Here is a 56,270-nt window from a genome sequence, read left to right on the forward strand (position 1 = left end):
CGCTGGTCTACCTCATGCTGACCGGCGCCCACACCCACGCGTTCTCCCTGCATCCCGAGCACATGCTGCGCCAGGTGCGCGACGAACCGCCGCTGCCGTTCTCCGCGCAGGGTCCGGCGCGCCTGCCGGCGACCGAGCGCGTCCTGCGCCGCGCCCTGTCGAAGGACCCGGACGACCGCTACCCCTCGCTCGCCGGCCTGCTGCGGTCGCTGCGGGCCGCCGCGGCCTCCGACAGGGCGGCGGCGCCCGTGGCGAGGCCGGGCGGGGGCGGGAAGCTGCTCGACCGCGTGCTCTCCCGGCTCGACGTGCCCGGCCCGCTGTTCGACGCCCCTCTTGAGCCGCCGACGGCGTCCGTCACGAACGGCGCCGCCGGCTTCGCCTACGCCCTGCTGCGGATCGCCCAGAGGCGCGGTGACGGGCACCTGCTCGCGCTCGCCGACGCCTGGGCGGTGAGAGCCGCGGCGGCGGGCGAGGAGGCGTTCGTCAACGAGAGCCTCGGCATCGTCCCCGCCCTCACCGGCGGCGCCTCGCTCTACCACCAGGTCAGCGGCGTCCACTGCGTGCGGGCTCTCATCGCCCGGGCGCGCGGCGACGCGGGGTCGCGGGACGCCGCGCTGGAAGCGTTCCTGCGCGCGGCGTCCGCTCCCTGCCCCGAGCTCGACGTCGCCTTCGGCCGGTCAGGGCTGCTGCTCGGCTGCGCGACCCTGCTGGAAGAGTGCGCCGGCTCCCCTTTGGACGGCGGGCTGCGGTCCCTGGGGGCGCGTCTCAGCGACTCGGTACGGTCCGAACTCGCCTGCGCTCCACCCATCGCGCACGGTCAGCGGCTCCGGGCCCTGGGCGCCGCCCACGGCTGGGCAGGCTGCCTGTTCGCCCTCCTGCGCTGGGCGCGGGCGTCCTCCACGCCACTCGCCGGAGAGGTCCCCGGCCTCCTCGACCAGCTGGGGGCGCTCGCCCACCCGGCGGGCCGCGGCCTGCTCTGGCCCTTCAGGGCGGGCGGCCCCCGGCCGGACCCGCTCATGGGAGCGAGCTGGTGCAACGGCGGCACCGGGCTGGTGCCCCTGTGGTGGCTGGCCCGCACGCTCACCGGCGAGCCCCGGTACGAGGAATGGGCCCGGGGGGCGGCGTGGGCCGCCTGCGAGGCGCCGCTGCCGGGACCCGCCGACCTGTGCTGCGGTCTCGCCGGTCGCGCGTACGCGCTGCTCGGTCAGCACGCCATGACCGGGGACGCGCTCTGGCTGGCTCGCGCCGAGACGCTCGCCGCGCACGCGGCGACGCGGGTGCTCGAAGCCGCGCAGCGGCCCGACAGCCTCCACAAGGGCGAGATCGGGGTGGCCTTGCTGATCGGCGAGCTGGACACGCCGCACGCCGCACGCATGCCCTTCTACGAGGGGGAAGGCTCGCCTCCGCCGAGGTGACGGGCGGTCAGCCGGCGGGCCGGCTCCGACGCCGTGCCACAGCGCTTGTCCCGTCATGCCGCCCGGCCGCCCTCACCGGGCCCGCGGCGGCGTTTTTCCCGGGTGGATCGGTTCTCTTGGGTAGGGGACAACGTGAAGGGAGGCGGTACGGGATGCCGGACGACAGCGAACACAGGGGGGAGCGCGGGCAGCCGTCCGCGGACTACCGGGGTCAGGCGTCCGCCGACCGGCTGGCCGTCAAGCTGAGCGAGCTCGCCCGCCATCTGCGGGAGGGCGCCGGGGTGCAGGAGACGCTGGACGCCATCGTACGGGCTGGGGTCGACACGATCGCGGGCGCGGAGCACGCGGGGGTGACCGTCGTACGGCGGCGCAGAACGGTGGAGACCAAGGCCTCCACCGACGAGGTGGTCCGGGAGGCCGACCGGGCCCAGTACGAGACCGGCCAGGGCCCCTGCCTGGACGCCATCTATCTGGAGCGCACGGTGCGGGTGTCCGACATGAGCGCCGAGCGTCGCTGGCCCGCGTTCGTCGAGAGGGCGCGGGGTCTCGGCGTGGCGAGCATGCTGTCGTTCCAGCTGTACGTCCACGAGGACAACCTCGGCGCGCTCAACCTCTACGCCGGCCGCCCGGACGCCTTCGGCGACGAGTCCGAGCACGTGGGCCTGCTGTTCGCCGCGCACGCCGCGGTCGCCATGTCCGGCGCCCAGCAGGAGGAGCACCTGAGCCGGGCCGTCGCCATGCGTGACCTCATCGGCCAGGCCAAGGGCATCCTCATGGAGCGTCACCGGCTCACCGCCGACCAGGCGTTCACGTTACTGGTCAGCGCGAGCCAGGAGACCAACACCAGGCTGGCCGACATCGCCCGGCATCTGGTGCACACCGGGGAACTGGCGGGGCGCCGGATCGGTCAGCCGCTGGGCGACGCGGCGCGCGGCGAGGGCACGTAGGAGGACGGGAGACCGGACCATTCCAGCAGCCCCACGATGTCCAGGACGCGGCGGACGATCCGGCTGGCGTCGACGACGGTGAGCCGGCAGCCCAGCCGCTCGGTGTCCTGCCGGCTCACCAGCAGGGTGCTGACCCCGCGCGCGTCGAAGAAGACGACGGCGGACAGGTCGAGCTCGATGCGGGCGGGCTGGTGACGGCGCAGGCCGTCGACGACGGCGTGCCGCAGGGCGGCGACGGTGAGGGTCTCGATCTCTCCGCGGGCTCTGATCGTGAGGGTTCCCGGCTTCGCGCCGGGGGTCGTGGTGATCGACAGTCGCGAGAAGGCCGTCGAGGGGGGAAGGGCGAACAGGTCGGGATCGATGTCCAGCTCCGATGTAGGCATCGGGCGCGTTCCCTCACTGCTGAAGGCCGGGACCGATTCCCTTCACTCTATCCTCTGTCCCGTCCACTAAACCCCATCCACCGATCTCGTCCGCCGATCTCGTCCGCCGAAACGCCGGTCCGCGTGCCGACCGGCGGTCGCGGTGCGGGCAGGGGCCGGGGACGTCACAGGGTGAGGCTCCGGTGCCGCTGGCCGCACCACTCGACCGTCAGCACGGTGGCGTCGTCCTGGAGCAGCCCGCGATGGTATTCGAGGAGGTTCTGGATGAGCCGGCGCAGCGTCTCCGGGGCCGACACGCCGTCCGCCTCGCGGCGGACCACGAAGTCGATGAAGCGCTCCAGCCCGAAAGCCTCCCCGTCCGGGCTCGGCGCGTCGACCACGCCGTCGGTGTAGAAGAGCAGCCGGTCCCCCGGTTCGAGCCGGTGGCTCAGCAGGCCGGTGCCGATCGGGAGCCTGATCCCCATCGGGGGATCGGGTTTGCTGTCCAGAGCGGTGACCCGCCGGCCGTTGCGGATCAGCAGCGGCGGGGGGTGACCTCGGTTGACCCAGGTCAGCCGGCCCGTCCGCAGGTCGAGAGCGGCCAGGAGGGCGGTGACGAAGCGCCCGGTGAAGTGATCGGCGATCGCCGCGTCGATGGCCTCGCTCGTCGCGGGCAGGTCGTCGCCCTTGCGGCGGCTGTTGCGGCAGGCGCCCACGGCGATGGTGGCGGTCAGCCCCGCGGAGGTGTCGTGTCCCATCGCGTCGAAGATCGACACGTACAGGGTGTCGCCGTCGACGGCGAAGTCGTAGGCGTCGCCGCCCACCTCGTAGGCGGGCTCCAGCGCGGCGCTGACCACCACCCTGTCGTTGGCCATGGTCCCCGGGGGAAGCAGGTTCCACAGCACCTCGGCCGACAGGCTCATCGGCCGGACCCGTACCGCCCGGGCGTGGGAGTCGCTGTGCGGACGCTTGCTGACCACGAGCAGCGCCACCAGGGACGCCAGGGACGCCATCCGCCTGGCGAGCGGTTCCGCGGCCCGCGTGCCGGGCGTCACGTCCACGCCGAGCACCCCCACCCGCTCGGTGCCGTCCAGCAGCGGCACCCACCATCGCGTCCCCTCACCGGCCGCCGCGCCGCTCGCGCGCCGGGCGCGGACGATCTCCACGTCGCGGAAGGCGCGCCCCGGCACGGTGCCGTCGATGCGGATCAGCTTCGGCGGCTCGCCGTGCGCGTCACCCTGTCCCGGCAGCGGTACGAGGTGCTGCTGCTGAAGATCGGTGACGTAGACGACGGTCTGCCCGAACCCCGCCTGCCGCGCGTGCTCGGCGATCCGGGCCGGCAGTTCCTCCATCACGGACAGATGGTTGACCTCCAGCAGGCCACCCAGCATTCCGTCGTCATCGCTCTTCACCACGCACGCCTTCCCGAGGTTTACCCGCCATCCACCGTAGACGGTCACCCGGGCCGTCCCGGCTCCGCACCGAGGGAGGCGCGGAACGCTCCCGCGAAGCGTACGGGCGAGCGGCGCCGCGGCGGGCCAGGATCCGAGTGCCGGGCGGAAGGACCGGCTCACCAAGTTTTCGGACAGCGGGGGCGTACGGGAGGGGACGACGGCGGCCGGCCCGGGGAGTCTTGGCCGCATGATCGAGAAGCCGACGCTCCCCCGCCCGCTGCCTTCCGTCGTCCATCGCTGGCCGACCCTGCTCGGGCTCGTCTTCGCCGCCGTGAGCCTCGCAGGCGGGGGCGACGGCCGCGGATCGGCGTTCGTCGTCTTCGCGGCCGCGTTCATCTACCTGGCCGCGGCCGTGCTCGACAGGCCGGGCTCGGCCTGGGTGCTGTTCGCCGTCTCCCTGGTGGCGTGGCCGGTGCTGAACCTGCTCCCGGCCGAGCCCTGGCCGGGGCTGGTCGGCGGCGCGGTCACCCTGATCCTGCTCGGGCTGGCGGGGGGCCTGCCGCGCAAGCCGGCGCTGATCGCGCTGCAGGTGCCGGCCATGGCGGTCTTCGGCGGGGCGGCCGTGCTGGCGCTGTCCCTGCCCGCGCAGGCCGGCGGTCTGCTGGTCGCGGCGGCGCTGATCGGGCACGCCGCGCAGGATCTGCTGGTGCTGCGGGCCAGGCAGGTGGTGGCGGTGTCGATGGCCGAGTTCTGCCTGGTCCTCGATCTGGTGCTGGGGCTGGGCCTCGTGGTGCTGGCCCTGTGGGCCTGACACCGGGGACGCGCGCCCGGCGGACGTCCCGGCCGGGAGGTGACGCGGTGGCCGTGCGGAGTGTGGCCGTGCGGAGTGGAGTGACGGGTCGCGCCTCAACCGGCAAATCGATATAAGTAGGACGGTCTGGCTCTAATCACGATCATTCAGCATCGTCAGGAGAAGCATGCCCCCCCGCACCCGGCTGGCACCCGCCGCCCTCGCCCTCGCCTTGATCGTCACCGGCGTGATCTCCCAGCCGGCCTCGGCCGCCACGGCCGCCACGGCCGCACCCGCGGCCGCCACGACCACCGCCGACCCGCTGCTGGACAAGCTCACCGCCATCCCCGGCCTGACCGTCGTCTCCGAGACCCGGCCGAGCGGCATGCGCTTCTTCGTCCTCACCCTCGCCCAGCCGGTGGACCACCGCCGCCCCCACAAGGGCACGTTCCAGCAGCGCTTCACCCTGCTGCACCGGTCCGACGACGCCCCCGTGGTGCTCTACACCGGCGGCTACGGCCTGCCCGTCAACCCGACCGCCTCCCAGACCGAGCCGACGCGGCTGCTCGGCGCCAACCAGGTCTCGGTCGAGCACCGGTTCTTTCGCACCTCGCGGCCGGACCCGGCCGACTGGAGCAAGCTCGACATCTGGCAGGAGGCCAGCGACGAGCACCGCATCGTCCAGGCGCTCAAGACCGTCTACAGCGGCAAGTGGATCCAGACCGGCGCCAGCAAGGGCGGCATGACCTCCGTCTACCACCGCCGCTTCTACCCCGGCGACGTGGACGGCGTGGTCGCCTACGTCGCGCCGAACGACCGGGTCAACCCGGCCGACCGCGCCTACGACGCGTTCTTCGAGCAGGTGGGCGACGCCGACTGCCGGGCCGCGCTGGAGGGCGTCCAGAAGGAGGCGCTCAAGCGGCGCGACAGGCTGGTGGCCAGGTTCGAGGACGAGGCCGCGCGCAACGGCTACACCTTCACCCAGTCGCTCGGCAGCGCCGACCGGTCGTTCGAGATGACCGTGCTGGACGCGGTGTGGGCCTTCTGGCAGTACTCCGACGTGAGCCAGTGCACGAGCGTGCCGCCCGCCACGGCCACCGACGACGAGATCTACGACTGGATCGACTCGGTCGCCGGCTTCTCGTTCTACACCGACCAGGGCATCGCCTACTACGTCCCGTACTACTACCAGGCCGCCACCCAGCTCGGCTGGCCCGCGCTGAAGTTCGGCCACCTGCGCGGCCTGATCCGTTACCCCGGGCTCTACCAGCCCAACTCGGTCATCCCCAGGGAACTGCGCTCCCACCACGACCCGCGTCCGATGCTGGACGTCGACCACTGGGTGCGCAAGCAGTCGAGCCGGATGATGTTCGTCTACGGCGAGAACGACCCGTGGAGCGCGGAGCGGTTCACGCCGAGTCGTAACGACTCCTACGTGTACGTCGCGCCGGGGGCCAACCACGGGGCGAACATCTCCCGCCTGCCGGAGGCCGAGCGCCAGGCGGCCACCGCGACCCTGCTGCGCTGGGCCGGGGTGACGGGCGCCCAGGCGACCCAGCGCGTCGCGGCCGACATCCCCGACGACGACATGCTCCCCGACCGTCACACCCGCTGACCCGCGCGGTGGGGGGCCGGGTTCAGGCCCTGTCCCCCACCCGCAGGACGGCGCCGAGGTCGCGCCGGCGGACGGCGGCCTGGTGTGCGTGCGCGCAGGCCAGCGCGCACAGGACCAGCCCGGCCGTCAGCGCCACAGGCGTGAGCGGGCTCGGTGAGAAGTCGCCGACGGGCAGGCCGCCGGCGTAGGAGGACATGTCCACGCCCGGCCCCAGAGCGGCGGGCAGCCCCAGGCCCAGAGCCAGGCCCGCCAGCGCCGTGATGACGGTCAGGGGCAGCGACTCCAGCAGGGTCAGCCGTACGGCCTGCCGGTCGGACAGCCCGAGCGTGCGCAGCAGCGACACCGTCCTGGCCCGCTCGGGCGCCCCGACGACCAGGGACAGGGCGATCGCGACCAGCGCGTACAGGCCGAGCGCCACCGTCACCACGAGCAGCGTCGTGCGGACGGTGCCGGTGAGCGGGTCGGCCCGGATGGCGGCCAGGGCCTGCTCCTGGGTCTCCACGGTGGCCGACGGGACCAGCCGCGCCAGGTCGGCGGGCGCGACGTCGCCCTTGATCAGCAGGGTGTTCGCGGCGGGCCAGGGCAGCGCCTCCCGGGGCATGAGGAGGAACTGCCCGCCGGGGTCGAATCCCGGCAGCGAGTCGATCAGGCCCTGCGTGGTCAGCTTCGCCGGAGCGAGCCACATGATCTCGAAGGTGCCCCGCTCTCCCAGGGCGGGCGAGAGCAGCGCGGAGGCGCTCCCCGACAGCGCGGGCAGGTCGACGGGCGCGTCGCCGACGACCTGCCGCCACTGCTCCAGTTCCACCGCGATGGCCAGGGGCCGCTCCCCCGTCGCCGTGATCTGCGCCCGTCCCGTGAGCGCGAGCGCCACCTGATCGACCCCGGGGGCGTCGCGTACCCGGGCGATGGCGTCGGCGGGGATGTCCACGTCCGACGTCAGCTTGATCGGCGCGCCCACCTTCTGCCAGGAGGCGGCCCGCTGCGTGGCGGCGATCCCCTCCGCGATCGTCGCGGCGAACACCGACACGCTCAGCGCCGGCAGCAGGATCAGCACCGGCAGCGCGCCGGTGGAGCGCGCCCTGGCCGCCCTCGTCAGTCCCAGGAACGGCACGGCCGCCCGGCCGCCCCGCGTCAGCCGGACGAGCAGCCGCAGCGGGTACGGGTAGCAGCGCATGGTGATCAGCGCGGCCGCGACCGTGAGCAGGACGGGGATCAGCAGCAGGAACGGGTCCTGCCCCGCGTCGCCGGACAGCCCCCGGGCCCGCAGCAGGTACACCCCGGCCAGGGCGAGCACGACGGCCAGCGCCTCCGCCGTCACCCGCCGCGCCGACGGCCGGGCGGCCACCAGGTCGTCGCGGCGTTCCGGCAGCGGCGTGCGATGGGCGCGCACCACCCGGGTCACGGCGTAGGCCACGGCGACGACGACCACCAGCGCCGGCCCGGCATGGACGACCGGCGACACGGGACCCGGCAGGAGGAACGCCAGCGCGTACCCCGCCAGAGCGGCCGGCCCGACCGCGACCGCGGTCAGCGCGGCCCCGGCCGCGGCCACCTGCCGCAGCGATCCGCCGCGCGCCCGGGCCACGGCCAGGGTGTGCTCCATCCGGTCGGTCAGCAGCCGCACCCCCAGCGCGATCACGCCGAGCGCGACCGCGAGCAGCCCGCCGAGGGTCAGGTACATCACCGTCCGCGCGGCCGACAGCGCGCCCTGGAAGTCGCCGAGCAGCGGGGGAAGCCCGGTGATCACTCGGTAGCTGGTGGTGCCGGTCCTCTCGAACTCCGGCCACCGCTTGAACTCGGCGACGGCCGCGCCGACGTCCGGCACGTCCTGCGCGCTCACGGCCCGTTCGTCGAGGGGCAGGATCCAGCGGTAGGTCAGGTTGCGCCCGCTGCTCCTGAGCCCGGCCAGCCCTTCGTCGGACATCAGCGTCGTGGTGTGGAACTCCTCCGGCCCGAGCGGTGACACGACGTGGCTGACGTGCAGGATGTCATGGTCGTGGCTCCACGCGCGGTCGCCCGGGTCCACGGCCCTGTAGACGCCGACGATCCGCACCACGGTGTGCGTGCTGTCGCCCAGCGCCCGGGTCTGGCCGACCCGCAGGCCCATCGCGCGCGTGGCCTCCTCGGCGACACCCACCTCGATCACCGGGACGGTCGTGCCCGCGACGCTGGTCGTGGACGGCGCGCCGGGCCGGCGGCCTGCTGTCCAGTCCACCCGGCGGTCGGCGTCGGACAGCCAGCCGAGATTGACGAACGTGGTGCCGCGGCTGCCGGTGACAGGGGTGCTGACGGTCTTGGCGCTCATGTGGCCGCCGGGCCGGATCAGGGGACGCAGCGCCGCCGGCAGGAACCCGCGCCAGCGCCGGTCCGCGGCCTCGAACTGCGCGCGCTCGCGCAGCTCCCCCTCGCGCAGGGCCACCTCGCCGACCACCGTCAGGTCGGTCTCGACGGCGGGGGCCGCGACCAGCGCGCGGCGCAGCGCCTCGTCGAAGGACGCCTGCGTGGTACGGGGAATCCCGGACAGGAGCAGGCAGGCGGCCACGGTCAGCACGGCGAGCAGGGCCGCCGTGCCGGCGTGCGCCCGGGCGCCCAGAGGGATCCTCACCGCTCCTCCAGGGTCCGCGCGCGCCGCAGGCGCCAGGCCAGCCCGGCGACGATCGCCAGCAGCATCCCCGCGACCAGCGCCAGCATCGCGGCCGTGGCCGCCGGCGGGATGTGCAGCAGCACGCCCGGCGTGACCGCCGACGCCTGCCCGGTCAGGACGAGGTGCGGGACGACCAGGTTGCCGACGGCCACGGCGAGCCCGGTCCCGGTCGCCAGCGACAGCCCGACGACGAAGGCCTGCTCCGTCGCCAGCAGCCCGAACAACTGGCGGGGGCCGGCCCCGAGGGCCCGCAGGACGGCGAACTCGGCCCCGCGTTCCCGCGCCGCGACCACGGCGTTCGCCAGGAACCCGAGCAGCGCGAAGCCCAGCGCCCCGGCGAAGCCCAGGATCAGCGCCCCCTGCAGCCCGCCGGCCAGCGGGTCGTCCCGCAGCTTCACGGACAGCTCCCGCCGGTCGGTCACGGTCACGTCCCATTGGGGGTTCGCGCGCAGGATCTCCCTGGCCGGCGCGGTGTCGCGGGCGGCGAGCCACCATTCGGCCGCCGGCAAGGGCGGCTGCGCCGCGGCCAGTTCGCGGGCCTGCAGCGTCTCCCAGTCGGCGAGCAGCGCCTGCTGGCCGGGGGCGCTCGTCGGCATGCTCGCCACCACGCCGGCCACGGTGACCGGCACCACCCGGCCGGCGACGGTGGCGGGCCCGGTCTGCCCGGCCTCCAGCTTGAGGGAGGCGGCCAGGCCGGCGGTGAGCACGACGGGCAGCGGTCCGGGCTCCCGTCGCGCCGCGAAGGCCGGGGGCACCGGCACGTCCCCTCCGTCCGCGCCCAGCCCGGCGAGTCTCAGCCCGGCCGCCGGATCCGCGACCAGGCCGCGCACCGCCAGCGGGTACGTGATCCTCCCGGCCCGCCCGGCGGTCACCGCCAGATCGAGTTCGATCCGGTTGCCGCCCGCCCGCAGCTCGCCGAGCGGCAGATCGATCCACACGCCCAGGGCGTCCGACAGCACGAGCCGCGCCGGCGCGGGAGCCGGGGCCTCGACCCGTACGGTGAGCGTGCGCGGCCGTCCGGGCAGCTCCAGCCTGCCCGCCAGGTCGCCGGGCAGGGCCCGCGCCAGCCGCGCGACCGGCTGCGCCGACAGGTCGGGCCGCAGGTCGAACAGTTCGCCGAGCGCGGCGGCGTCGAGCCCGAGCAGCAGCGCCGGCTCGCCGTTCACCTCCGTCTGCCGGCGCAGCCCGGGGGAGGCCGCGGTGACGCCGGGCAGCGCGGTGAACGCCGTGCCCCGGCCGAGCGCGCCGAGCTCGGACCCGGCGGACGGCCCGGACAGGCGCAGGTCGGCGCCCGCCTGGTGGGCGGCCTGGTCGAGCTGCGAGGCCCGCCAGGTGGAGACGGTGGCCATGGACAGGATGCCGATCGCGACGGCCATGGTGAGCAGCAGCGCGGGGCCCGCGTACGTGAGCGGCCTCCTGCTGACCTGCCACGTTCCCAGCGCGGGGGCGAGCGTGGGCCGCCGGGACGTCAGCCGCTCGGCCAGCCGTGACACGCGCGGCACCAGCCGCACGCCCAGCATGCCGCCCGCGAGCAGGGCCAGCGCCGGGCCGGAGACGATGAGCGGGTCGATGCCGAGCCCGCCCGCCGCCGTCGCCGTGACCGGCGCGCCGTAGCGCCGCAGCTGCCAGACCGCCAGCGCGGCCACCGCCAGCAGCGCCAGGTCCGCGCCCGCCTTCTCGATCAGCCCGCGCACCCCGCGGCCGCGCGCCGACTGCTCCTCCACGTACGTGCGCCGCGTACCCGCCAGGGACGGCAGGGCCAGGAGCGCGGCGGCGCCCAGGGCCACGCCGGACGACACGAGGAACGCGGCGGGATCGACCGGCGGCGCGAGGCTCACCCCGGAGCTCCTGATCCACGGCAGCTGATGGACCAGCGCGAGCAGCGGCGGGCCGAGGAACGGCGCGACGACCGCGCACGGGACCGCGACCAGCAGCGCCTCGCCCGCCGCCAGCGCCGTCAGGCGCAGCGTGCCCGCCCCGCGCGAGCGCAGCAGCGCCACCTCCATGCGGCGGTGGTCGGCGAGCAGCCGCGCGGTCAGGATCAGCGCGTACGCGGCCAACGTCAGCACCTGCAGCACCGGGATGAGCATCGTGGATCTGGCCACCAGGGAGGCGGTGGCGAGCTGGGTGAGCAGGCCAGGCAGGCGGCCGGCGGTCAGGCAGTTCACGCAGCCGGCCGCCGCCAGCCGCTCGCGGGTGCGCTCGATGTCCGCCGCCAGCGGGCGCAGCCGCTCGACCGTCAGCGCGGCGAAGTCCGGCTCCGCCGTCCAGGTGGCCCGCACGTTGGTGGCGAAGCGCGCGAGGAACGTCTCCTCGGCGACGATCAGCGGGCCGTACGTGGTGTAGTCGCCGTGCTCGACGCCCCTGCTCAGCAGTTCCTCCCCCGCCCAGCGCCCGTGCGCGGGGTCGTCGAGCCGGAAGACGCCGACGACGCGCACCGTGACCGGGATGCGGTCGAGCCGCCCCTCGGTGACGAACTCGCGCCCGGGTGCGAACCCGGTGGCCGCCGCCGCCGGCTGCGAGATCACCGTCTCGACCACGGGTCCGCCGGTGGCGGGCCAGCGGCCCGAGACCAACCGGCCGTGCCGGGAGAGGCCGTCGTGGCTGGCGAACCGGAGCAGTTCGGGCTGCTTGTCGCCACCCTGGCCCGGCATGACGTACGAGTCGGAGCGCAGGCTGGTGGTGAGGGCGGGGAGCGTGGTGTGGACCGTGGTGAGATCGTCACGCACGGCGCGGTCGTACCGCTGGAAGGTCTCGGCGGTGACCAGGGCGCTGACCGTGGTGGTGGTCTCGCGGTACGGGGCCGTCTCCAGCACCCGGCGGACGCCTGCGTCCCCGATGGAGGAGACGTACATCGTCAGCGCCACGAGCGTGGTGGTCGCCAGGAGGATCGACCCGAACGCGGCCAGGAGGAGCAGCGGCTCGCTGAACGCCCGCACGACGATCAGCGGCACGCGCATCGATCCCCCTCATCCCGTTGCCCCGACCTTCGGGGCGCGGCGCGGTCGCGGGCAAGGGTGATCGCCGCAACGGTGACGAATCTGATACGCGCGTGTGATGCCGGAACCGTGACAAGGGGCGGCGCCCCTCGGGGGCGTCAGGCGGCCAGGCGCTGCTCGACGGCGGCCAGGCGCCGCTCCACCTCGGCCAGCCGGTCAGCGGCGGGGCGGCTGTGCAGCAGGTCGGCGAGCTGGTCGGCCTCCCGCTGGTCGAGCCGCAGGGTGTGCGCCGGGGTGTCGGGGTCGGCCTGGTCGTAGAGCAGGAGGGTGCGTCCCGTCTGCGTGACGACGACGGCGAGGTGGTCGCCCCGCAGGGTGTCGCCGTGGTGCACGGTGCCGGTGCCGGGGATGGTGTGGTGCGTGAGTTCCACGGTTTCTCCTCTCGTGCCCGCGACAACGCTCACTCTTCATTCTGGCGGGGACTTCACCGGCGCGCCATCAGGGGTGACACCCATTTCCGGGGGTCACCGGCATGTAGAGGACGGCGTGCGGGATGGGGCCGTCCGGCCCGGCACATCCGTTATTTCCGGATATTACTGCCTTGAGCCACATATCGCGCGAGATGGTCGATCACCTCGCGAGCGTCGGACTCGATGCCGTGGATGAACGTGGACCTGCGCCGCCGCAGCACCGGCAGCCCCAGCGCGTACATCCCCGGGCCGTCCACCACGCCGCCGTCGTGGCGCAGCCGGCCCTTCTCGTCGACCACGGGCACGTCGAGCCACCCGTAGTCGGGGCGGAACCCCGTCGCCCACACGATCGAGCGGATCTCCCCGCCGCGCAGGTCGAGCTGGAGCCGCGCCGACGCGGGCACGGCGGTCGGCGCGAACCGCTCGGGCGGGCCCACCTCGGCGTCGCGGCCGGTCGCCGCGGCCCACTCGTCGAACGTGCCGAGCAGGCGCTCCATCTTGAGGTCCGCGAGGGAGAACACGTTGCGCAGGCCGCCGGAGAACAGCGCCCGGCCGTCGCGGACGGCCGCCCACCGGCCTACGAGCTCCACGCCCATGGCGGTGAGCGCGTTGAGATCGAGGGTCGCGCGCTCCGGGGTGCCGACGAGCTGCGGGGACGGCAGCCGCCGGGCCCGCGTCAGGTCGTCGACCTCGTCGTAGCGCTGGTCCCACACACCCGAGGCGTCCATCCACCACAGCACGTCGCGCCCCCGGTAGGTGCGGGGCAGCCGCACGTGCTCCCCCACCGAGAGGATCACCGGCCGGCCCGACCGCCGCAGCTCGGCGGCCAGCTGGACGCCGGTCGCGGACGCCCCGACGACGAGCACGCCGCCGTCGGGGAGCTGACCGGGTTCGCGGTAGTCGAACGGCGTGAGCTGCTCGACCGACGAGGGCACCGCCTCGTGGAAGGGCGGCACCACCGGCCGGTTGCAGGCCCCGCTCGCGATGACCACCGTCCGGCAGCCGATCTCGCCGCGGCTCGTCGTCACGTGGTAGCCGTCGGCGGCGGGCCGTACGGACGTGACCTCGGTACGGGTCCTGACGGGCGCGCGCGAGACGGCGGCGAAGCGCTCGACGAAGCCGGTGACCTCGTCCATGGTCATGTAGCCGTCGGGGTCCGGGCCCTCGTAGGACAGGCCCGGCAGGCGGGTCTGCCAGTTGGGGGTCAGCAGCCGGAAGGAGTCCCAGCGTTCGCGCCGCCAGGAGTTGGCCACCTCGCCGCGTTCGAGCACGACGTGATCGATGGACCGTTCCGTGAGGAAGTGGCTCGCGGCGAGGCCCGCGTGCCCCGCTCCGACGACGACTGCGGTGAAGCGCTCGATGATCGTCCGGCCTCTCAGGCGACCTCGACGGTGACGTCCGTCGGGTTGGTGAGGGCGTCGAACACGGCGGAGCGCTTCTGGGACTGCGCCACCAGGGCCTCGATCTCCTGCTTGGAGGCGTCGGCGTCGATGGTGAAGGTCACCTTGATGCCGTTGAAGCCGTTGCGCACGTCGCTGTCGGCGCCGAGGATGCCGCGGATGTCGTGGGCGCCCTCCAGCGTCGCCTCGACGGAGCGGAGCTGGATGCCGCGGTTCTGCGCGACGGACGCCACGCCCGCGGTCAGGCAGCTCGCCAGGCCGACGAGGAGGTACTCGATCGGCGTGATGCCGTTGTCCTCGGCCGCGAACACCTCGGGGTGGTCGGCGTCGAACACTGTCTCGGTCTTGTGGCTCTGCTCCTGGCCGAGGCCGAAGTACTCCTTGACCGTCGTGGTGCTGTGGACGCCGTTGCGCCACTTGGTGGTCGCCCGCCACACGAACTGCGCGGCCTCGGGCGAGCCCTTGAGCGCCTCGCGCGCGTCCAGCAGCGCCTGCACGTTCACTCCGTTGGCGGCCGTGGTCATGTCGCACCCCTTCCGGCTTCATGGAATACCGATAGGTATTTGACCATACACAGGCCGTGGTGGCTACCATGGGCCCCATGTCCCAGCCAGCCCCGGCGATCCCCGCAAGCCCAGCCGGCAGCGTCGGCGTCGTGGAGACGCGGCACCTCGACCTCCCCCGGCCGGTACAGCTCGACTGCGGCCGGGAGCTGCACCCCGTCCGCGTCGCGTACGAGACGTACGGCACGCTCTCCCCCGAGCGCGACAACGTGATCCTGGTGTGCCACGCGCTCAGCGGCGACGCCCACGCGGCCGGCCTGTCGAAGGCGCCGGCCACGGAGAGCGCCCGCGACGGGTTCGGCGCCGAGGAGCGCGACGGCGGGCGCGGCCAGGGGCTCGGCTGGTGGGACGGCATGATCGGGCCCGGCAAGGCGTTCGACACCGACCGCTTCTTCGTCGTCGCGACCAACCTGCTCGGCGGCTGCCGCGGCACCACCGGCCCGTCGTCGATCGACCCGGCGACGGGCGAGCCGTACGGGCCGGACTTCCCGGTGATCACGGTCGCGGACATGGTGCGGACCCAGCGCGCGTTCCTGGACGTCCTCGGCATCGAGCGGCTCGCGGCGGTGGCCGGCGGCTCGCTCGGCGGGATGCAGGCGCTGGAGTGGGCGATCCTCTACCCCGGCCAGGTCGACGCCGTGGTGGCGATCGCCAGCACGCACGCGCTCCACCCGCAGGGCGTGGCCTGGAACGCGATAGCGCGTGACGCGATCATGCGCGACCCTGCGTGGCAGGGCGGCCGCTACCACGGCACCGGCCGGGCGCCCGACGCCGGCATGGGGGTGGCGCGGATGGTCGGCCACATCACCTATCTGTCCGCGCCGGCGCTGGACGACAAGTTCGGCCGGCGGCTGCAGTTCGCCGACGACCTGCGCTACACGATCACCGAGCCGGAGTTCGAGGTGGAGAGCTACCTGCGCCACCAGGCCGCCTCGTTCGTCAAGCGCTTCGACGCCAACACCTACCTCTACACCTCGCGCGCGCTGACCTACTTCGACCTCGCGCGGCAGCACGGCGGCGGATCGCTCGCGCGGGCGCTCGAAGGCGTCTCGGCGCGCACGCTGCTGATCGCCTTCAGCTCCGACTGGCTCTATCCGCCGTCGGCGTCGCGGGAGGTGGAGCAGGCGCTGCGCGCCCTCGGCAAGCCGGTCGAGCTCCAGGTGATCGACGCGCCGTACGGTCATGACTGCTTCCTGCTGGAGGAAGCGCGACAGACGCCCATCATCCGGCGGTTCCTGGCCGCGTGACATGGAAGAGGCTTTCGTGACCGATCATCTCCCCCGGGCCGAGCAGGCCCGCGCGTTCGGGTTCGACACCCGGCAGCTGCACGCCGGGCAGCGGCCCGACCCCAACACGGGCGCCCGCGCGGTGCCGATCTTCCAGACGACCAGCTACGTCTTCGAGGACCCGGAGTCCGCGGCGGCCTACTTCAACCTGCAGGAGTACGGCAACACCTACTCGCGCATCATGAACCCGACCGTCGCGGTGTTCGAGGAGCGGGTGGCGAACCTCGAGGGCGGCAGCGGCGCGGTCGCGTTCGCCAGCGGGATCGCCGCGCAGGCGGCCGCCCTGTTCACGCTGCTGGAGCCGGGCGACCACGTGGTGTCGTCCTCGGCGCTCTACGGCGGGACGGTGAACCAGCTCAAGCACCTGCTGCGCAAGCTGAACGTGGAGCTCACCTGGGTCGACCCGGACGACCCCGACGCCTGGCGGCAGGCGGTCACGCCGCGGACCAAGGCGTTCTTCGGCGAGACGATCGGCAACCCGGCGGGCAACGTGCTCGACATCGAGACCGTGGCGGCCATCGCGCACGAGCACGAGCTGCCGCTGATCGTCGACAACACGTTCGCGACCCCGTACCTGTGCCGCCCGATCGAGTGGGGCGCCGACATCGTGATCCACTCGGCCACCAAGTTCATCGGCGGCCACGGCACCAGCATCGGCGGCGTCGTCGTCGAGGCCGGCACGTTCGACTGGTCCAACGGGCGCTTCCCGGTGATCGCGGACCCGTCGCCCGCCTACCACGGCCTACGCTTCCACGAGACGTTCGGCATGTACGGCTATCTGATGAAGCTCCGCGCCGAGACCCTGCGCGACCTCGGCGCGGCGCTCTCGCCGTTCAACGCCTTCCTGTTCCTGCAGGGGCTGGAGACGCTCTCGCTGCGGATGGACCGCCATGTCGCCAACGCCCGGGCGGTCGCGGCGTTCCTGGAGGCGCACGAGCTGGCGTCCAACGTGACGTACGCCGGCCTGCCGGAGAGCCGATACCGGCCGCTGGCGGACAAGTACCTGCCGCGCGGCGCCGGGGCGGTGTTCTCCTTCGACTGCGCCGGCGGGCGGGCCGGCGGGCAGGGCCTCATCGGCGGCCTGACGCTCTGGTCCCACCTGGCGAACGTCGGCGACGCCAAGAGCCTGGTCATCCACCCGGCCAGCACGACCCACCGCCAGCTCGGCGACGACGAACTGCGGGCGGCCGGCGTCGGGCCCGGCACGGTGCGGCTGTCGGTGGGCCTCGAATCCGTCGACGACCTCATCTGGGACCTGGAGCAGGGCTTCGCCCGGGTCGCGGCCACCACGGGCAGGAAGGCGGCCACGGCGTGAACGTCCCCGACCGCTACCAGGACCCGCTGACGATCCAGCGCGTGCTCCACTCCGCCAAGACGATCGCCGTCGTGGGGCTGTCGAACAACGAGCTGCGGGCCAGCTACTTCGTCGGCTACTACCTCAGGCGTCACGGCTACCGGGTGATCCCGGTGAACCCCCGCGAGCCGGAGATCCTGGGCGAGACCAGCTACCCGAGCCTGCTCGACGTGCCCGTGCCGGTCGACCTCGTGAACGTCTTCCGCGCGCCGCCCGCGCTGCCGGGCATCGCGCGGGAAGCGGTGTCGATCGGGGCGGGCGCCCTGTGGACCCAGTTCGGCGTGGTCGACGAGGAAGGCGCCGCGATCGCCGAGGACGGCGGCCTGACCGTGATCATGGATCGCTGCGTCAAGGTGGAGCACGCCCGCTACGTGGGCCGGATGCACTGGCTCGGCTTCAACACCCAGCGCATCACGTCCGTGCGCGGCGGGCTCCAGTAGCCCGCCCGGTCCTCCGCGTACTGGGGTGGAGGTGCTCATGACCGGTCGTGAGGTACGCTGAGGGTACCGAGGATTTTTCGCGCGTCGACTCCAGGTCTGCGTCGCCCCGGCGAACCACTACCGGCCCATCGCGGCCCGGACGAGGTCAGGCGACCATGTTCCGACGCTTCTTTCTTCCTTCGCACCGCTCGCCCCGGCCGCTCGGGCCGGCCTCGCCGCGTCCCCGCGGGACCAGCGGGCAGTGACCACATGCGGCTACGCGCCCGGCCGGAGCCCGGCGACGTCCGCGTTCCGCCCCGTCCCCGCGACACGACCGCAGGAGGTACGACGAGAGACCGGCCCGCACGCGCCTCATCCGTTCCAGCATCCGAAGGAGATCTCATGATCACCAAGGACACCGTCCCGCTCGGCGGCACGGGCGCCTCGACGCTCGTCCACCTGACGGGCGACATCGACATCCTCACCGCGGCGCGGCTCCGCCAGCAGTTGCTCAACGCCCTGGGTTACAGCACCGGCAGGCTCGTCCTGGACCTGTCCCAGGTGACCTTCTTCGGCGCCGACGGGCTGAGCGTGCTGATCAGCGTGCAGAACCGCGCCCGGGCCCGCGGCGTCACCCTCGTCCTGACCGGCGTCCCGCCGCGCGTCGCCAGAGTGCTGCGCATCACCGGGCTCGAAGGCCACTTCCCCGTCAAGGTCTGACCCGCCACGACCACCGGGCCGCCTCACGGAGCGGCCGTGATCGACGCCTGTTCCACCGGAACCGGCTTCAATCGGCCTGCTGGGCGGCGATGAGGCAGGCGAACGCCGCGAGGGCCAGCGCCGTCCGGACGAGGTGCAGGGTGAGCCATCGCTGCCGGACCTCGTCCCAGCCGGCCGGCGGCGCGTCGGGATCCCAGGCGCCGGCGACCTGGTTGAGGGGCTCCAGCCCGGCGACGGTCAGGACGACCGTCAGGACGACGAGGACCAGGGCGGCCGCGCCCAGGCCGAAGACGAGCCATCCCCGCTGCCACGAGAGGACCGCGGCGACCAGCAGCGCGGCGACGCTGACCAGCAGCAGCGGCGGCATGCTCCGGCCGTAGTCGGCGTTGAGCGCCTGCCAGTAGCGGATGTACGCGGCCCCGGGCATCCGGCTCACCGACGGCGCGAGCACCACGAACACGACGCCGCCGGCGTACAGGCCGACCAGTACCAGGGCCACCGTCCGGGACGCGGCGAGAGCCAGAGACATCAGCGGCCTCCACTTGGATAGATTGGCACTCTTTCATTAGACATGGTTCCAGTCAATATTTCTGGAAGCATGGTGGCGATGACTGAGCCGAGGAAGCGCCGCTCGTACTCCAGCAGCCTGCGCCGCGAACACGCGCAGGCGACCCGGCTGCGGATCGCGACGGCGGCGCGGGAGCTGATGGTCGGGAAGGGGTACGCCGACACGACGATGGCCCAGGTCGCGCGGGACGCCGGCGTGGCCGTCCAGACGCTCTACACGTCCTGTCCCGGCGGCAAGCCCGCACTGGCCAAGCTCGTCTACGACATCACGCTCGCCGGAGACGCCCAGGCCGTGCCGCAGAGCGACCGGCCCGAGGTACGGGCGATCATCGAGGAGCCGGACCCGGCCCGCAAACTGGCCCGCTACGCCGAGATGGCCACCTCGATCCTCCGGCGCGTCACCCCCGTGCACCGCGTCCTGCGCGCCGCGGCCGCCGCGTCACCGTCCGACGCCGGGCTGCGCGACGTGCTGGCCGGGATCGAGCGCGAACGGCTGACCGGAAGCGGGGGACCGGCCCGGCATCTGCACGCTCTCGGCGCGCTGCGCCCCGGCCTCGACCCCGCCAGGGCGGCCGCCCAGATCTACGTGCTCACCTCGACGGAGAACTTCGAGCGGCTGACCGAGGTGTGCGGGTGGAGCGAGGCCGAGTACGCGGAATGGCTCGCCTCCATGCTGGCCGCGGCACTCCTCGCCCGCTGAGCACCGGCCCCCGGCGGCACCGCCGGGGCTGAGCACCGTCCCCGGCGGCACCGCCGGAGGGGCCGAGCGCGGCCGGAAAACCGGGTGACACGGCGCGGGGGATGCCGCATCGTGGGCGCGGCCGACGAATTCTGTCGGTGGCGACGGTCATCCTTTCCATGACGATGACTTCTCGCGCGGAAGAGGGCCGGGGCTCCGGTCCTCGCCGCGTTCCCCCGAAGACCCACGACGACTCACGAGGTGCCATGTCCAGCCGCCTGCTCGACCCGCCGTCCAGACCCGAGACACATGCCCGGGGACGCACACCACCGGTGATCCGGCTGCTGGTGCTCGCCACGTTCGTGGTCATCCTCAACGAGACGATCATGATCAACGCGATCCCCCAGTTGATGGGCGCGTTGCACATCACCGAGCAGACGGCGCAGTGGCTCTCGACCGCCTTCATGCTCACCATGGCCGCGGTGATCCCCATCACGGGGTGGTTCCTGCAGCGGGTGCCCACCCGCCGCGCCTACGCCACCGCGATGGGCCTGTTCCTGGCCGGCACCGCGCTGGCCATCGTCGCGCCGTCGTTCGCGGTGCTCCTGGGCGCCCGCATCGTCCAGGCGGCCGGGACCGCCGTGATGATGCCCCTGCTGATGACCACGCTGATGCAGGTGGTGCCGGAGGAGGACCGGGGCCGGGTGATGGGCAACCTCTCCCTGGCCATCTCGGTCGCGCCCGCGATGGGGCCGACGGTCTCCGGGCTGATCCTCCAGTTCGGCTCCTGGCGCCTGCTGTTCGCCGTGGTGCTGCCCATCGCCGCCCTGATCACCTGGCGGGGATTGAAGCGGTTGGAGAACGTCGGCACCCCCAAGGCCGGCGACATCGACTGGTTCAGCGTGGTCACCGCCGCGGCCGGCTTCGGCGGCCTGGTCTACGGCCTCAGCCGGTTCGAGGGCGGTGACGTCCCCGTCGCCGCCTCGATCACGGCGGCCGGGCTGGTCACCATCGCCGTCTTCGTGCTCCGCCAGCTGTCGCTGCAGAAGCGCGGCGTCCCGCTGCTGGACCTGCGCACCCTGCGCCATCGCACCTACACGGTCGGGCTGATCATGATGGCCGTGGCCTTCATGGCGATGCTCGGCTCGATGATCCTGCTGCCGCTCTACCTGCAGAGCGTCCGCGGGCTCAGCGCCCTGGAGACCGGGCTGCTGGTGATGCCGGGCGGCCTCGCCATGGGGCTGCTGGGCCCGGTCGTGGGCCGCCTGTTCGACGCCTTCGGCGGCCGGGTGCTCGTCATCCCCGGCTCGATCGGGCTCATGCTGGCGCTCACGGGCTTCACCCAGGTCTCGATGACCATGCCCTACTGGCAGATCCTCGGCCTGCACGCGCTGCTGTCGGTGAGCCTGGCGGCGATCTTCACCCCGGTGTTCACCCTGGGGCTCGGCGCGGTGCCCTCGCGGCTCTACTCCCACGGCAGCTCGATCCTGAGCACGCTCCAGCAGGTCGCGGCGGCCTTCGGCACCGCGCTCGTGATCACCGTGATGAGCGCCCGCGCCGACGCGCTGAGATCGGCGGGGGCCACCGACGTGCTCGCCACCCTCAGCGGCATGCGGGTGGCCTTCGTCATCGGCGCGGCGCTGTCCGTGGTCGTGGTCGTCACCGCGCTGCTCCTCCCGTCCCGCGCAGCCAGCTCGGCCGGCGCCGCCGCTCCGCACCACTGATGCCGAGCCTTTCCCGGCCTTGACCTGGAGCGCGCTCCAGCTCCTAGCGTGCGCGTCGAGGCACCTGAGAGCCGAGGAAGGGAGCGACTCGCATGAAGACCGTGCAGCTTGGCCGCACCGGCGAACAGATCAGCCAGCTCGCCCTGGGTTGCATGATCATGGGTACGGTGACCCCGGAGGACGAATCCTTCGCCATCCTGGACCGCTACGCCGAGACGGGCGGCGCCTTCCTGGACACCGCCGACTGCTACGCCTGGTGGGAGCGCCGGGGCAGCCTCGGCGGCCACAGCGAGGAGCTGATCGGCCGCTGGCTGGCCAGGACTGGACGGCGCGACCGGGTGTTCCTGGCCACCAAGGGCAGCGCCGTCGTGCGCGACCTGGACGCGGTCTGGGCCGGTGGACGGCCGGACTGGGAGGTGGCCTACCGGACCTTCGTGGGGGCCGGGGCGAAGACCCTGCGGGACGCGATCGACGGCAGCCTGCGCCGGCTGGGCACCGACCACGTCGACCTCTACTACGTCCACGTCGACGACCGGGCTACGCCTCTGGAGGAGACGCTGGAGGCGCTGGCCGGCATCGTGCGGGCGGGCAAGGCCCGCTACATCGGCTGGTCGAACGCGCGGACCTGGCGGCTGGAGCGCATCCGGCACCTGTGCGCGGCGAACGGCTGGCCGGCCCCGGTCGCGCTCCAGCAGCAGCATTCCTACCTGCGCCGCCGGGCCGGGCTGCGGCACGTCTCGATCGTGGACGACGAGCAGCTCGACTACCTGGCGGCGCACGACGATCTGACGCTGGTCGCGTACTCCCCGATACTGAAGGGCGTCTATGACGACACGGCCAAGCGGCGGGGGCACGGGGTGATGGAGCCGTACGTCGGGCCGGACGCCGAGGCGCGGCTCGCCGCCGTCGCCGAGGTGGCCGCGGAGGTGGGAGTGACACCGAACGCGCTGGTGCTCGCGTGGCTGCAGCACCAGACGTCACCGGCGGTCGTGCCGCTGATCGGCCCGCGCACGCTCGGACAGTACGAGGCGGCGCTGCCCGCGCTGGACGTCCGGCTCACCGCCGACCAACTCGCCCGTCTCGACGCGGCGGGCGCCTGACGGCGGTGACACCCAGCGCCCGGCGCGCCCCATTCAGAACGCGTGCGGGTGGAGGACGTCAGGGCCACCAGCCTGCGGTGAGCCGGACGCCCTCACGGTCGAGGGCGGTGTGCCACGCCGGGTCGCGCAGCAGCCGGGCCTCCCAGGCCCGCACGACGCCGTCAGGCCCGGCGACCGCGTCCTCGCGGGACGGGTGCAGGAACAGTTCGCTCGTCCCTTCAGGGAGGTCGGCGAGGCGGCGCAGGTAGTCGTCCCGGAGCCGTTCGTAGGAGCCCAGCTCGTAGGCGGTCCGGCGGTTGGTCGCGATCGTCCGCGGGATGGCCACGCCCAGTTCGTCGGCGAGCGCGACGGCGCGCTCGTGCGCCGCGGCGAGCGGCGGCGGCAGCGGGCCGCCGACGTACGGCTCCGGGTCGCGGGGCAGCCGGAAGGCGAAGCCGTGGCGGGCGCACCAGTGGAGCGTCTCGGTGAGCCACGACCGGCCGTGCAGCCCGTACAGGGTGCCTGCGTGGGAGTCGGCGGCCACCGGCGCGAGGTCCCGCGCGCGCATCCAGCTCAGTTGGGCGTCCGCCTCCCGGATGACGTCCGCGGCCTCGCCGCGCGCTCCGAGGACGAAGGGGTCGTCGCTGAGGGCGCCGTCGGCGTCGGCGAGACTGGTCGCGCCGCCGAGCGGCCGCCAACTCGGCACGTCGCGTTCGCTGGTGAGCGTCACGTGCAGGCGCGGCAGCACGCCGAGCTCCTTGACCCGCTCGGCCGCCCGCCCGGCGTCCGGGGAGACGCAGATCAGCGTCGTCGCGGTGACGTGCCCCTCGGCCAGCAGGCCGAGGACGACCTCGGTGGTGCCGGGCTCCCGGCCGAGGTCATCGGCCGTGATCACGAGGCTGCGGGTCATCGGGGGTCCTCCACAGGGTCCGGCGACCCGGCCGTGAACACGAGGTTGCGGGTCATCGGGGGTCCTCCACCGGGTCGGCGGCCTCGGGCGGTGTCTCGTGCGGGACCGTGATGAGCCGCGCCGCGATCGCGCCGATCGTCACCAGGACGAACGGGTAGACGCACAGGTACACCCGGAACGCGAACCCGGGGTCGGCGCCGGGGTCGGCGCCGGAGTTGTAGCCGAAGAACACGCCCAGCGAGGTGAGCGCCAGCCCGGTCACGACCCCGTTGAGCCGGCCGAAGAAGCCGAACGCCGACAGGAAGAGCCCTTCGCGGTGCTCACGGTTGCGCGCCGCGTCGGCGTCCAGCACCCGGGCGACGATGAGGTCGTTCGTCGCGAGCATCCCCGACCACCCGGCGCCGACGAGGACGCCCGCGGCGAGCGCGGTGAGGAGGTCGTTGGCGAGGAACAGCGCCGCGAAGCTGACCGCGAGGACCGCGAAGGCGAGCCGCCAGGTCCACAGGGCGCCGCGGCGCGCGACGACCTTCGTCCACGCCACCAGGCCGGCCGCCGCGACCAGGATGACGACGCCCTGCAGGATGAACGTGTTGCCGACGTCGAGTCCGAGCGAGTAGCGGACGTACAGTTGCAGGCCGGTGAGGACGAGCGCCATGGCGATCCCGTAGCAGGCGCCGGTGAGGCCGACCGTCCAGAACAGCGGGGTGCGCACGATGGACCAGACGCTGCGCAGCAGCGGCGGCCGCTCGCGGGTGGCGTAGCGCGGGTTCTCGCGCGCCCCGAGAGCCATGAACACGATCACCACGACCGCGATCGCGCCGTACACGATCGCGGTGATCTGGAAGCCCTGGGTGGAGTCCTCCGTGCCGAACACCTTCGTCGTGAGCAGCGGCGTGACCGCCAGCGAGATCACCAGGGCCACGAGCTGGAAACCCTGGCGCAGGGCGTTGGCCACGGCGCGGTCGCGCTCGCGCGGGTAGAGCTCGGGCAGCAGCGCGCCGTAGTTGGCGTTGAGCATGGAGTCGAAGGCCTCGCAGAGGATCGCGAACACCGCGAACCACAGCACGAGGCCGAGGCCGTCCAGCGAGGCCGGCGCGGAGAAGAAGGCGATCATGCAGGCCGCGAGCATCGGCGCGCCGACGATCAGCCACGGCCTGCGCCGCCCGAACCGGCTCCTGGTGCGGTCGGACAGGTGGCCGAGCACCGGGTTGTCGATCGCGTCGATGACCGCGTAGACCACCATCACCACGCCGTAGGCGCGCACGTCGAGCCCGAGGATGTCGACGTAGTAGAGGATCATCGATCCCTTGATCATGTTGATCGGGATGGACGTGCCGAGCATGCCGACGGCGTAGCGCCACGCGGGGGTCCGCGCGGGGGCGGGGGTCGTGCCGGGGCGGTCGCTGCTCGCCTGTGCTGGATCTGCCATGGCTCTCGGGGCCTCCTCGCCGCCAGCCTGGCCCGCCTCGCGGTGCAGCGCACCGGAAGATGCAGACAAGTTACGTCTGATCCAGGAATGCGGGGATAGCCCCCTCTAGCCACATAATAGACATTTCCTACCGGATAACCTTGTTATGCTGACCTCCGATAGAGGTCCGTTCCGCCACTGGAGGGAAGACGGTGTCCCTGCCCGATTTCCTGATCGCAGGTGTGCCCAAAGCGGGGACCACGGCCCTGCACACCGCGTTGCGGCAGCATCCCGGCCTGTTCCTGTCACGGATCAAGGAACCGAAGTTCTTCCTCACCGACGGGCCGCCTCCGGACAGGGGCGGGCCGGGCGACGCGGAGACCTACCGGGAGCACGTCTGGCGGCGCGCCGACTACGAGGCGCTGTTCGCCGATGCGCCGCCGGGCGCGCCGGCCGGCGAGTCCACTCCCTTCTACCTCTACGACACCGCCGCCCAGCGGCGCATCCACGCCGCCGTCCCCGGCGTGAAGCTGGTCATCAGTCTGCGCGACCCGGTCGAGCGGGCCCACTCCAACTGGACGCACCTGTGGTCGGCCGGGCTGGAGCCCATCGGCGACCTGGTGCGGGCGTGCGAGGCCGAGCCGCGCCGCGTCCGTGACGGGTGGGCGCACTTCTGGCACTACATCGGGCTCGGCCGTTACGGCGAGCAGCTGGAGCACCTCTTCGGCCTGTTCCCCCGCGACCAGGTGCTGATCTTCCGTTACCGGGACCTCGTGGACCGGCCCGCCGAGACGCTCGACCGCATCTGCGCCTTCCTCGGCGTGCGTCAGGGGCTGCTCACCGAGCTGCCCCGGGAGAACGTCACCGCCCATCCGGACCCGAGCCTGCGGCACCGGGTGCTGTCCGTGATGCGCAGGCGCCTGTCCAAGGTTCTGGGCACGCCGCTCGAAGGACTGCTCCAGCACCGCGGCGCCTCCCGCCGCCCGCTGTCGTGGGAGCAGCGGCAGCGGCTCCTGCCGTACTTCGCCGACGACATCCGCCTGCTTGAGCGCGTCACCGGCGCGGACTTCGGCGACTGGCTGCTGCCCAGGCAGCGGGCCGGGGGCCTGGTCGGCACCCGGCCGGCCGGGCAGCGGCAGTCGCGCAACGGGCAGCGCCGCTGATCAGCGCAGCTCGGTGAGCAGCTCGTGAGCGCCGTCGGGACGGGTGAACTCGTAGTACAGCCGGACGGCGCCGCCGGGCAGGTCCACGAACTCCAGGTAGCGCAGCCCTCCCCCGCCGAACGGCGAGGCCGCCGCGGGGGTGTCGCCGAGGGCGGTCAGCGCGGCGGGATCGGCGCCGACGGCGACGCCGGTGCGCTCCTCGTAGTTCTCCGCCGCGCTCGCCCGGCCGTCGTAGTAGGCCAGCACCCGGCCGCCCTGCCACCGCACCGCGCTCACGCGGACGCCCCGCTCGTCCCAGAGCCCCGGCCGGCCGCTCAGCGCGGTGCCGTGCCAGGTCCACTCCAGGCCGTCGGCGCTGGTGGCGTAGTCGGTCACCATCCGGTCGGCCTCCTCCGGGTTCACCAGCGGATGGCAGGAGGCCCACAGGTGCCAGAGGCCACCGCGCCGTACGATCACGGTGTCCTTCACCCCGGTCTTGGGGTCGCCCGGCAGGACGGTGACGCGCGAGCGGGTGTCGAACGCGGCCGGGTCGGCGGCTTCCAGCGCCTCCACCCGCCAGTGCTTGGTGCCCTCGGTGGCGCAGCTCAGGTAGAGCCGCCAGCGGCCGTCGGGCAGGCGCACCAGCGAGGGCCGCTCCAGCGACTCGGCGTCCATCTCCTCGCGGGTGACGGTCGTCAGCGTCTCGAACCGCTCGCCGTCCGAGGAGCGGGCGACCACCACCGCGTATCCGCGGCCCCGGCCGATCGGGCGGCGCAGCCGGTAGGCGAGATAGATCAGGCCGTCCGCGGCGACCGCGCTCGGGGCTCCGGCCCAGTGTCCATCCCCGGCGGCCGGCGGTCCGACCGCGACCACGGCCCGATCCGGGTCGGGCAGCACCACATGCTCGTCGATCCACATGTGCGCGACACTAGGCGACGGCGCGCATCGGGACGCGCACCTTGCCCGGTTCCCGGCCAGCCCCATAGAAGTGCGTCATACCCGGCCTCTCTGAACGGGAGCGTCCTCCCTCGCACTATTGCCTACATTTCCGGTCTGGTCAACTGGGATTTCCTCGTACGAGGTCATCGCCGCTCTATCCGGGATTGAGATCGCCTCGACCGGCCCGGCGCATGCTGAAGGAGGTGACCCGGCGTTCGCACAGCCGAAGGACGGCCGAGATGGATCGATCCGACCCTCCCGTGACCGAGCCCGGCGGGTTCCGCCCGCCCGGGGTTCCGTGACCGATGGACGTCAGGCGGCTCGGCCGCGCCGGCCCGATCTCCTCGGCCATCGGCCTGGGCGGGACGGCGCTGGCCGGCGGCCCCGACGTCCGGGCGGGCGCACAGGTCATCGGCCACGCCCTCGATCTCGGCATCACCCTGCTCGACACCACGAGCCGGTCCCGGCAGGAGCAGGTGCAGCAGCTGGCCGGGCGGGCGATCGCGGGCCGCCGCCAGGAGGTGGTGCTGGCGGCGCGGGCCCGCGCGGGCGGCGGAGGGCTGGCCCGTTCCTGCGACGCGGCCCTGCGCCGGCTGGCCGTCGACCACCTGGACCTGCTCTACCTGGACTGCCCCGCCTGGCCTGGGCCGGTCGAGGACGGGGTGGGCGAGCTGGCCCGGCTCGTCACGGCGGGCAAGGTCCGCCACCTCGGGCTGGCCGAGCCGCGGGCCTGGCAGATCGGCCGGGCCGCCGCGGAGCATGCGATCGCCGCCATCGCCTGCGAGTACTCGCTCTGGGACCGCCGCGCCGAGCTGGACCGGATCCCGGCGGCCCGCGCGCACCGGATCGGGGTGGTCGCCTGCCGGCCGCTCGGCCTCGGAGCCGGGCCCGGCCCTGGCGGGGTCCGGCCCTCCGGGGACGACCCGCGCGCCGCCGTGCGGGCGGTGCGGACCGCCGAGGAGGTCGCCGCGCAGCTCCACCTCAGCCTGGCCAGGCTGGCCCTGGTGTGGCTGCTGGCGCAGGGCGGCGACATCGTGCCCGTGCCGAGCACGCGCAACCGGGTGCACCTGGAGATGAACGCCAGCACGGCGGGCGTCCAGGTCGATCTCGCCCCGCTCGCCCGCCTGAACACCCTCTTCCCGCCGCACTAGAGCAGGTCACAGCCGGCACGAGAGGGGCCGGTCCCAGCGGGTACGGGACGCGGCCGGCAGGGTCATGGCTGGTGCGGGATGGACGGCGGTTTGATGAGGGAGGCGGCCACCGCCTTGTTCACCGCGTCGACCCGGGAGACCGCGCCGAGCTTCAGGAAGACGTTGCGCAGGTGCCGCTTCACGGTGGACTCGGTGAGGTTCATCCGGCTCGCGACCTGGCCGTTGCTCAGCGCCTCGGCCACCAGCTCCAGCACCTGCAGCTCCCGCGCGGACAGCGGGTTGGCCGCGTTCGGCTGCACCTGGACCAGGCTCTCCCTGGAGATGACGAGCATGACCCGGTCGTGGTCCGTCCTGGCGGTGCGGACCGCCGCGAGCAGCTCCGCCCGCCGCACGGTCTTGAGCAGGTAGCCCCGGATGTTCCGGGCCAGCAGGCTCTGCACGAGGTAGGGCCCGTCGTAGATGCTCAGGATGATCACTTCGGAGCGGGGCGAGGCCGCCTGGATACGGCTCACCGTCGTGGTCGCCTCGTCGCCGGGGATCTCCACGTCGAGCAGCACGACGTGCGGTTTCAGCGACGCGGCCAGCTCGACGGCGCTCTCGCTGTCGCCGGCCTCGCCGACCACCGCGATGTCGTCGTCGCTCTCCAGCAGCTCCTTCAGTCCCTCGCGGAACAGGGAGTGGTCGTCCACGATGAGGACGGTGGTGCGGTCATCCATCACGATCACCCGTCACGCCGTTCCGACAGTGGTACCACGAGGTCCACGCGGGTGCCGCGGTCGGCCACCGGCGTCAGGGTCACCCGGCCGCCCATCAGCTCGGCGCGTTCCCGCATGGACGTGAGCCCCAGGCCGGGCGACCGGAGCGCCCGGTCCAGGTCGAAGCCGCGGCCGTCGTCGTCCACGGTCGCGCGGAGCCTGCCGGGCGTGATGTCGACGGTGATGAGCACCATGCCCGGCGCGCCGTGCGTGACCGCGTTGCGCACCGCTTCCCTGACGATGAGGAACGTCTCGCCCAGCACCTTCCCGGACGCCCACGCCTCGTCGCCGTCGACCCGTAACCGCATGATCACGTCGTCGGACGCCGTGGTCTCCACGAGCCTGGCCAGTTCCTTCTCCAGGTGGCGTACCTGGTCGCCGGTGTGCAGGCCGGTCACGATGGAGCGGGTGCCGACCATGGCGTCCTGGATGGCCTCGTGCGCCAGCACGACCCGGTTCATCGCGCCGGTGGGGTCGGTGCGGGACGCCTCGGCCAGCTCCAGCTGGTGGTGGGCGACCCCCAGCCCCGAGCCGACCCGGTCGTGCAGGTCGCGGGCGATCCGGCGGCGCTCGTCGGTGTACGCGGTGTCGAGGTCGTGCAGAAGCCGGGAGGAGTAGGCGAGCGTCGTCTCGTGGACGCGGGTCAGGACGCTCTCCGTCAGAGAGCGCATGACGAGCCCGAGGGCCTCCCCGCCGTCCTCGCGCGTGGCGAGGTACTCGCTGGCGGCGTCGAGCGTGACGTCCGCCAGGCAGGTCGCGGCCCGCAGCGAGACCCGGGGGTGCAGCCGGCCCGCGGCCGTGCCGGCACCGGTCCTGCCGTCGTCGCCGGCGCTCGGACGGCCCAGCCGCAGGCTCCGGGCGACGTCGGCGATGGTGCGGCCGGCGTGCGTGAGCGCCTGGCGCCGCAACTCGGGATCGCCGGTCAGCGGGGGGTGCGCGTCTTCCAGCCGGGCAAGGTACGCGCGCAGGAGCGCGGGCCGCTCGGCGTCGAGAAAGCCGGCCAGCGCCTCCCGTGAGGAACGACGTCGATCGCGGGGGGACACCGGAAGTTTCTTCCCTGGAAGGGAACACCCGAACGCGGCCCCGCGCACTCCGGTCCATCAGGGCTGGTGAGAGGAGGGAAAAAACCCGGCGCGTGGCCGGGCCGCGCGCCCTCGGGGCAGGACTACATCCGGGTGTTACTCCTCCCGGTCAGGTCCCGGGATATTTCGGCTGAGCGGGGTGCTGCTTGCGGAGGTTTCCTGTTGTGGGCGGCCCGCCGGGAGGGTGACGCTGCGAAGGAGTCGAAGGACGAAGGAGTCGAAGGACGAAGGAGTCGAAGGACGAAGGAGTCGAAGGACGAAGGAGTCGAAGGACGAAGGAGTCGAAGGACGAAGGAGTCGAAGGACGAAGGGATCGGAGGACGCGCGAGCCTCGCGAACGCACACAGCCGACCACAAGGAAGATCACCCATGGCGACATTCCAACTTCTCGGCCCGGTGGAGATCGTCGTCGACGGTCACCCGCACACGCTCGGCCAGCACAAGCTGCGCCAGGTGCTGGCCATGCTGGCGCTGCGGGCCAACCAGATCGTGGACACCGACCTGCTGATCCGCGAGCTGTGGGACGAGGATCCGCCCAAGAACGCGCGGACCATCCTGCACACCTACGTCTACCAGGTACGCAAGCATCTCGAACGCGACGGGCTGTGCCCGGAGGAGCTGGTCGAGACCAGGACCGCCGGCTACCTCCTGCGCGCCGGCGAGGACGACCTGGACGTCTTCCGGTTCGACCGGCTCATCCGGCAGGGGCGGCAGGCGCTCGACGAGGGGGACATGGCCCGGGCGGCCGAGTCGTTACGCCAGGCGCTGGATATGTGGTCCGGGCGGGCGCTGGCCGACGTGCTGCCGGGGCCGGTGCTGCGCGGGCACGTGGTCGCGCTGGACGAGCAGCGGGTCTGCGCCCAGGAGATGTGCATCGAGGCCGGCCTGGAGCTGGGCCGCCACCGCGACCTCCTGCCGGAGCTGCGCCTGCTGGTCGAGACGCACCCGTACAACGAGGGGTTCCACGGCCAGCTGATCTGCGCCCTGGGCCGCTGCAACCGGCGCAACGAGGCGCTGGACGCCTACCGGCACCTGCGTGACCTCCTCGACGAGGACCTGGGCCTGGCGCCCTCCCCGGAGATCCAGGAGCTGCACCGCGAGCTGCTGTCCGCCGGCATGCCGAAGAACCTGGCGTCGTGAACCGGTGCCGCCGCCGGTCAGGGGGTCTCCAGCCGTACGGCCCGCGCGGCGCCGCTCTCCAGGGCGAGCCGGGCGGCCCAGCCGGGCGGCAGTTCCCCGGCCGGGACCAGGTGATCGAGCACGTCGGGGAAGGCGACGACGTGCGCCTCACGGACCGGGACGCGGGTGAGAGCGGCGACGTCGGCCGGTGAGAGCCCGCCCGCCCCGGCGATCTCCACCGGTCCCGCCGGGATGATCGCCCCGCCGGGCAGGGACCGGGCGGCGGCCTGGAGGCTGGCCAGGTGGAGGCCGGTGGACACCTGGGCGACCGCGCCGGCCAGGTCGCGGAACTCCTCTCCGACGCCCAGCGCGGCCACCACGCCCCGCTGCATCACGGGCAGGTAGGTGGCCTGGTAGTAGCCGCCGACGCAGCTCAGCCCGCGCGCGAAGGCGAGGGTCGCGAAGCAGGTGAACAGCGAGGGCAGCAGGAGCCCGGCCCGCAGCGCCGGGGCCAGCCCTTCCGGGCTGAACTTCCACTCCAGCCGCCGGCCGCGCTCGTCGACGCCGGTGAGCAGCTCGCCGTGGAGGGTGAGCGGCACCCGACGGCCCTCGGCGCCGAGCCCCCAGAAGAAGACCGTGCCGCGCGAGCGGCTCCGCTCCCAGCAGGCCCGCTCCCCGTCCAGCCCGTCGAGCAGCGCCTCACGCACCTGGGGGACGAAGAACAGCTGGTGGATCAGGCTGCCGGGGTCGTTCAGGTCCGATTCGAGCAGGGCGGCGCAGATCGGCTCGATCGCCACCTGCACCAGCCGGGCGGGCGGTTCGCCCTGGAACAGGCCCCGCCACAGGGCGGTGTTGACGCGGGTGGCCTGGAGGCCGTGCGAGGGCAGCGCCAGCGTCTCCGGCGCGCCGTACACCCGGTGCAGCACGTCGTCGGCGCTGCGCGCGCAGAAGGCGGAGACCTCCCCGGCCCGCCGCATCCGGGCGAGCCGGGCCTGGGCCCGTTCGATCATTCCGGCGTCGAACGGCCGCGCGGTCAGGACCGTCCGGTGCTTGTCGCGGTTCGGCTGGACGGGCAGCCGCTGCGGCAGCGCGTCCAGTTCGCCGTGCCGGGGGTCGTAGAGCCGCAGCCCCATGGGGTAGGTCAGGTTGTTCAGGCTGACCGAGCCGAAGCCGAGCACGACGACGGTGCGCGGCGCGCCGGGCCGCAGCGCGAACAGCAGGGTGCCCTGGACGGAGTCGGCGAAGGTGTCCACCCCGAAGTGGTTGGACGTGGGCACGATCGGCTGCGCGCGCAGGTCCGCGGCCACCTCGGCGGCCACCTCGTGGCCGTACGAGCGGGCCGTGAGGTCCGCGACGGCCGCGCACAGGTCGTCCCTGTCCTGCCACGGGCGGGACCGGCCGGGCCGGAGCCCGGCCAGCAGGTCGGCCAGCGGCGCGTCGGCCAGGCGGCGGAGCGTGTCGCGGACCAGCGGCGAGTGCCGCGCCGCCAGGTCGAGGAGGTGGGCGGCCAGCGTCATGACGTCAGCTCCACGGATAGAGGACGATCTTCCCGCACTCGTAGCGGGACTGCCGTTCGAACGCCTCGCCGATCCGGTCCAGAGGGTAGCGGTGGGTGATGAACCGCTCGATCTGGTCCGGGACCCGGCTGATCATGCGCAGCAGCGGGCCGGCGTCGGCCAGGTTGATGTCGAGGCTGCCCATCAGCGTGGCCCCCTTCTGCACCAGGTCGTCGTCCACGCGCACGGTCAGCTCGCCGGGTTCGGCCAGGAAGCCGACCGTGCCCAGACGGTTGATCGCGTCGATGCACAGCCGCTGGTACTCCGGCCGGCCGGAGCAGTCGATCGCGACGTCCACGCCGCCGCCGGTGAGCGCCCTGATCCGCTCGCGCACGTCGCCGTCGCGGGGGTCCAGGACGGCGGCGCAGCCCAGGTCGCGGGCGAGTTCGGCCCGGTACGGGGTGCGGGCCACGCCGATCACGGTCGCGCCGCGGTACCGGGCGTTGATCACCCCGCCGAGCCCGACCGCGCCGAGCCCGGTGATGAGCACGGTGTCGGAGGAGTCCACGCCGATGCGCCGCATCACGCCGAAGGTGGGGCCGAGGCCGCAGCAGGCCATGGCGGCGTGGTCCAGCGGCATCCCGTCCGGCACCGGCACGCACAGCCGGGCGGGCTTGATCGCGTACTGGGCGAAGCCGCACTCGCCCGACTCGCTCTTGCACACCTCCAGCGGGTCCTCGGTGGTGGCGCAGTGGGAGTAGTAGCCGCGCCGGCACAGCTCGCAGGTGCCGCACGGGTAGCCGCACAGCGCCACGACCCGGTCGCCGGGGCTGAGCAGGGCGCCCTCGGGCGCGTCGGCCACGACGCCGGCCATCTCGTGGCCCAGCGAGTCGGGCCGGTTGCGCTCCAGGTAGACGCCGTCCCGGTAGGCGACGTACTCGTTGCACATCGGGGCGACCTCGACCTTGAGCAGGACGTAGTCGCGGCGGATGGCGGGGTCCGGCTTCTCGGCGAGCGCGCAGGCGCGCGGGCCGGTGATCTGGGCGACCTTCATCGGACCCGCGCCAGGTAGCGGCCGTCGCCGCCGCGGCGGCGCACGTCCACGGTCACGCAGTGGAACGAGCCGCCGAAGGTGTAGACGTGGCGGAAGTCCACCGGGATGCAGCGGAAGCCCCAGTCGGTGAGCAGCTCGATCATCGGCTCCTCCTGCCGTTCGACGACGACGGTCCGCTCGTCCACGGAGAGCATGTTCATGCTCACCCACGGGCTGCAGAAGTACATGGGCCAGTCCGGCGGCAGCGCCGGCTGCGGCGCCTTGCGGATCTCCCAGCCGTCGAACAGCTGGTTGGGCACGTAGCGTTCCCGGTTGACCAGCAGCTTGCCGGGCGCCAGCGGCAGCAGGGTGGCGTCGATGTGCATGGCGTGCGGGTCGTTCACCTCGATGGTGTGGACGCGGAACCCGTCGCCCAGCGCCCGCTGCAGCCACCGGATGCCGGATGCGTTGGTGACGTGGCTGCGCTGCGCCACGAGGTCGCGGCCGAAGCGCATGAAGTCGGCCGCGTCGAAGACCGGCTCGAACTCGGTGATCGCCCACTCGTCATGGTCGCCGGTGGCGAACAGCTCCTCGGTGAGCTGCGGGCGTGGGGCCTGGAGCCACCGGGCGTCCCGGTCGAAGTACGACTTGAGCAGCGGCCGGAACGCGTCGCCGTCGAACTGGCGGCAGCGCCACGACATCGGGGACTCCACGATGGTGTCGCCGACGACGATGAGGTGGTCGCGCGGCATGGCCGCGTAGCACCCGCCGGAGCTGCTCCAGTGCGGCGTGCCGAACGAGGCGCGGTGGTCGGCGGGCTCCGGCCTGACGACGGTGACGCCGGCGTTTTCCAGGGCGCGGGCGAGCCCGTCGAGCTCCTCGTCCGCGGCGTCCACCAGGTCCTGCGGGAACGGCTGCCCGCCGCGTTCCTGGAAGAGCCGCCAGGAGCCGGGCGGCATCGTGGCGCGCATGGACTCCTGCCAGGTCGGGAAGACGCCGCCGGCCAGCCGCCCGACGATCACCTCTTCCAGCGGGTCCCATTCGGTGTAGGAGCTCACCGCCGTGGCCGGTGAGCGTCCGTTCCGGCGGGTCGTGGCAAGCGAGGACACGGTCATGGCTCGTACGCCCTTTCTGTCGTGGATCACGACCTCATCCATCGTCGGCGGCGGCGCTATAACGTCGATCCAGCGGCGCTGGGAGACCTCAGCTCGCCAGCCCGCCGGCCGTCTCGCCGCCGTCGATGACGAAGGTCTGGCCGGTCACGAACTCCGCCTCGTCGCCGGCCAGGTAGGCGGCGAGCGCGGCGATCTCCGCAGGCCGGCCGAGCCGGCCGAGCGGGATCCTGCTCGCGCACTCCGCCAGCCGGGCGGGCGTGTACTCCGCCTCCTGCATGGGGGTGAGCACGTAGCCGGGGCAGATGGCGTTGACCCGGACCGCCGGGGCCAGCTCCAGCGCCAGCGTCTTGGTCAGCTCGATCACCCCGGCCTTGCTGACGTTGTACGCGCTGTAGTCGGGCATGCCGACCATGCCGCTGACGGAGGCGATGTTGACGATGGTCCCGCCGGGGCCGCGCATCCGCCGGGCGGCCCGCTGGGCGACCAGGAACACGCCGGTCAGGTTGACCCGCAGGATACGTTCCCAGTCGTCGAGCGGCAGGTCGGTGAAGGCGCACGGCCTGCTCACGCCGGCGTTGTTGACGGCCACGTCCAGCCCGCCCCAGCGGCGGTCGAGCTCCTCGAAGGCCGCGTCCACGGCCTCCGGGTCGCCCACGTCGGTCACGAGCCTCAGCTCGGCGCCGGGCACCAGGTCGTCGAGCCGGGCCAGGGCCGCCTCGTCGCGGTCCAGGACGGCCACCCGGGCGCCGTCGCCGGTGAAGCGGCGGGCGATGGCGGCGCCGATGCCGGAGGCGCCGCCGGTGACGATCACTCTGCGTTCAGCCGGTCTGTTCATCGATGCTCCGCCAGGTCTCGGGGTCGAGCGCGCCCGCCGTGCGCGGGTCCTCGCGCAGCTCGCGGCAGACGTCCGCGTTGTGCCGCCGTACCTGGTCGGTGGCGTCCTCCAGCACGCTGTCCGCGGAGAGGTCGGCCAGCCACACCGGGCGCAGCGTGGCCCCGTACAGGGCCTTGGCGGCCGAGGACTTCAGGCCCGCGTGCACCCACCGCAGCCCCAGCTCGGCCGCCAGGTCGAGCTGGCTGACCAGCACGACGTTGCCGTACTCGTCCGCGTCGGCCAGGCGGTCGTAGTCGAAGCCGGCCCAGCGCAGGAAGATCGTGTCCGTGCCCACGTAGTAGAGGCAGAACCCGACGGGGTCGCCGCCGTCGCGGCTGCAGATCGCCACCCGGGCGGCCTCGCCCATGTTCCGCGCGTGGCCGCGCAGCGCCCCGCGTTCCTCCTCGGGCTCGCTGTCTACCCCGTACTTGGCCAGGGTCTTGGAGGCCGGGACGGCCAGCAGGTCGACGCACTCGGCCAGCGGCACGTGCTTGATCGTGTAGCCGGCCTCCTCGAAGGCGCGGCGGCCGGCGCGCACGCGGTAGCGCTTGCGCTTGGACAGGTAGCCGGGCCAGTCGTCGACGGCGATCCACGCGTCGGCGTCCATCACCACGGCCGGGGCGGTGACCCCGGCGCGGCGGACGGACTCCAGCTCGGACGGGGGCAGGTACATCGCCACGCAGGGCCGGCCGGCCGCGCGCCCGCGCAGCTCCTCGACGAGCCCGGGCACCGCCTCGGGCGCGCCGAGGAAGTGCGTCTGGTAGCCCTCGCGGGGCCCGACCAGCAGGCCCTCGGGCGGGGGCGCCGGCAGGCCGCGCGCCTTCAGCTGCTCGGTCCACCGGTACAGCGGCAGCATCGGCGGTCCGGTCAGCTCCGTGTACGGCACCGCGGCGCCGTCGCGGACCACGGCGTCGCTGCGGCCGCCGTACTCGGCGGCGCAGAAGCGCAGCCAGGCGCTGGTGGAGTAGAAGTGCGGGCCGGCCAGCCCGTCCCAGGCCTCAGGGGTCAGTCCGCCGAGCACAGCGTCTCCTTCCTGCCGAAGATCTCCTCGCCGACCGACCGGATGCGGGTGGCCGCGAAGGCCACGCCTCCGGCCAGCAGGGCGGCCACGGCGATGGCCATGGCGGTGCGGACGCCGAGCCGCTCCCCCATCAGCCCGGCCAGCAGCCCGCCCACCGGGATCGTCCCGTAGACGAAGAACCGGTAGGTCGCGGTCACCCGGCCGAGCAGCTCCGGCGGCACGATCGCGCCGCGCAGGCTCAGGCTGTGCACGTTGAACAGGGCCATGGACAGGCCGTACACGAACAGTCCGGCGGCCAGGACCGCGCCGGCGGCGAGCGGGGACCCGGCGGCCGCGGGCACCAGGCCCAGGGCGGCGGAGCCCAGGATCATCGTCCACACCATGGTCCGGCCGATGCCGAGGACCCGGCCGGCCCGGTCGGCCAGGAACGAGCCGGCCAGCGCGCCGACGCTGCCGATGGCCAGGATGACGCCGAGCAGGCCGGTGGACAGGCGCAGCTCGCGCACGCCGTACAGCAGATACAGCGTGAGGATGACCTGCTCGAACAGGTTGAACCAGGCCGAGCCGATGGTGAGGGGGCGCAGGAGCGGGTCGCGCAGCGTCGTGGCCAGGCCCTCCTTGATCTCCATCCAGGTGGAGGGCCGGTCGGCGGGCCGTTCGGGGGGCGGCTCGCGGTGCCGGATGGCCGCCACGCTGATCGCGGCGGCCAGGTAGGTGACGGCGTTGACCACGATCGAGACCGGCGCGGTCAGCCACTGCACCAGCAGGCCGCCGGCGCCGGGGCCGCCGATGGACGCGATCGAGTACGTCGCCTCCAGCCGGGAGTTGGCCTGGACGAGCTGGTCCTTGGGGACCAGGGACGGGAGGTAGACGACGTAGGCCACGTCGAAGACGGCGGTGAGCAGGCCGGTCAGGAAGGCGACCGCGTACAGCACGGGCATGGACAGCAGGCCGGCCAGGTGGAGCACGGGCACCGCGCCGAGCAGCACGGCCCGGCCGACGTTCGCGGTGATCAGCGCGGGCCGCTTGCGGTTGCCGTCCAGCCACACCCCGGCGAACAGGGTGATCAGCAGCACCGGCGCGAACTGCATCGCGGTCAGCACGCCGAGCTCGCCCGCGCTGGCGTCCAGGGTGAGGATGCCGGTCAGCGGCAGCGCCAGCACGGTGATCTGGGCCCCGAACTGCGACACCGTCTCGCCGCCCCACAGCTTGAGGAAGTCGCCGTGGCGCCAGAGGCCGGCCATCACGCCCCCTGGGCCGCGCCGAGCCTCCGGTGCAGGGCCGCCAGCTTGGGGCGGTACGCGGGCACGTCGGACGGGTCCGCCGCGTACCACAGCGACCACAGCTCCACGCCGGTGAAGCCGTAGCGCCGTTTGAACGCGTCGTTGCCCTTGCCGAGCTCCAGCCGGTCCCACCCGCGTTCCAGCCCGAGCCGGAGCAGCTCGTAGAGCGTGAACAGGTAGGGGCTGACCTCCTGGACCACGGTGTGGTCCATGCCGCCGGCCCACAGGTAGAAGCGCCGGTCGTGCTCCATCCCGACGAAGGCGGCGACCGTGCGGCCGTCCCACTCGGCGCGCACCAGCCGCCCGCCGGGCATGCCGGCCACCGCCAGGAAGCCGGCCCGGTCGTACAGGACGGGCCAGTCGTGCCGTTCGGCCGAGCCGTTGGCCAGCTCGACGACCTCCTCGACGCGCTCGGGCGCGGGGTCGGACTCCATGACCAGCCGCAGCCCCTTCTCCGCGGAACGGCGCCACCGCCTGCGGAACTCGGTGCGTTTGTGCACGTCGCGCAGGTCGGGCTCGGGGCCGGTGCCGATGACGCGGTGGTAGGCGTGGTCGAGCCGGATCATGCCGTCCGGCTGGGCGACGGTGGCCCACTCCAGCGCCGCCTCCAGCGGCAGGTTGAGCACGAGCAGCCCGCAGGTGCCGGGCAGCAGGCCGGAGGCGTGGTCCATCAGCCGCTCCACGTCCTCCGGCCGCCCGGCCAGGTAGGCGGGGCCGTAGCCGGCGTAGAGCGAGCTGACGGTCAGGACGGGCCGGTCCCAGATCCGGCCGAGGTCGGTGTCGAGCTCGTAGCCGTGCCAGAACGGCGAGTACTCCAGGCGCTGGAGCAGGGGGTGGCCGGTGGGTTCGCGCCGCTCGACGGTGTTGCCGTCCCAGGCCGCCAGCCAGGCGTCGGTGTCGAACACCGTACGGGAGCGGTCGGTGATGTATGGCATGGTCATGGGTTCCTCCACGGTACGGCGGCGCCGTATTCGGCAAACCGTTCACCGTGAAAAGCGGCGCTCACCATGGTGCCCAACTCGTAATGCCAGAATTCCCACGAGTACGGCGCGAAACCTGCGCCGAGCATTGTCCAATAGAGCATTCTGCGCAGCCGCCTGTATTCGGACCTGGAGTCGTTCTCGTAATGCGTGAGCCAGGACCGTTCGTTGAACTCGTCGAACTCGGCGCCGAGATCCAGCTCGCGGCCCGACGGGTCGCACAGGGTGACGTCCACCGCGCCCCCGGTCGTGTGCGGCGGCGGCGAGGCGGTGAACTCCTCCCGGTCGGCGGGCGGCAGCGCCAGGTATCTCTCGACCGTGGCGTCGTCGCCGGGGTCGGGCAGCGTCCGGCGGAAGCTCTCCACGATCTCGGCCTGGGTCTCCAGGGTGCGCAGCCCGTCCCAGACGAGCAGGTCGACGCCGTCGGGCAGGGCGGCCGAGGCGCTCCGCAGCGCCGCGAGCACGCGGCGGCGCAGGAAGATCCGGCTGCCGGCGGCGGCGATGCCGCGCCGGTGGTAGGCGGGGCCGGCGTGCACGCCCGGCACCCCCGCCACCTCCTCCAGCGGTTCGCCGCACTCGCGCACCCCGATGCCCGGCGGGGGCGACACGGTCGGCTCGATGACGATGGGCGCGTCCGTTCTCGTGATCACAGTGAGCTCCCGAACCAGGCTTTGGCGAATCCTTCGGACAGATCGGGTGGCAGCTCGACGACCTCGGCGGGCGACAGCCCTTCCACGGGGGCCGTGTAGCCCCACGCGTACGCCCCGGTGTTGGGCATGACGACCAGGTCTCCCTCGGTCATCGGGGGCAGCGCCGCGTCTCTGGCGATCACGTCGAAGGAGTCCATGACCGGGCCGAGCACGGCCGCGGGCGCCGGGTCGCCGGAGCGCCGCGTGGTGATCTCCAGGCCGGCCTCCGGTTCGATGAAGGTGGTCTCGAACAGGCCCGCGTACGCGCTGGCGTCCAGGTGGACCAGGCGCCGCCCGGCCACGACGCGGTCGGCCACGACCCGGCTCAGCAGGGCCATCGCCGGCTGGCAGAGGTACCGGCCGGGTTCGCAGAGCACGTCCACGCCGGTGGGCAGCGCCGCGGCGATCCGCTGGAAGAAGTCCGGGTGGTCGTGGTGGAACCGGTCGCGGGAGCCGGGGAATCCGCCGCCGATGTTGATCGCCGGCACGGTGACGCCGGCCTGGGCCAGCCGGTCGCGCAGGCCCATCAGCAGGTCGACGCCGCCCAGGTAAGGCAGCCCCCGTTCCATCCCCTCGCCGGCGGTGCCGACGAAGAACGACAGCGCCTCGATCTCCATGCCGCGTTCGGCGGCCCGTTCCGCCAGGCCGGCCAGCACGTCGGGGGTGTTGCCGAAGCGCACCAGGGACCGGGTGGACTCCCCCGCGTCCGGGGGCCGCAGCCGCAGCGTGATCCTGGCCGTCTCCGGCAGCATCTCCAGGCCCCTGGCGTCGTCCACGACGAACCGGGTCACCCCGGCCGCGAGCACCCGTTCGAGGGTCCGCGGCGTGAAGACCGGGTTGAGGTAGGCGATGCGCTCCGGCGAGACGCCCAGGTCGAGCAGGGTGGCCAGGTGGCCGGGGTTGGTGACGTTGAACTCCTCCACCAGCGGGTCCAGCGCCCGCAGCACCAGCGGGTGGGCGTTGGCCTTGGTGGCGTAGGAGATGCGGGCGCCGAGCCGGGTCCGCAGCTCGGCCACCCCGGCGCGCAGCGTCGCGGGGGCGAACAGGAACGCCGGCGTCCCGACGCCCTCCTGCTCCGCCCAGCCGGCCACCTCGCCGGCGAGCTCTCGGGAAAGCATGACGGCTCCTCTAGTGGTAGGCGGGACCGCGCAGCAGGTAGCCGAGCTCGACGCCGCTGGAGTCGATGTGCGGGTCGGTGGAGGTGAAGGCGGCCACGGTCAGCCCGGCCCGCCGGAACAGCTCGTCCCAGTAGGCCTTCCTGGCCAGGCGCTGGCGGGTGAAGTAGTGGATGAGGAAGTACGGGTTCCAGAAGTTCCTGGCCACGCCGTGCCGCATGACGGCCGGGTTGGCGATCTCGTCGCTCACCTCGATGACCACGACGTTGATCCGGGGGAACCGGGAGACGACGCCGCGCAGCAGCCCGAGCACCGCCTCCTCGCCCTCCTGGGCCAGGATCTCCTGCAGCACGTAGCCGAGGACGATCAGATCGGGCCGGCAGTCGGCGGGCGGGTCGCGCAGGAAGTCGGTGGCCGAGGCGTTCACCAGCCGGACCCGGTCGGCCATGCCCGCCCGCTCCACCAGGCCCACGGCGGCGCGGTAGCCGTCCGGGTCGGGCTCGACGCCGACGGCCCGCAGGCCGGGGACGGCGGCGGCGAACTCCGTGAGGTACAGCGCGTTGCCGCAGCCGAGGTCGAGCAGCTCGCGGGCGTCCACGCGGCCCTGCTCCAATAGGTCGAGGGTCATCGGCATGCCGTCGTAGCGGCTGATCTCGCAGCTGCCCACGCTCACGTGCTCGCCGTCGCGGGTGCAGTCGGGCGCGCCGCGGGTGAGGGCGCCGCCGATCTGCTGGATCGTCCCGGCGTACCCGCCGATGAGGAAGGTGTACCAGGCGCGGAACTCGTTCAGGCCGCGCGCCTTGTCGGTCAGCGCGACGTGGTCGTCCTCCACCCGCACGATGTCCTCGTTGGCCAGGTAGAGCAGGAAGCCGCGCAGCCGGTCGGCGGCCATGGACAGCTCATCGGCCAGGGCCGGGATCGGCGTCGGCGAGCGGCCGGCCAGCGCGTCGTAGAGGCCGGTGTCGAACAGGTGGTGGACGCCCACGGCGAGGAAGTGCTCGCTGATCGGGCGGATCGCCTCGACGAGCCGCAGCTCGAAGGAGGAGTCCACGGTCGTCTTCAGAGGGCTGGACATGATGGTCACCGCGGGCTCCTCGTTCGGTCGGCGGACGGGTCGTTCTCGCGGGAGAAGTCGCCCCAGCGCAGCAGGTCGAACAGCCGCTTGCCGGTGGACGGCGGGCTGAAGAAGAACGTCGTCTTCTCGCGGCGGCGCAGCAGGCCGTGCGCGAGGAAGTCGCGCGCGGTGGCGGCCCAGTATCGGGGGCCGCTCCGCAGCAGCAGCGAGGCGTAGTCGGACGCGGTCATCGGGGGGCCGAACCAGTGGTTGACGGAGACGGACGGCGTCCGCGACCTGATGTCGTGCCAGCAGCCGCGCGGCATGTACAGCACGTCGCCGGGTTCGACGGTGCCGGCGTAGAAGGTGGCGTGGCGCAGCCGGGGGAACCGGTCCAGGTCCGGTTCCATGACGTCGACCTGGCTGTTGACGAGGTTGCCGGGGAACGGGTAGACGTCCCGGGCGTGCTCCCACGGCACCAGCACCACGTGCTTCTCGCCCCAGATCTGGCAGAAGAAGTTGTCCTTCAGGTCCGAGTGCAGCATCGACCGGGTGCCGGCCGAGCCGATCCACACCCGGGTGTCCGTGCTGTACGGCAGGTCGCCGGTGAGCGGCGCGAAGTCGTAGTCGTGGGCGGGGAACAGCTCTGCCGCCCTGGTGTAGGCCAGGTAGCAGGGCGAGTCCGCGGAGGTGGCCAGCATCTCGTGGACGAACTCGGCGAACGGGAGCGTCCGCTCGTAGTTCCGCTGGTCGTGGGGGAACAGCACGCCGCTGGCCGGCAGGTTCATCAGCGCGGTGACGGTGCGCCCGCCGTGCGTGACCGCCAGGTTCTCCGGCGTCCACCGGGTACGGGCCGGCCAGGAGTCGGTCAACCCGGGGAACACCATCGGGCCCGAGCGGTCGGCGATGGCCTCCCGTACCGCCTCCGGCGCGGGGTCGTCGTGGCGGGGCAGCCGCCGCACGTCGAGGCCGGCCTCGCGGAGCTTGGCGGCCGGGTCAACGTGCTGTCGCAGTGAGCGCATGGCTGAGGTCCTTCGCGGATCGGTTGCTGGGTGTCTGGGTCGCCCAGGCGTACGACGTCCGGGGAACGACGCCGACGCAGACCAGGCGCGGCTGACCGGTCACGACATATCCGGTTTCGGTGTTCGTGACGGTGAGGGCGGCGTCTGGCTGGTACCAGCGGCACCGGTGCGGCCAGAACGTGATCTCGCCCTCGGGCAGCAGCCCGAGCTCCCGCCCCACGTGCGCCATCGCCACCGTGCCCGAGCCGCAGGCCAGCGTCTCGCAGTTGATCGCGCGCTCCCACGTGCGGTACTCGACCCGCCGCCCCTCGACGCGGGCGAAGTTGAGGTGCACGCCCTGCGGGAAGAGCTCGCGGTAGGAGCGGTTCACGTGCGTGCCGATGTGGTGGGCCAGCGCGACCGACTCCTCGATGGCCGGGCCGTCCGGCTCGCCGAGAGCGCCCCGCGCGTCGATGAACAGGCGCTCCGCCAGCTCCTCCGGCAGGCCGTGCCCGACGAACAGCGCCAGGTGGGGCTCGCCGCTGAAGGTCAGGTAGCCGCCGAGCTCCCCCACGCCGGGGACGTCGAGGCCGGTGATGTGGTCGATCCCGTCGGCCGGCGGCGGTCCGCTCCTGTTGATCAGCTCCGCCGGAACCGGCCGGGTCCGGCCCATGTCGACCCAGGCCCCGCCGTGCCCGTCGCCCCCGGCGTCGTCGTCCGCCGGGCCTTCAGCTGTGCCGACCCGCACCGGGCGGGGGCGGCCGGTGGGGAGCTCGGTGAGCACCTCCCACCGGTCGCCGCCGTGCGCCCGCCGCAGCGCGGCGGCGGTGCACAGCAGGCCGTTCCCGCACGACAGCGTCTCCGACCCGTCCACCTCGAAGATCCGGAAGAGGTAGTCGGCCCCGCCCTGCGCCTGCGACAGGTACAGGACGTTGTCGGTGCCGCCGATGCCGAAGTCGCCGTTGAGCGCCCAGCGGGCGAAGGCCGCCCGCTGCTCGTCGTCGGCCAGCGGGGTGACGGTCTCGTCGACGATGATGAAGGTGTTGCCGAACGAGGTGTACTTGGCGAACTCGATGTCCATGGTCACACCGTCGTGGGGAGAGGACCGGTGGCCACCGGCAGCCCCACGTCGCTCTGGATGAGCGACTTGACGCCGGCCGCCAGCGCGGTGGAGTCGTCCGGCAACCGGGTGCCGAACAGGTTCTCGCAGTGCCTGGCCCGCAGGTCACGGTCCTTGCCGTGGTACTCGGCCCGCCGGTGCATCATGCGGTAGTTGTCGATCACCGCGACGTCGCCGGCCGACCAGCCGATCTCGATCTCGTGCTCCAGCGTCCAGCGCCGCACGGTCTGCGCCAGTTCCTCCGGCACCGGGGCGCCGTCGCCGAGCGTCATGCCGTAGAACGTCTGCTCCGTCATCGCCTGGAGCATGGTGTTGCTGAAGCTCTCGTCGCCGTTGGGCGTGGTGACCACGATCGGCGACTCGTAGCAGGTGTAGAGCGTGCCGTCGGGCAGGAACCGGTGGCCGAACCGGGGCAGGGACGCGAGCACCCGCTCGATCTCCTCCCGGCCGGCGGGGCCCGTCGCGAGCCGCCAGGTCTCCTCGGCCCAGTGGCGCTCGAAGCGGAGCGTGTTCGCCCGGCAGAACTCCTGCCAGCGCGGGCTCAGCTCGGCGAGCAGGCGCACGCCGTCGACCGCGCCGGTGGGCGCCCCGCCGTCGCTGCCTTCGAACAGGCACATGAACCAGAGCGCGTCCGGCCTGTAGGGGTTGTAGGAGTCCTCGGCGTGGAAGCCGAGGGCCTCCCCGCCCTCCGGGTAGTGGACGTGGCGCGACCCGGCGCACGTGCCGAACTGTTCGGTGAAGGCCTCGAACTCGGCCAGCGCCGGCTCGTACCCCGTGAAGTAGACGTAGCCGTCCTTCTTCAGGAGCTGTACGACGATCGCGGGGTCGATGTCCGCGAGCCGCTCACCGGGGCCGGCGGCGATCTCGCAGCCAATGGTCTTGGAGAGAATCTTCATTCCACACCTTCCGGATGTTCCGGCCGTCCATCACCGACCAGCATCACCCGGGCCGCTATAGCCGCGATCGAACCCCATTGGTGCACCGCTCAATCGCCGGGCAGGGACTCCCTGAGCGACTCCGCCGTCAGGGAGTCCGTGGCGGCCAGCAGCTCGCGCGGGGTGCCCTCGAACATGATCTCCCCGCCTGACCGGCCGCCCCGGGGGCCGAGGTCGATGACCCAGTCGGCGTTCTTCACCACGTCCAGGTTGTGCTCGATGACGATCACCGAGTTCCCGTGGTCCACCAGGGTGTCGATGATGCCGAGCAGGCTGCTGATGTCTGACATGTGCAGGCCGGTGGTGGGCTCGTCCAGCACGTAGACGGTGCCCGACTTGCCGAGTTCGGTGGCCAGCTTGATGCGCTGGCACTCGCCGCCCGACAGCGTGTTGAGCGGCTGCCCGAGCTGGAGGTAGCCGAGGCCGACGGCCACCACGGACTCCAGCTTTTCGGCGACCTTCGGCTCGGTGAAGAACTCGGCCGCCTCGGCGGCGCTCATGGCCAGCACGTCGCTGATGTTCCGGCCGCGCAGGGTGTGGCGCAGCACCTCCTCGGTGAAGCGCTTGCCGGAGCACACCTCGCAGACGGTGATCATCGGGTCCATGAAGGCCAGGTCGGTGTAGATGACGCCCTCGCCCTGGCAGTTGGGGCAGGCCCCGGCGGAGTTGAAGCTGAACAGCGAGGCGCTGACGCCGTTCTCCCGGGCGAACCGGCGGCGGATCTCGTCCATGACGCCGGTGTAGGTGGCCGGGTTGGAGCGCCGGTTGGTGGTGACGGCGGACTGGTCGACGATCACCGCGTCGGGGTGCTGGGCGCGGAAGACCTGATGGATGAGCGTGCTCTTGCCGGAGCCCGCGACCCCGGTCACCACGGTGAGGACCCCGGTCGGGATCTCGACGGTGAGGTTCTTGAGGTTGTGCAGCGACGCCTCGGTCACCTGGAGGTGCCCGGACGGCCGCCGGAACTCCTCCTTGATCGGCAGCTTCCGCCGCATGCAGGCGCCGGTGAGCGTGTCGGCGGCGTGGAGCCCTTCGACGTCGCCCTGGTAGACGATCTCGCCGCCGTGCCTGCCCGCACGCGGGCCGAGATCGATGACGTGGTCGGCCACCTCGATGACGTCGCGGTCGTGCTCGACCACGAGCACCGTGTTGCCCTTGTCGCGCAGGTGCCGCATCAGCGTGGTGAGCCGGCGCACGTCCTGCGGGTGCAGGCCGATCGTGGGCTCGTCGAAGATGTACGCGACCTCGACCAGCGAGCTGTTGAGATGGCGGATCATCTTGATGCGCTGCGACTCGCCGCCGGACAGGGTGGAGGTCTCGCGGTCCAGGGTGAGGTAGTCCAGGCCCAGGTCGACGAGGTGGCCCAGCCGTTCGAGCAGGTTCCGCACGACGGTGCTCACCTGCGGGGCGGTGATCTCCCTGACGGCCTCGACCAGGGCGTCGGCCTCCAGGGCGGCGAACTCGGCGATGTTGCGTCCGTTGATCCTGCAGGCGAGCACGTCCTTGTTGAGCCGCCGACCCTCGCAGGTGCGGCAGACCGAGACCGAGACCACGCGTTCGAGCGCGGCGCGGTTCTTGGCGCTCATCTCCTCGGGATTCTTGCGCAGGTAGAGGCGGTCGAACTTCTCCAGCAGCCCTTCGTACCTGGAGTTGATCTGGCCGCCCTGCCAGTCGAGGGCGATGGAGCCGTCGGCGCCGTGGAGCAGGGCGTCCCACTCCTCGCGGCTGTAGTCGCCCAGCTTCTTGTCGTTGTCGAACAGGCCGGAGTTGGCGTACAGCTTCCAGAACCAGCCGCCGACGGAGAAGGCGGGGTGGTCGATGGCGCCTTCGTTGAGCGAGCGCGAGGTGTCGAGCAGTTTGCCGAGGTCGACCTGCATGCGCCGGCCCAGGCCCTCGCAGTCGAGGCACATGCCGGCCGGGTCGTTGAAGGAGAAGGCGTTGGAGTAGCCGACGGCTGGTTCGCCGGCGCGCGAGAACAGCAGCCGCAGCAGCGCGTACAGGTCGGTGATGGTGCCGACGGTGGAGCGGGAGTTCCCGCCGAGGCGCTTCTGGTTGATGATGATCGCGGTCGACAGGCCCTCGATGACGTCCGCGTCCGGCTGGCCGTACCGGGGGAGCCGGTTGCGGACGAAGGCGGTGAACGTCTCGTTCAGCTGCCGCTGGGACTCGGCCGCGATGGTGTCGAACACGAGCGAGGATTTCCCCGAACCGGACACTCCGGTGAAAACCGTTATCTGATGCTTCGGCACCTCGACCGAGACATTTTTCAGGTTGTTTTCCCGGGCTCCCGCGATCGTGATGAATGTGGGTCGCATACCTGCCACGTTAGACACCTTCGCGGTCACTTCATGGCCGCAACCAGACAGGCAGTTCCGTGAGCCTCGCTGTTTGCGACCCCGTACGCCCCCAGCGCAACTTCTCGAAAGGCACGGCCAATCGCGCCTCTGGATATTCCTCACGCAACACGGAAATCATGATTTTCGACTCCAGCTGCGCGAGTTGCTCCCCGATGCAGTAATGGGCGCCGTCACCGAAGGTCAGCCGCTTGTCCCCGCTGCGCGCGTTGATGCCCTCGATGTCCACGAGCACGGGCGCGCCCCGGGGCAGCGGCACCCCGTCGATCACCAGGTCCCGCGAGGCGAACCGCCACAGCGTGTACGGCACGGGCGGGTGCTCCCTGAGCATGCGCTCGACGAACTCCGCCGGGTCGGCGTCCGGCGCCAGGTGCCCGGCGAGCGTCTCGGCCAGCAGGAAGCCGAGGAACGACCCGGTCGTGTCGTGGCCGGCGAAGATCAACCCCATGATCATGTAGGTCAGCTCGTCGGCCGAGACGTCGCCGAACTCGGCCCGCGCGCGCTCGTACAGCACCCGCGTCATGCTGTCGGACCGGCCGTCCATCGCCGCCCGCACGGCCCGCCCCAGCAGCTCCTCCAGCGAGGAGGTGTCGTCCTCGGCCTCGCCGGCGGTGCCCAGGGCCATGGCCTTCATCGCGCTGACGGCCTTCCTGGCCGTGACCGGGTCGGTGACCGGGACGCCGAGCAGTCCGCAGATGACCAGCAGCGGGAAGTTGTAGGCGAAGCCGTCGATCAGCTCGGCGGGCTCGCCGCTCGCCGCAGAGGCGTCGGCCAGGTCGCGGAACAGGTTGCGGGCGATGGCGGCGAGCCGGGCGTCCTCGGCGGCCAGCCTGCGCGGGTTGAAGGCGGGCGCGTGGACCCGGCGCAGCCGCCGGTGGTCCTCGCCGTCGACCGCGATGAGCGTGAACGGACGCAGCTCCGGCACGGGGCAGTCGAGGCCGTCCTCGACCCCGTGCCAGCCCTCGGGCGCCAGCGTCGGGTCCTTGACCATCCGCGGATCGGCCAGCACCTCCTTGGCCAGGGCGTAGTCGGTGACCACCCAGGCCGGCCCGCCGGCGGGCGCCTGCGCCCGCACGAGCCGGCCGGCCGCGCGCAGCTCGTCGTGCACGTGCGGCTTGCCGCGCATCGGCTGCACCGGGCAGGCGAACGGGTCGACCCGGAGGACGGGCTCGGCGCTCATGACAGCACCGAGAATCCGGCGCCGTGCGGGTCGACCAGGTCAGCCCGGACGCCCAGCGGGGTCACGGCGGGCGGGTTCTGCACCCGGCCGCCCAGCTCGACGGCCCGCCGCACGGTCTCCTCGACGTCGCCGACGCCGTCGCCGACGCCGACGCCGAACGTGACCGCCCAGTGCGGGCGCACCGCGCCCGTCACGCCCAGCTCCCTGGTGCCGCCCACGGTCCGGCCGGCCACCTGCCACTCCCCCGAGACGGCGGCGAGGCCGAGCGTGTCCCGGTAGAAGGCGGTGGTCCGTCCGGCGTCGGCGGTGACCAGGTCGACCCGGCGCACCGAGCCCGGCACGCCGATCTCCTCGGCGCCCCTCATCCTCAGCGGCTGCCACACGGCGAAGGCCGCCTGCTCCGGGTCGGCGAAGACCGCCATCCGGCCCAGGTCCATGACGTCCATCGGCATCATGATGATCTCTCCGCCTGCCGCCTTCACCCGCTCGGTCAGGGCGTCGGCGTCGTCGGTGGTGAAGTAGACCGTCCAGATGGCGGGCATGCCGTGCTCGCCGTCGCCGTAGGGCCGGTGGTACGGGGTGTCGATCTGGTGGTAGGCGACCGCGGCGACGAGCCTGCCGTCGTGGTGGAAGGTCGTGTAGCCGCCGGCCTCCGGTTCGCTGACCTCGTTCGCCGTCCAGCCGAACAGCCCGGTGTAGAACGTCACGGAGGCGGCGACGTCCGGCGAGCCCAGGTCGAACCAGGAGGGCGAGCCGGGAACGTAGGTGCTCACAAGGATTCCCTTTCACTGACGGCGGCCGCGCTGGCGTCCCACAGGCGCGCGGCCAGGTCGGGTTCGGCCGTCGGTCCCCGGACCGGAGCCGGCCGTCGATCGGCGTAGTAGGCGCCGCGCTCGATCCGCTCGGCGGGCTCGGCGGCCAGCCAGAGCAGCGTGTCGGCGCCCTGCTCGGGGGTGCGCAGGAACGGGTTGTAGCGGAAGTACCAGGAGGCGATCGTGCCCCGGCCCACCAGCGTGCGGACCTGGCCCGGGTGGAAGCTGACCGGCAGCACGTCCGGCCATCTCCTGGCCGCCTCGGCGGCGAAGAGGATGTTGGCCTGCTTGGACGCCCCGTAGGCGCGGCCCGCGCTGTAGCGGCTCCGCTCGCCGTTGAGGTCGGCGGGGTCGAGCCTGCCCTCGGTGTACGCGCCGGACGAGGTGAGGATCAGCCGCCCGCCGGCCAGCCGGTCGCGCAGCGAGCACGCCAGCAGGAACCCGGCCAGGTGGTTGGTCTGGATGGTGGTCTCGAAGCCGTCCACCGTCATGACTCTCGACCGGAACATGCCGCCCGCGTTGGAGGCCAGCACGTCGACGCGCTCGAAGCGGTCGCGCAGCCGGTCGGCCAGCTCGCGGACCTCGTCCAGCCGGGTGAAGTCGGCGCGCAGGCCGTACGGCCGGACGTCGGAGAGCGCGCCCAGCTCGCCCAGCAGCGACGTGAGCCGCGGCTGGTCGCGCCCGACGGCGACCACGTGCGCGCCGCGCCGGGCGAACCCGAGCGCGGCCGCCCGTCCGATGCCCGAGGTGGCGCCGGTGACGACCACCGTGCGGCCGGCGAGCTCACCGGCGGGCTCCCGGTCTCCGGCGGGCCTCGGTTCTCCGGCGGGCCTCGGTTCTCCGGCGGGCCTCGGTTCTCCGGCGGGCTTCTGGGCGGTCACGCGCGTTCCAGGTCGTTGACGAACTCCAGGAACTCCTTCGGGGTGGTGACCTCGGCGAGTTCGCCCTCGGGCAGTTTGCGCCCGCAGGCGCGCTCGACGCGGTGCACGGTCTCGAACACGGCCAGCGAGTCGAACCCGAGCTCCTCGAACGTCGCGGTCGCGAAGTCGTCCTCCAGCTCGATGTCGTCGTCGCCCGCGACCTGGCGCATGGTCTGCTTCAGTTCCTCGAGGCTGAGCTGAGCCATTGTCCTGCCCTTTCGTCCTCGGCGATGCCCGGACCCTCCGGTCCGCCCGCGCCCAGCTTGGCCCCGCGCCGTGCAGTAGCGCTCGAACGGTGATGGACCAACACAAGTCAGGCGGCCCTCTAGCCGGGCCGACGACCGTGGCGGCATGGATGCGCACTATGAGGAGGCGCAGCGGTTCTACGCGCGCCAGATGCAGTTGCTCGACTCCGGAGCCACCGACGAGTGGGCCGGCACGTTCACCGACGACGGCGTCTTCGAGGTCGGCGACACGGTCGTCCGCGGCGCGGGTGACATCGCCGAGGCGGCCAGGAAGACGGCCGCGCAGTTCGCCGCCGCCGGGATCACCCGCAGGCACTGGATCGGCATGCTGGCCGTGCGGCCGCACCCCGAAGGGCTGACCGCCCGCAGCTACGCGCTGGTGCTGGAGATCGCCGAAGGCGGCGACGTGGTGCCGCGGCGCAGCACGGTCTGCGCCGACCTGCTGGTCGGCTCGGCGGACGGCTGGCGGGTCAAGCACCGGCGGATCACCCGGGACGGGATGGACCCGGGATGAGCCCGCACCGGGGTCACGCGATCCGGTCCCGGCCGAACGGCAGGCTGACGGCGCGCATCGTCCGGTCCATGCTGGCCGGCGACTGGCTGGAGGAGTTCTGGGCCTGGTTCGCCGAACGGTCCGAGCGGGCCGCCCACCGGGTGGAGCGGGCCTCGCTCGACGAGCTGGCGGGCTGGAGCCGGGACGCCCGGACGGGCGACTACGCCCACCACAGCGGCAAGTTCTTCCGCGTGACGGGCATCGACGTGCACGTCCCCGGCGCCGCGGTGCCGCGCTGGAGCCAGCCCATCATCGTGCAGCCCGAGATCGGCATCCTCGGCATCCTGGTCAAGGAGTTCGACGGGGTGCTGCACTGCCTGATGCAGGCCAAGTTCGAGCCGGGCAACGCCAACGGGCTGCAGCTGTCGCCGACGGTCCAGGCCACGCGGAGCAACTTCCAGCGGGTGCACCGGGGCAAGGCCGTGCCGTACCTGGAGTACTTCCGCGACAGCGCCCGGCACCGGGTGCTGGCCGACGTGCTCCAGTCGGAGCAGGGGGCCTGGTTCTACCAGAAGTGCAACCGCAACATGATCGTGGAGGTCGACGGGGACGTCCCGGTCGGCGAGAACTTCCGCTGGCTCACCTTCGGCCAGCTGAACCGGTTGTTCGGCGTGCAGAACCTGATCAACATGGACGCCCGCACGGTGCTGTCGTGCCTGCCGTTCACCGGCTTCGACCGGCACCCGCTGAGCGACGCCGCCGAGGACGACTTCCGCCTCGCGCTGGCCCGTTCGTGCAGCAGCGCCGAAGGCAGCCTGCACCCGATGCCGGAGATCCTGAGCTGGATCACCGGCATCAGGGCGCAGTCGGAGGTGACGACCAGGGTGGTGCCGCTCGCGGGGCTGCCGGCCTGGCACCGCGCCGACGGCCGGATCTCGCACGAGAGCGGGCTGTTCTTCGACGTGATCGGCGTCGACGTGGCCGCCGGCTCGCGCGAGGTGACCGGCTGGAGCCAGCCGATGATCGAGCCCATCGGCGACGGCGTCGTGGCGTTCGTCGTCCGCCGGATCGGCGGGGTGCTGCACGCGCTGGTGCACGCCAGGGTCGAGCCGGGTTACGTCAACGTGGTGGAGCTGGCGCCCACCGTGCAGTGCACCCCGGGCAACCTGCGGGCGCTGCCGGCGGCGGCCCGGCCGAGGTATCTGGACACGGTGCTGGACGCCCCCGCAGAGCAGGTGCGGTACGCGGTGGCGCTCTCGGAGGAGGGCGGGCGCTTCTACCGCGCGGTCAACACCTACCTCGTCGTCGAGGCGGACGTGGAGGACGACGCCGACTACCGCTGGATGCCCCTGCACCAGCTGGCCGACCTGCTGAAGCACAGCAACTACCTGAACGTCCAGGCGCGCAGCCTGGTGGCCTGCCTGCAGAGCCTGTCCGCGCCGTCCGTGGCCGCCACGGCCAGAAGGTGAGTCGTCGATGCGAGTCCTGTTCACCACGTTCGCCGCCCCGTCCCACTTCTACGCCCAGGTCACGGTGGCGTCCGCGCTGCGCACGGCCGGCCACGAGGTGATCGTCGCGAGCCAGCCCGAGCTGGCCGACACGATCACGGCGGCCGGGCTGACCGCCGTGCCCGTCGGGCCCGTGCTGGACCTGGAGCCCGAGACGCAGCAGGCCACCTCCAGCTTCGCCGGTGACCGCAATCTGGGCGGGCTGGCCATGAGCAACTCGCGGCACGACCCGTACCCGTGGGAGCGCGCGCTGGGCATGTTCAGCGCGATGACCGCCTTCGTCTTCCAGAACGTCTGCTCCGAGCAGATGATCGACGACCTGGTCGAGGTGGCCCGCGACTGGCGCCCCGACCTGGTGATCTGGGACCCGCTGACGCTGGCGGGGCCGGTCGCGGCCAGGGTGACGGGCGCGGCGCACGCCCGGCTGCTGTTCGGCCCCGACCAGATGGCCCGCAACCGGACGGCCTTTCGCGCCCTGCTCGACGAGCGGCCCGCAGAACTGCGGGACGACCCGCTGACCGAGTGGCTGGGCTGGACGCTGGCCCGGCACGGCGAACGCCTGCGCGAACGGGACGAGGAGCTGGTCCTCGGCCAGTGGACGATCGACCCGACCCCGCCCTCCATGCGCGCCCCGGTCGGGCTCCCCTACGTGAACGTGCGGTACGTGCCGTACAACGGGCGCTCGGCCCTGCCCGGCTGGCTGCGGGAGACGCCGCCGTACCCGAGGAGGGTCTGCCTGACCCTGGGAATCTCGCTGGGCGAGGTCGAGGACGGCGGGACGGTGGCCGCGGGCGACCTGATGGCCGCCGTGGACGGCCTGGACGTGGAGGTGGTCGCCGCGCTCGCGCCGGAGCTGCGGAACCGGCTGGGGACGCTGCCGGGCAACGTGCGCGCGGTCGACTTCGTCCCGCTCGACGCGCTGCTGCCGTCGTGCGCCGGGATCATCCACCACGGCGGCTCGGGCACCTTCATGACGGCGCTGGCGCGCGGTGTGCCGCAGCTGATCGTGCCCGACCTGATGTGGGACTCCAAGGAGAAGACGCTGGCGCTGACCGCTGCCGGGGCGGGCCTGGTCATCGAGGACCAGGAGAAGCTCTCCCCCGACCACCTGCGCGAGCGGATCATCACGCTGCTGGACGATCCCGCCTACGCGGCGGGGGCCGCGCGGCTGCGCGCGGAGATGGTGGCCACCCCGGCCCCGAACGACATCGTGCCGGTGCTGGAACGGCTGACCGCGCTGAACCGCGCCTGAACCGCCCGAACCGCGCTTGAACCGCGCCGAAAAAGAGCTGAGGAGACAGAGATGGACCGGATCGTGATCGTCACCGGCGGCGGGTCGGGCATCGGCCGCGCCACCGCGCACGCCTTCGCCCGGCAGGGGTGCGGCGTGCTGATCGTCGGCCGTGACGCCGGCGCGCTCAAGGAGACCGCCGCCGGTCACGACGGCATCCACCCGCTGGAGGCGGACCTGACGGCGGACGGCGGCCCCGAGAGCGTCGCCGAGGCGGCCGGGCGGCGGTTCGGCCGGGTGGACGTCCTGGTCAACAACGCCGGCGCCGGCGCCTTCGGCGCGCTCGGCACCCTCGACCGGGCCCGGATCGAGACGCAGACCGCCACGAACCTGATCGCGCCGATCCTGCTCACGCAGGCCGTGCTGGAGCCGCTGGCCGCCGCCGAGGGCGTGGTGGTCAACGTCAGCTCCGCCGGCGCGCTCGGGCTGCGCTCCTGGCCGGGCAACGCGGTGTACGGCGCGACCAAGGCCGGCCTGGACCTGCTCACCAGGTCGTGGGCCGTGGAGCTGGGCGCGCGGGGAATCCGCGTGGTCGGGATCGCGCCCGGCGTGATCGACACCGACGCCGGGGTCCGCGCCGGGATGCCCCGCGCCGACTACACCGCCTTCCTGGACGGGATGCGCTCGCGGGTCCCGGTCGGCAGGATCGGCACGCCGGAGGAGGTCGCCTGGTGGATCACGCAGGTCACCGCCCCGGAGGCCGCGTACGCCAGCGGCACCGTGATCGCGATCGACGGCGCCCTGTCCGTCACCTGAGGTCCGTCACCCGAGGCCGTCACCCGGCCCGCACCCGCACGACACGAAGGGAGGCCGCCCGCCACATGGCGGGAGGCCTCCCTTCGTGCGGGGGTTCAGACCGACGCCGTCCGGCGGCGGCTCTCGGCGTACTCCCTGGCCGCGCTCAGCGTCAGCATGCTGTTGCCGCTCAGCGCCTTGCGCGCCAGCTCCCTGGCCTGCGCCACGGTGCCGTCGGGGCCGAGCACCGCGGTGACCGCCTCGTCGGCGATCGCCACCGTGTGCGCCGAGGTGACCACCGCTCCGTCGCCGTCGGGCCGTACCGTCCACCGGCCGGCGTGCAGGGACAGCAGGGGCGGGGTGCGCAGCTGCTTGTAGACGATGAGGTGCTCGGGGAAGCAGACCCGCACCGAGCTCGTGGTGTGCGTCGAGCCGTCACGCGAGCGCGTCTCCATGTCCATCGTCTGCAGGCCGGGCGTCTCCTCCGTCACCGTGATGGCGGCCACGTGCGTCAGCCGTTCGTGCCACAGGTCGCTGCGGTAGAGGAACGCGTAGGCGTCCGCCGCGTCCCCCCGCACCCGTACGGAGTCCTCGAAGGCCAGCAGCCGGCCGGGGGTCTCCACGGCCCGGCGCAGGGCGGCGAGCTCGGACTCGCTGTTGCGGTCGACCGCGTTGGTGATCCAGCTCACCGAGGCGCTGTCGCCGCCGACGGCGCGGAAGTCGTGGGTCAGCCGGACCCGCGTGCTCCCGCGGCCGTCGGGCTCGACGATCCACTCGCCGCCCATCGCGGCCACCGGGTGCGCCGACACCTCCTGGCGGAAGCGGATGCGCCACCGTTCGCGGTCGAACTCCCGCCGGGACGTCCAGCTCTTCGGCTTGCCGTTGGCGGTCGCCCAGATGCGGACGCGTTCCTGCCGGTCGTCGTGGGCGAGCACCTCGACGTGCACGGTCGGCGGGAAGACCGCCGGCCACGCGCCCGCGTCGGCGAGCACGGCGTAGACCGCCGCCGGTTCCGCGGCGACGGTGATCTGGTGTTCGGTCTGGTGGATGGCGGACGTCGCCATGAGCCTCTCCGGTCTGTCAGTAGTTCCCCAGTCCGCCGCAGACGTTGATCGCCTGCGCGGTGATCGAGGCGGCCGTGTCCGAGACCAGGTAGCCCACCATCCCGGCGACCTCCTCCGGCGTGGAGTAGCGGCCGAGCGGGATCTTGTTCTCGAACCGGGTCAGCACCTCCTCCTCGGTGATCCCCCAGAAGTCCGCGTACCGCTGCCGCACTCCCCGCGCCATCGGCGTCTCGACATAGCCGGGGCACACGGCGTTGACCGTGATGTTCGTCTTGGCCAGCTCCAGGCCCAGCGCCTTGGTCAGGCCGACGAGGCCGTGCTTGGACGCCGAGTAGGGCGCGGCCAGCACGACGCCCTGCTTGCCTCCGGTCGAGGCGATGTTGACGATGCGGCCGTGCCCGCGCTCCAGCATGCCGCCGGTGGTGAGCACCGCCTTGGTCACCCGGAAGGCGCCGTTGAGGTTGGTCTCCATGACGTCGAGCCACAGCTCGTCGGCGATCTCGGCGGTGGCCCCGCCACCGCCGCGCCCGGCGTTGTTGACCAGGATGTCGATCGGGCCGTAGCGGTCGCGCGCGGCCTGGACGAGGTCCTGGATCGCGGCGGGGTCGCGCACGTCGCACGTGGTCCCGTCGGCGTCCATCCCGGACTCTCGCAGCTGCTTGACGGTCAGCGCGACCGCGTCGCCGTCACGCGCGCACAGGAACACCCTGGCGCCGCTGTCTCCCAGGGCACGGGCGACGGCGAGGCCGATGCCGCTGGTGCCGCCGGTGACCAGCGCGTGCGGGCCTTGGTCGGACATGAGTTCTCCCTTCGGTGGGCGCCAGCCTCGCACCGGGCGCTCGAATGGCGGTGGACGACCTGGGTTCGACCGGGCCGCGAGAGCGGCGCGGCAGCGTCGTGCCGTACGGAGTCGTGCTGTAAGGACCCGTCGTCCTGTACGGACCCGTTCCTGTACGGACCCGCTGCCGATCGAGGAGCCGAGGAGCCCGCATGCCACACGTCACCTTCGTGAACACGTTCCTGCTGCACGCGCCGGCGGAGGAGTTCGAGCGGGCGTTCGCCGCCACGTCCGAGTTCAT

At 72.8% G+C, this 56,270-nt stretch carries 52 protein-coding genes (1 of these 52 running past the window's edge); 19 read left to right on the forward strand and 33 right to left on the reverse strand.

Annotated elements, in window-relative coordinates:
• Both OUY22_RS04755 and OUY22_RS04760 read left to right on the forward strand, forming a co-directional pair.
• Window positions 1-1,415, forward strand: a 1,415-nt coding sequence (locus tag OUY22_RS04755; RefSeq protein ID WP_333486596.1) for a lanthionine synthetase LanC family protein, incomplete at its 5' end; no start/stop codon positions are given.
• Between the two features lie 152 nt (window positions 1,416-1,567).
• Entirely contained in the window at window positions 1,568-2,362 is a 795-nt protein-coding gene (locus tag OUY22_RS04760) for a GAF and ANTAR domain-containing protein (protein WP_270153499.1), read from the forward strand.
• On the opposite strand, the gene OUY22_RS04765 is transcribed toward OUY22_RS04760, so the two are convergent.
• Both OUY22_RS04765 and OUY22_RS04770 read right to left on the reverse strand, forming a co-directional pair.
• Window positions 2,323-2,745, reverse strand: a complete 423-nt coding sequence (locus OUY22_RS04765) for an STAS domain-containing protein (RefSeq protein WP_270153501.1) — start codon at window positions 2,743-2,745, stop codon at window positions 2,323-2,325. The genes OUY22_RS04760 and OUY22_RS04765 overlap by 40 nt on opposite strands.
• A 164-nt stretch (window positions 2,746-2,909) precedes the next feature.
• On the reverse strand, window positions 2,910-4,139 hold the full coding sequence (locus OUY22_RS04770) for a PP2C family protein-serine/threonine phosphatase (RefSeq protein WP_333486597.1): 1,230 nt from the start codon (window positions 4,137-4,139) through the stop codon (window positions 2,910-2,912).
• A gap of 226 nt (window positions 4,140-4,365) precedes the next feature.
• Between OUY22_RS04770 and OUY22_RS04775 the strand changes: the two genes are divergently transcribed.
• Both OUY22_RS04775 and OUY22_RS04780 read left to right on the forward strand, forming a co-directional pair.
• Window positions 4,366-4,929, forward strand: coding sequence for a hypothetical protein (locus OUY22_RS04775; RefSeq protein WP_270153503.1), 564 nt, complete (start codon window positions 4,366-4,368; stop codon window positions 4,927-4,929).
• Between the two features lie 166 nt (window positions 4,930-5,095).
• The gene (locus OUY22_RS04780; protein WP_270153504.1) at window positions 5,096-6,523 is read left to right on the forward strand and encodes a S28 family serine protease; all 1,428 of its coding nucleotides are present in this window, start codon (window positions 5,096-5,098) and stop codon (window positions 6,521-6,523) included.
• Between the two features lie 22 nt (window positions 6,524-6,545).
• Here the strand turns inward: OUY22_RS04780 and OUY22_RS04785 are convergent, their stop codons facing one another.
• From OUY22_RS04785 to OUY22_RS04805, 5 genes are all read right to left on the reverse strand, one after another.
• Window positions 6,546-9,128 (reverse strand): FtsX-like permease family protein, encoded by a 2,583-nt coding sequence (locus OUY22_RS04785; protein ID WP_270153505.1) that lies wholly within the window; start codon window positions 9,126-9,128, stop codon window positions 6,546-6,548.
• Window positions 9,125-12,127, reverse strand: coding sequence for an ABC transporter permease (locus OUY22_RS04790; protein WP_270153506.1), 3,003 nt, complete (start codon window positions 12,125-12,127; stop codon window positions 9,125-9,127). Before OUY22_RS04790 ends, OUY22_RS04785 begins: the two co-directional genes overlap by 4 nt.
• A gap of 137 nt (window positions 12,128-12,264) precedes the next feature.
• Window positions 12,265-12,537 carry a hypothetical protein gene (locus tag OUY22_RS04795; RefSeq protein WP_270153507.1) on the reverse strand — a complete coding sequence of 91 codons (273 nt, stop codon included), beginning with the start codon at window positions 12,535-12,537 and terminating at the stop codon, window positions 12,265-12,267.
• Between the two features lie 149 nt (window positions 12,538-12,686).
• Complete coding sequence (locus tag OUY22_RS04800) at window positions 12,687-13,955, reverse strand: NAD(P)-binding domain-containing protein (protein ID WP_270153577.1); 1,269 nt, start codon at window positions 13,953-13,955, stop codon at window positions 12,687-12,689.
• A complete protein-coding gene (locus OUY22_RS04805) occupies window positions 13,952-14,500 on the reverse strand; it encodes an OsmC family protein (protein WP_270153508.1) in 549 nt (182 codons plus the stop codon). The genes OUY22_RS04800 and OUY22_RS04805 overlap by 4 nt, the downstream gene beginning before the upstream one ends.
• A 77-nt stretch (window positions 14,501-14,577) precedes the next feature.
• Here OUY22_RS04805 and metX point away from each other — a divergent pair, with 77 nt between their 5' ends.
• The 4 genes from metX (at window position 14,578) to OUY22_RS04825 (ending at window position 18,318) form a co-directional block, all read left to right on the forward strand.
• Window positions 14,578-15,786, forward strand: coding sequence for a homoserine O-acetyltransferase MetX (metX, locus tag OUY22_RS04810; protein ID WP_270153509.1), 1,209 nt, complete (start codon window positions 14,578-14,580; stop codon window positions 15,784-15,786).
• 16 nt (window positions 15,787-15,802) lie between these two features.
• Window positions 15,803-17,140 carry an O-acetylhomoserine aminocarboxypropyltransferase/cysteine synthase family protein gene (locus OUY22_RS04815; RefSeq protein WP_270153510.1) on the forward strand — a complete coding sequence of 446 codons (1,338 nt, stop codon included), beginning with the start codon at window positions 15,803-15,805 and terminating at the stop codon, window positions 17,138-17,140.
• Complete coding sequence (locus OUY22_RS04820) at window positions 17,137-17,619, forward strand: CoA-binding protein (protein ID WP_270153511.1); 483 nt, start codon at window positions 17,137-17,139, stop codon at window positions 17,617-17,619. Before OUY22_RS04815 ends, OUY22_RS04820 begins: the two co-directional genes overlap by 4 nt.
• Window positions 17,620-18,000: 381 nt before the next feature.
• Window positions 18,001-18,318 (forward strand): STAS domain-containing protein, encoded by a 318-nt coding sequence (locus OUY22_RS04825; protein WP_270153512.1) that lies wholly within the window; start codon window positions 18,001-18,003, stop codon window positions 18,316-18,318.
• Window positions 18,319-18,385: 67 nt separating this feature from the next.
• On the opposite strand, the gene OUY22_RS04830 is transcribed toward OUY22_RS04825, so the two are convergent.
• Window positions 18,386-18,847: an anthrone oxygenase family protein gene (locus OUY22_RS04830; protein WP_270153513.1), complete on the reverse strand. Its 462-nt coding sequence runs from the start codon at window positions 18,845-18,847 to the stop codon at window positions 18,386-18,388.
• A 78-nt stretch (window positions 18,848-18,925) separates the two neighbouring features.
• Between OUY22_RS04830 and OUY22_RS04835 the strand changes: the two genes are divergently transcribed.
• From OUY22_RS04835 to OUY22_RS04845, 3 genes are all read left to right on the forward strand, one after another.
• On the forward strand, window positions 18,926-19,585 hold the full coding sequence (locus OUY22_RS04835) for a TetR/AcrR family transcriptional regulator (RefSeq protein ID WP_270153514.1): 660 nt from the start codon (window positions 18,926-18,928) through the stop codon (window positions 19,583-19,585).
• Between the two features lie 245 nt (window positions 19,586-19,830).
• Entirely contained in the window at window positions 19,831-21,288 is a 1,458-nt protein-coding gene (locus OUY22_RS04840) for an MDR family MFS transporter (protein ID WP_270153515.1), read from the forward strand.
• A gap of 92 nt (window positions 21,289-21,380) precedes the next feature.
• The gene (locus OUY22_RS04845) at window positions 21,381-22,388 is read left to right on the forward strand and encodes an aldo/keto reductase (RefSeq protein ID WP_270153516.1); all 1,008 of its coding nucleotides are present in this window, start codon (window positions 21,381-21,383) and stop codon (window positions 22,386-22,388) included.
• 58 nt (window positions 22,389-22,446) lie between these two features.
• On the opposite strand, the gene OUY22_RS04850 is transcribed toward OUY22_RS04845, so the two are convergent.
• Window positions 22,447-23,277, reverse strand: coding sequence for a carbohydrate deacetylase (locus OUY22_RS04850; RefSeq protein WP_270153517.1), 831 nt, complete (start codon window positions 23,275-23,277; stop codon window positions 22,447-22,449).
• A 52-nt stretch (window positions 23,278-23,329) separates the two neighbouring features.
• Entirely contained in the window at window positions 23,330-24,706 is a 1,377-nt protein-coding gene (locus OUY22_RS04855; RefSeq protein WP_270153518.1) for an MFS transporter, read from the reverse strand.
• A gap of 191 nt (window positions 24,707-24,897) precedes the next feature.
• Here OUY22_RS04855 and OUY22_RS04860 point away from each other — a divergent pair, with 191 nt between their 5' ends.
• Window positions 24,898-25,848 carry a sulfotransferase family protein gene (locus OUY22_RS04860; RefSeq protein WP_270153519.1) on the forward strand — a complete coding sequence of 317 codons (951 nt, stop codon included), beginning with the start codon at window positions 24,898-24,900 and terminating at the stop codon, window positions 25,846-25,848.
• Here OUY22_RS04860 and OUY22_RS04865 read toward each other — a convergent pair whose 3' ends face one another.
• On the reverse strand, window positions 25,849-26,745 hold the full coding sequence (locus OUY22_RS04865) for a hypothetical protein (RefSeq protein WP_270153520.1): 897 nt from the start codon (window positions 26,743-26,745) through the stop codon (window positions 25,849-25,851).
• A 326-nt stretch (window positions 26,746-27,071) separates the two neighbouring features.
• Here OUY22_RS04865 and OUY22_RS04870 point away from each other — a divergent pair, with 326 nt between their 5' ends.
• Window positions 27,072-27,917: an aldo/keto reductase gene (locus tag OUY22_RS04870; protein WP_270153521.1), complete on the forward strand. Its 846-nt coding sequence runs from the start codon at window positions 27,072-27,074 to the stop codon at window positions 27,915-27,917.
• A 62-nt stretch (window positions 27,918-27,979) separates the two neighbouring features.
• On the opposite strand, the gene OUY22_RS04875 is transcribed toward OUY22_RS04870, so the two are convergent.
• Window positions 27,980-28,633 (reverse strand): response regulator, encoded by a 654-nt coding sequence (locus OUY22_RS04875; protein WP_270153522.1) that lies wholly within the window; start codon window positions 28,631-28,633, stop codon window positions 27,980-27,982.
• Window positions 28,634-28,638: 5 nt separating this feature from the next.
• Window positions 28,639-29,715 (reverse strand): sensor histidine kinase, encoded by a 1,077-nt coding sequence (locus OUY22_RS04880; protein WP_270153523.1) that lies wholly within the window; start codon window positions 29,713-29,715, stop codon window positions 28,639-28,641.
• A gap of 408 nt (window positions 29,716-30,123) precedes the next feature.
• Here OUY22_RS04880 and OUY22_RS04885 point away from each other — a divergent pair, with 408 nt between their 5' ends.
• The gene (locus OUY22_RS04885) at window positions 30,124-30,894 is read left to right on the forward strand and encodes an AfsR/SARP family transcriptional regulator (protein WP_270153524.1); all 771 of its coding nucleotides are present in this window, start codon (window positions 30,124-30,126) and stop codon (window positions 30,892-30,894) included.
• Window positions 30,895-30,911: 17 nt separating this feature from the next.
• Here the strand turns inward: OUY22_RS04885 and OUY22_RS04890 are convergent, their stop codons facing one another.
• From OUY22_RS04890 to OUY22_RS04975, 18 genes are all read right to left on the reverse strand, one after another.
• Window positions 30,912-32,390, reverse strand: a complete 1,479-nt coding sequence (locus tag OUY22_RS04890) for a hypothetical protein (RefSeq protein ID WP_270153525.1) — start codon at window positions 32,388-32,390, stop codon at window positions 30,912-30,914.
• 4 nt (window positions 32,391-32,394) lie between these two features.
• Window positions 32,395-33,423: a zinc-dependent alcohol dehydrogenase gene (locus OUY22_RS04895; protein ID WP_270153526.1), complete on the reverse strand. Its 1,029-nt coding sequence runs from the start codon at window positions 33,421-33,423 to the stop codon at window positions 32,395-32,397.
• Window positions 33,420-34,547, reverse strand: coding sequence for a hypothetical protein (locus OUY22_RS04900; RefSeq protein WP_270153527.1), 1,128 nt, complete (start codon window positions 34,545-34,547; stop codon window positions 33,420-33,422). The genes OUY22_RS04895 and OUY22_RS04900 overlap by 4 nt, the downstream gene beginning before the upstream one ends.
• 58 nt (window positions 34,548-34,605) lie before the next feature.
• Window positions 34,606-35,352, reverse strand: a complete 747-nt coding sequence (locus OUY22_RS04905; protein ID WP_270153528.1) for an SDR family NAD(P)-dependent oxidoreductase — start codon at window positions 35,350-35,352, stop codon at window positions 34,606-34,608.
• Window positions 35,336-36,412 (reverse strand): GNAT family N-acetyltransferase, encoded by a 1,077-nt coding sequence (locus OUY22_RS04910; RefSeq protein WP_270153530.1) that lies wholly within the window; start codon window positions 36,410-36,412, stop codon window positions 35,336-35,338. The genes OUY22_RS04905 and OUY22_RS04910 overlap by 17 nt, the downstream gene beginning before the upstream one ends.
• Window positions 36,397-37,656: an MFS transporter gene (locus tag OUY22_RS04915; RefSeq protein WP_270153532.1), complete on the reverse strand. Its 1,260-nt coding sequence runs from the start codon at window positions 37,654-37,656 to the stop codon at window positions 36,397-36,399. The genes OUY22_RS04910 and OUY22_RS04915 overlap by 16 nt, the downstream gene beginning before the upstream one ends.
• Window positions 37,656-38,636, reverse strand: coding sequence for a GNAT family N-acetyltransferase (locus tag OUY22_RS04920; protein ID WP_270153533.1), 981 nt, complete (start codon window positions 38,634-38,636; stop codon window positions 37,656-37,658). The genes OUY22_RS04915 and OUY22_RS04920 overlap by 1 nt, the downstream gene beginning before the upstream one ends.
• A complete protein-coding gene (locus OUY22_RS04925) occupies window positions 38,633-39,325 on the reverse strand; it encodes a M15 family metallopeptidase (protein ID WP_270153534.1) in 693 nt (230 codons plus the stop codon). Before OUY22_RS04925 ends, OUY22_RS04920 begins: the two co-directional genes overlap by 4 nt.
• The gene (locus OUY22_RS04930) at window positions 39,322-40,482 is read right to left on the reverse strand and encodes a type III PLP-dependent enzyme domain-containing protein (protein WP_270153535.1); all 1,161 of its coding nucleotides are present in this window, start codon (window positions 40,480-40,482) and stop codon (window positions 39,322-39,324) included. The genes OUY22_RS04925 and OUY22_RS04930 overlap by 4 nt, the downstream gene beginning before the upstream one ends.
• A 10-nt stretch (window positions 40,483-40,492) precedes the next feature.
• On the reverse strand, window positions 40,493-41,554 hold the full coding sequence (locus tag OUY22_RS04935) for a hypothetical protein (RefSeq protein ID WP_270153536.1): 1,062 nt from the start codon (window positions 41,552-41,554) through the stop codon (window positions 40,493-40,495).
• Between the two features lie 5 nt (window positions 41,555-41,559).
• Complete coding sequence (locus tag OUY22_RS04940) at window positions 41,560-42,555, reverse strand: cupin-like domain-containing protein (RefSeq protein WP_270153538.1); 996 nt, start codon at window positions 42,553-42,555, stop codon at window positions 41,560-41,562.
• The gene (locus OUY22_RS04945) at window positions 42,530-43,615 is read right to left on the reverse strand and encodes a diaminopimelate epimerase (protein ID WP_270153539.1); all 1,086 of its coding nucleotides are present in this window, start codon (window positions 43,613-43,615) and stop codon (window positions 42,530-42,532) included. The genes OUY22_RS04940 and OUY22_RS04945 overlap by 26 nt, the downstream gene beginning before the upstream one ends.
• A 2-nt stretch (window positions 43,616-43,617) precedes the next feature.
• Window positions 43,618-44,550 carry a TauD/TfdA family dioxygenase gene (locus OUY22_RS04950; RefSeq protein WP_270153540.1) on the reverse strand — a complete coding sequence of 311 codons (933 nt, stop codon included), beginning with the start codon at window positions 44,548-44,550 and terminating at the stop codon, window positions 43,618-43,620.
• Between the two features lie 89 nt (window positions 44,551-44,639).
• Window positions 44,640-46,778: an excinuclease ABC subunit UvrA gene (locus tag OUY22_RS04955; RefSeq protein ID WP_333486602.1), complete on the reverse strand. Its 2,139-nt coding sequence runs from the start codon at window positions 46,776-46,778 to the stop codon at window positions 44,640-44,642.
• 157 nt (window positions 46,779-46,935) lie between these two features.
• Window positions 46,936-48,123, reverse strand: coding sequence for a cytochrome P450 family protein (locus OUY22_RS04960; protein ID WP_270153542.1), 1,188 nt, complete (start codon window positions 48,121-48,123; stop codon window positions 46,936-46,938).
• Entirely contained in the window at window positions 48,120-48,896 is a 777-nt protein-coding gene (locus OUY22_RS04965; RefSeq protein WP_270153543.1) for a VOC family protein, read from the reverse strand. Before OUY22_RS04965 ends, OUY22_RS04960 begins: the two co-directional genes overlap by 4 nt.
• Window positions 48,893-49,816 (reverse strand): SDR family NAD(P)-dependent oxidoreductase, encoded by a 924-nt coding sequence (locus OUY22_RS04970; RefSeq protein ID WP_270153545.1) that lies wholly within the window; start codon window positions 49,814-49,816, stop codon window positions 48,893-48,895. Before OUY22_RS04970 ends, OUY22_RS04965 begins: the two co-directional genes overlap by 4 nt.
• The gene (locus OUY22_RS04975; RefSeq protein ID WP_270153546.1) at window positions 49,813-50,061 is read right to left on the reverse strand and encodes an acyl carrier protein; all 249 of its coding nucleotides are present in this window, start codon (window positions 50,059-50,061) and stop codon (window positions 49,813-49,815) included. The genes OUY22_RS04970 and OUY22_RS04975 overlap by 4 nt, the downstream gene beginning before the upstream one ends.
• A 145-nt stretch (window positions 50,062-50,206) precedes the next feature.
• Here OUY22_RS04975 and OUY22_RS04980 point away from each other — a divergent pair, with 145 nt between their 5' ends.
• From OUY22_RS04980 to OUY22_RS04995, 4 genes are read left to right on the forward strand one after another with little or no spacing between them, the layout of a single operon-like run.
• Window positions 50,207-50,614, forward strand: a complete 408-nt coding sequence (locus tag OUY22_RS04980; protein WP_270153547.1) for a nuclear transport factor 2 family protein — start codon at window positions 50,207-50,209, stop codon at window positions 50,612-50,614.
• A complete protein-coding gene (locus OUY22_RS04985; protein ID WP_270153548.1) occupies window positions 50,611-52,062 on the forward strand; it encodes an NDP-hexose 2,3-dehydratase family protein in 1,452 nt (483 codons plus the stop codon). The genes OUY22_RS04980 and OUY22_RS04985 overlap by 4 nt, the downstream gene beginning before the upstream one ends.
• Window positions 52,063-52,069: 7 nt before the next feature.
• Window positions 52,070-53,353, forward strand: a complete 1,284-nt coding sequence (locus OUY22_RS04990) for an activator-dependent family glycosyltransferase (RefSeq protein WP_270153550.1) — start codon at window positions 52,070-52,072, stop codon at window positions 53,351-53,353.
• A gap of 51 nt (window positions 53,354-53,404) precedes the next feature.
• Window positions 53,405-54,148, forward strand: coding sequence for an SDR family NAD(P)-dependent oxidoreductase (locus tag OUY22_RS04995; protein ID WP_270153551.1), 744 nt, complete (start codon window positions 53,405-53,407; stop codon window positions 54,146-54,148).
• 95 nt (window positions 54,149-54,243) lie between these two features.
• Here OUY22_RS04995 and OUY22_RS05000 read toward each other — a convergent pair whose 3' ends face one another.
• Window positions 54,244-55,191, reverse strand: coding sequence for an aromatase/cyclase (locus tag OUY22_RS05000; protein WP_270153552.1), 948 nt, complete (start codon window positions 55,189-55,191; stop codon window positions 54,244-54,246).
• A 16-nt stretch (window positions 55,192-55,207) separates the two neighbouring features.
• Window positions 55,208-55,990 (reverse strand): 3-oxoacyl-ACP reductase FabG, encoded by a 783-nt coding sequence (fabG, locus tag OUY22_RS05005; protein ID WP_270153553.1) that lies wholly within the window; start codon window positions 55,988-55,990, stop codon window positions 55,208-55,210.
• 191 nt (window positions 55,991-56,181) lie between these two features.
• On the opposite strand from fabG, the gene OUY22_RS05010 reads away from it, so the two are divergent.
• On the forward strand, window positions 56,182-56,270 hold the 5' portion of the coding sequence (locus OUY22_RS05010) for an antibiotic biosynthesis monooxygenase family protein (RefSeq protein WP_270153554.1). It continues 277 nt past the right edge of the window; the window shows 89 of its 366 coding nt (coding positions 1-89); its start codon is at window positions 56,182-56,184; its stop codon lies off the right edge, out of view.

This window comes from Nonomuraea corallina (assembly GCF_027620315.1).
In the GTDB taxonomy this organism is placed as follows: Bacteria; Actinomycetota; Actinomycetes; order Streptosporangiales; family Streptosporangiaceae; genus Nonomuraea; species Nonomuraea corallina.

Excerpts from the sequence above, each read along its gene's own strand:
- OUY22_RS04960 (WP_270153542.1), bottom strand. The coding sequence starts at position 48,123 with ATGAGCGCCGAGCCCGTCCTCCGGGTCGACCCGTTCGCCTGCCCGGTG.
- OUY22_RS04760 (WP_270153499.1), top strand. The coding sequence starts at position 1,568 with ATGCCGGACGACAGCGAACACAGGGGGGAGCGCGGGCAGCCGTCCGCG.
- OUY22_RS04780 (WP_270153504.1), top strand. The coding sequence starts at position 5,096 with ATGCCCCCCCGCACCCGGCTGGCACCCGCCGCCCTCGCCCTCGCCTTG.
- OUY22_RS04905 (WP_270153528.1), bottom strand. The coding sequence starts at position 35,352 with ATGAACAGACCGGCTGAACGCAGAGTGATCGTCACCGGCGGCGCCTCC.
- OUY22_RS05000 (WP_270153552.1), bottom strand. The coding sequence starts at position 55,191 with ATGGCGACGTCCGCCATCCACCAGACCGAACACCAGATCACCGTCGCC.
- OUY22_RS04850 (WP_270153517.1), bottom strand. The coding sequence starts at position 23,277 with ATGACCCGCAGCCTCGTGATCACGGCCGATGACCTCGGCCGGGAGCCC.
- OUY22_RS04895 (WP_270153526.1), bottom strand. The coding sequence starts at position 33,423 with ATGAAGGTCGCCCAGATCACCGGCCCGCGCGCCTGCGCGCTCGCCGAG.
- OUY22_RS04835 (WP_270153514.1), top strand. The coding sequence starts at position 18,926 with ATGACTGAGCCGAGGAAGCGCCGCTCGTACTCCAGCAGCCTGCGCCGC.
- OUY22_RS04985 (WP_270153548.1), top strand. The coding sequence starts at position 50,611 with ATGAGCCCGCACCGGGGTCACGCGATCCGGTCCCGGCCGAACGGCAGG.
- OUY22_RS04935 (WP_270153536.1), bottom strand. The coding sequence starts at position 41,554 with ATGTCCAGCCCTCTGAAGACGACCGTGGACTCCTCCTTCGAGCTGCGG.
- fabG (WP_270153553.1), bottom strand. The coding sequence starts at position 55,990 with ATGTCCGACCAAGGCCCGCACGCGCTGGTCACCGGCGGCACCAGCGGC.
- OUY22_RS04950 (WP_270153540.1), bottom strand. The coding sequence starts at position 44,550 with ATGAAGATTCTCTCCAAGACCATTGGCTGCGAGATCGCCGCCGGCCCC.
- OUY22_RS04975 (WP_270153546.1), bottom strand. The coding sequence starts at position 50,061 with ATGGCTCAGCTCAGCCTCGAGGAACTGAAGCAGACCATGCGCCAGGTC.
- OUY22_RS04845 (WP_270153516.1), top strand. The coding sequence starts at position 21,381 with ATGAAGACCGTGCAGCTTGGCCGCACCGGCGAACAGATCAGCCAGCTC.
- OUY22_RS04945 (WP_270153539.1), bottom strand. The coding sequence starts at position 43,615 with ATGGACATCGAGTTCGCCAAGTACACCTCGTTCGGCAACACCTTCATC.
- OUY22_RS04930 (WP_270153535.1), bottom strand. The coding sequence starts at position 40,482 with ATGCTTTCCCGAGAGCTCGCCGGCGAGGTGGCCGGCTGGGCGGAGCAG.
- OUY22_RS04885 (WP_270153524.1), top strand. The coding sequence starts at position 30,124 with ATGGCGACATTCCAACTTCTCGGCCCGGTGGAGATCGTCGTCGACGGT.
- OUY22_RS04915 (WP_270153532.1), bottom strand. The coding sequence starts at position 37,656 with ATGGCCGGCCTCTGGCGCCACGGCGACTTCCTCAAGCTGTGGGGCGGC.
- OUY22_RS04830 (WP_270153513.1), bottom strand. The coding sequence starts at position 18,847 with ATGTCTCTGGCTCTCGCCGCGTCCCGGACGGTGGCCCTGGTACTGGTC.
- OUY22_RS04865 (WP_270153520.1), bottom strand. The coding sequence starts at position 26,745 with ATGTGGATCGACGAGCATGTGGTGCTGCCCGACCCGGATCGGGCCGTG.
- OUY22_RS04870 (WP_270153521.1), top strand. The coding sequence starts at position 27,072 with ATGGACGTCAGGCGGCTCGGCCGCGCCGGCCCGATCTCCTCGGCCATC.
- metX (WP_270153509.1), top strand. The coding sequence starts at position 14,578 with ATGTCCCAGCCAGCCCCGGCGATCCCCGCAAGCCCAGCCGGCAGCGTC.
- OUY22_RS04995 (WP_270153551.1), top strand. The coding sequence starts at position 53,405 with ATGGACCGGATCGTGATCGTCACCGGCGGCGGGTCGGGCATCGGCCGC.
- OUY22_RS04890 (WP_270153525.1), bottom strand. The coding sequence starts at position 32,390 with ATGACGCTGGCCGCCCACCTCCTCGACCTGGCGGCGCGGCACTCGCCG.
- OUY22_RS04825 (WP_270153512.1), top strand. The coding sequence starts at position 18,001 with ATGATCACCAAGGACACCGTCCCGCTCGGCGGCACGGGCGCCTCGACG.
- OUY22_RS04790 (WP_270153506.1), bottom strand. The coding sequence starts at position 12,127 with ATGCGCGTGCCGCTGATCGTCGTGCGGGCGTTCAGCGAGCCGCTGCTC.
- OUY22_RS04775 (WP_270153503.1), top strand. The coding sequence starts at position 4,366 with ATGATCGAGAAGCCGACGCTCCCCCGCCCGCTGCCTTCCGTCGTCCAT.
- OUY22_RS04805 (WP_270153508.1), bottom strand. The coding sequence starts at position 14,500 with ATGACCACGGCCGCCAACGGAGTGAACGTGCAGGCGCTGCTGGACGCG.
- OUY22_RS04990 (WP_270153550.1), top strand. The coding sequence starts at position 52,070 with ATGCGAGTCCTGTTCACCACGTTCGCCGCCCCGTCCCACTTCTACGCC.
- OUY22_RS04980 (WP_270153547.1), top strand. The coding sequence starts at position 50,207 with ATGGATGCGCACTATGAGGAGGCGCAGCGGTTCTACGCGCGCCAGATG.
- OUY22_RS04765 (WP_270153501.1), bottom strand. The coding sequence starts at position 2,745 with ATGCCTACATCGGAGCTGGACATCGATCCCGACCTGTTCGCCCTTCCC.
- OUY22_RS04940 (WP_270153538.1), bottom strand. The coding sequence starts at position 42,555 with ATGCGCTCACTGCGACAGCACGTTGACCCGGCCGCCAAGCTCCGCGAG.
- OUY22_RS04875 (WP_270153522.1), bottom strand. The coding sequence starts at position 28,633 with ATGGATGACCGCACCACCGTCCTCATCGTGGACGACCACTCCCTGTTC.
- OUY22_RS04920 (WP_270153533.1), bottom strand. The coding sequence starts at position 38,636 with ATGACCATGCCATACATCACCGACCGCTCCCGTACGGTGTTCGACACC.
- OUY22_RS04855 (WP_270153518.1), bottom strand. The coding sequence starts at position 24,706 with ATGGCAGATCCAGCACAGGCGAGCAGCGACCGCCCCGGCACGACCCCC.
- OUY22_RS04840 (WP_270153515.1), top strand. The coding sequence starts at position 19,831 with ATGTCCAGCCGCCTGCTCGACCCGCCGTCCAGACCCGAGACACATGCC.